General features: G+C 62.8%; 51 protein-coding genes (2 of these 51 running past the window's edge). 30 read left to right on the top strand and 21 right to left on the bottom strand.

The window, feature by feature from the left end:
- Both ACYVM5_RS19075 and ACYVM5_RS19070 read right to left on the bottom strand, forming a co-directional pair.
- Positions 1-534, bottom strand: the 5' portion of a protein-coding gene (locus tag ACYVM5_RS19075) for a cellulose synthase family protein (protein ID WP_460619684.1). Its footprint begins 924 nt before the window's first position; 534 of the gene's 1458 nt are visible here — the first part of the coding sequence; its start codon is at positions 532-534; the stop codon falls past the left edge of the window.
- Between the two features lie 101 nt (positions 535-635).
- Complete coding sequence (locus tag ACYVM5_RS19070) at positions 636-1334, bottom strand: glycosyltransferase family 2 protein (protein WP_460619683.1); 699 nt, start codon at positions 1332-1334, stop codon at positions 636-638.
- 94 nt (positions 1335-1428) lie between these two features.
- Here ACYVM5_RS19070 and ACYVM5_RS19065 point away from each other — a divergent pair, with 94 nt between their 5' ends.
- From ACYVM5_RS19065 to ACYVM5_RS19055, 3 genes are all read left to right on the top strand, one after another.
- Complete coding sequence (locus ACYVM5_RS19065; protein ID WP_460619682.1) at positions 1429-1884, top strand: peroxiredoxin; 456 nt, start codon at positions 1429-1431, stop codon at positions 1882-1884.
- A 137-nt stretch (positions 1885-2021) separates the two neighbouring features.
- A complete protein-coding gene (locus ACYVM5_RS19060) occupies positions 2022-3014 on the top strand; it encodes an alpha/beta fold hydrolase (RefSeq protein ID WP_460619681.1) in 993 nt (330 codons plus the stop codon).
- Positions 3015-3142: 128 nt separating this feature from the next.
- Entirely contained in the window at positions 3143-3709 is a 567-nt protein-coding gene (locus tag ACYVM5_RS19055) for a hypothetical protein (RefSeq protein WP_460619680.1), read from the top strand.
- A gap of 14 nt (positions 3710-3723) precedes the next feature.
- Here ACYVM5_RS19055 and ACYVM5_RS19050 read toward each other — a convergent pair whose 3' ends face one another.
- The 3 genes from ACYVM5_RS19050 to ACYVM5_RS19040 all read right to left on the bottom strand — a co-directional run bounded on the left by ACYVM5_RS19050 (position 3724) and on the right by ACYVM5_RS19040 (position 6834).
- On the bottom strand, positions 3724-5082 hold the full coding sequence (locus ACYVM5_RS19050) for a 4Fe-4S binding protein (protein WP_460619679.1): 1359 nt from the start codon (positions 5080-5082) through the stop codon (positions 3724-3726).
- A gap of 165 nt (positions 5083-5247) precedes the next feature.
- Entirely contained in the window at positions 5248-5478 is a 231-nt protein-coding gene (locus tag ACYVM5_RS19045; protein WP_460619678.1) for a hypothetical protein, read from the bottom strand.
- A gap of 24 nt (positions 5479-5502) precedes the next feature.
- Entirely contained in the window at positions 5503-6834 is a 1332-nt protein-coding gene (locus tag ACYVM5_RS19040) for an NAD(P)/FAD-dependent oxidoreductase (RefSeq protein WP_460619677.1), read from the bottom strand.
- A 367-nt stretch (positions 6835-7201) separates the two neighbouring features.
- Between ACYVM5_RS19040 and ACYVM5_RS19035 the strand changes: the two genes are divergently transcribed.
- The 3 genes from ACYVM5_RS19035 (at position 7202) to ACYVM5_RS19025 (ending at position 9506) form a co-directional block, all read left to right on the top strand.
- Positions 7202-7993, top strand: coding sequence for a DUF547 domain-containing protein (locus tag ACYVM5_RS19035; protein WP_460619676.1), 792 nt, complete (start codon positions 7202-7204; stop codon positions 7991-7993).
- A 73-nt stretch (positions 7994-8066) separates the two neighbouring features.
- Positions 8067-8498 carry a hypothetical protein gene (locus ACYVM5_RS19030; protein ID WP_460619675.1) on the top strand — a complete coding sequence of 144 codons (432 nt, stop codon included), beginning with the start codon at positions 8067-8069 and terminating at the stop codon, positions 8496-8498.
- A 297-nt stretch (positions 8499-8795) separates the two neighbouring features.
- The gene (locus tag ACYVM5_RS19025) at positions 8796-9506 is read left to right on the top strand and encodes a peptidase associated/transthyretin-like domain-containing protein (protein ID WP_460619674.1); all 711 of its coding nucleotides are present in this window, start codon (positions 8796-8798) and stop codon (positions 9504-9506) included.
- Between the two features lie 89 nt (positions 9507-9595).
- Here ACYVM5_RS19025 and ACYVM5_RS19020 read toward each other — a convergent pair whose 3' ends face one another.
- Entirely contained in the window at positions 9596-11074 is a 1479-nt protein-coding gene (locus ACYVM5_RS19020; RefSeq protein WP_460619673.1) for an APC family permease, read from the bottom strand.
- Positions 11075-11151: 77 nt separating this feature from the next.
- On the opposite strand from ACYVM5_RS19020, the gene ACYVM5_RS19015 reads away from it, so the two are divergent.
- Positions 11152-11715, top strand: coding sequence for a hypothetical protein (locus ACYVM5_RS19015; RefSeq protein ID WP_460619672.1), 564 nt, complete (start codon positions 11152-11154; stop codon positions 11713-11715).
- A gap of 6 nt (positions 11716-11721) precedes the next feature.
- Here ACYVM5_RS19015 and ACYVM5_RS19010 read toward each other — a convergent pair whose 3' ends face one another.
- Positions 11722-12252, bottom strand: coding sequence for a hypothetical protein (locus tag ACYVM5_RS19010; RefSeq protein ID WP_460619671.1), 531 nt, complete (start codon positions 12250-12252; stop codon positions 11722-11724).
- Between the two features lie 53 nt (positions 12253-12305).
- Positions 12306-12899, bottom strand: coding sequence for a hypothetical protein (locus ACYVM5_RS19005; protein WP_460619670.1), 594 nt, complete (start codon positions 12897-12899; stop codon positions 12306-12308).
- 134 nt (positions 12900-13033) lie between these two features.
- Between ACYVM5_RS19005 and ACYVM5_RS19000 the strand changes: the two genes are divergently transcribed.
- The 3 genes from ACYVM5_RS19000 (at position 13034) to ACYVM5_RS18990 (ending at position 17308) form a co-directional block, all read left to right on the top strand.
- The gene (locus ACYVM5_RS19000) at positions 13034-15811 is read left to right on the top strand and encodes a hypothetical protein (protein WP_460619669.1); all 2778 of its coding nucleotides are present in this window, start codon (positions 13034-13036) and stop codon (positions 15809-15811) included.
- A gap of 115 nt (positions 15812-15926) precedes the next feature.
- Positions 15927-16970 (top strand): AAA family ATPase, encoded by a 1044-nt coding sequence (locus ACYVM5_RS18995; RefSeq protein WP_460619668.1) that lies wholly within the window; start codon positions 15927-15929, stop codon positions 16968-16970.
- Positions 16971-17119: 149 nt separating this feature from the next.
- Positions 17120-17308, top strand: coding sequence for a hypothetical protein (locus ACYVM5_RS18990; RefSeq protein WP_460619667.1), 189 nt, complete (start codon positions 17120-17122; stop codon positions 17306-17308).
- A gap of 56 nt (positions 17309-17364) precedes the next feature.
- On the opposite strand, the gene corA is transcribed toward ACYVM5_RS18990, so the two are convergent.
- The gene (corA, locus tag ACYVM5_RS18985; protein ID WP_460619666.1) at positions 17365-18570 is read right to left on the bottom strand and encodes a magnesium and cobalt transport protein CorA; all 1206 of its coding nucleotides are present in this window, start codon (positions 18568-18570) and stop codon (positions 17365-17367) included.
- A 191-nt stretch (positions 18571-18761) separates the two neighbouring features.
- On the opposite strand from corA, the gene ACYVM5_RS18980 reads away from it, so the two are divergent.
- From ACYVM5_RS18980 to ACYVM5_RS18955, 6 genes are all read left to right on the top strand, one after another.
- Entirely contained in the window at positions 18762-19739 is a 978-nt protein-coding gene (locus tag ACYVM5_RS18980) for a hypothetical protein (protein ID WP_460619665.1), read from the top strand.
- A gap of 204 nt (positions 19740-19943) precedes the next feature.
- Positions 19944-21209, top strand: a complete 1266-nt coding sequence (locus tag ACYVM5_RS18975; RefSeq protein ID WP_460619664.1) for an MATE family efflux transporter — start codon at positions 19944-19946, stop codon at positions 21207-21209.
- Between the two features lie 39 nt (positions 21210-21248).
- The gene (locus tag ACYVM5_RS18970; RefSeq protein ID WP_460619663.1) at positions 21249-22202 is read left to right on the top strand and encodes a glycosyltransferase family 2 protein; all 954 of its coding nucleotides are present in this window, start codon (positions 21249-21251) and stop codon (positions 22200-22202) included.
- A gap of 29 nt (positions 22203-22231) precedes the next feature.
- A complete protein-coding gene (locus ACYVM5_RS18965; protein WP_460619662.1) occupies positions 22232-24001 on the top strand; it encodes a hypothetical protein in 1770 nt (589 codons plus the stop codon).
- A gap of 145 nt (positions 24002-24146) precedes the next feature.
- Entirely contained in the window at positions 24147-25127 is a 981-nt protein-coding gene (locus tag ACYVM5_RS18960) for an acyl-ACP desaturase (protein WP_460619661.1), read from the top strand.
- Positions 25128-25248: 121 nt separating this feature from the next.
- A complete protein-coding gene (locus ACYVM5_RS18955; RefSeq protein ID WP_460619660.1) occupies positions 25249-28404 on the top strand; it encodes an FG-GAP-like repeat-containing protein in 3156 nt (1051 codons plus the stop codon).
- Positions 28405-28407: 3 nt separating this feature from the next.
- Here the strand turns inward: ACYVM5_RS18955 and ACYVM5_RS18950 are convergent, their stop codons facing one another.
- The gene (locus ACYVM5_RS18950; RefSeq protein ID WP_460619659.1) at positions 28408-29259 is read right to left on the bottom strand and encodes a bifunctional transcriptional activator/DNA repair enzyme AdaA; all 852 of its coding nucleotides are present in this window, start codon (positions 29257-29259) and stop codon (positions 28408-28410) included.
- Positions 29260-29491: 232 nt separating this feature from the next.
- Positions 29492-29773, bottom strand: a complete 282-nt coding sequence (locus tag ACYVM5_RS18945; protein ID WP_460619658.1) for a DUF427 domain-containing protein — start codon at positions 29771-29773, stop codon at positions 29492-29494.
- Positions 29774-29938: 165 nt separating this feature from the next.
- Here ACYVM5_RS18945 and ACYVM5_RS18940 point away from each other — a divergent pair, with 165 nt between their 5' ends.
- From ACYVM5_RS18940 to ACYVM5_RS18925, 4 genes are all read left to right on the top strand, one after another.
- Positions 29939-31045 carry a vWA domain-containing protein gene (locus tag ACYVM5_RS18940; RefSeq protein ID WP_460619657.1) on the top strand — a complete coding sequence of 369 codons (1107 nt, stop codon included), beginning with the start codon at positions 29939-29941 and terminating at the stop codon, positions 31043-31045.
- A gap of 120 nt (positions 31046-31165) precedes the next feature.
- Positions 31166-32716, top strand: coding sequence for a P-loop NTPase family protein (locus ACYVM5_RS18935; RefSeq protein WP_460619656.1), 1551 nt, complete (start codon positions 31166-31168; stop codon positions 32714-32716).
- Positions 32717-32920: 204 nt separating this feature from the next.
- The gene (locus ACYVM5_RS18930; RefSeq protein ID WP_460619655.1) at positions 32921-33340 is read left to right on the top strand and encodes a hypothetical protein; all 420 of its coding nucleotides are present in this window, start codon (positions 32921-32923) and stop codon (positions 33338-33340) included.
- Positions 33341-33440: 100 nt separating this feature from the next.
- Positions 33441-33932, top strand: coding sequence for a DUF4112 domain-containing protein (locus tag ACYVM5_RS18925; protein WP_460619654.1), 492 nt, complete (start codon positions 33441-33443; stop codon positions 33930-33932).
- A 113-nt stretch (positions 33933-34045) separates the two neighbouring features.
- On the opposite strand, the gene ACYVM5_RS18920 is transcribed toward ACYVM5_RS18925, so the two are convergent.
- The gene (locus ACYVM5_RS18920) at positions 34046-35857 is read right to left on the bottom strand and encodes an alpha-amylase domain-containing protein (protein ID WP_460619653.1); all 1812 of its coding nucleotides are present in this window, start codon (positions 35855-35857) and stop codon (positions 34046-34048) included.
- Between the two features lie 264 nt (positions 35858-36121).
- On the bottom strand, positions 36122-37903 hold the full coding sequence (locus tag ACYVM5_RS18915; protein ID WP_460619652.1) for a M14 family metallopeptidase: 1782 nt from the start codon (positions 37901-37903) through the stop codon (positions 36122-36124).
- Between the two features lie 256 nt (positions 37904-38159).
- On the opposite strand from ACYVM5_RS18915, the gene surE reads away from it, so the two are divergent.
- A complete protein-coding gene (gene surE, locus ACYVM5_RS18910) occupies positions 38160-39026 on the top strand; it encodes a 5'/3'-nucleotidase SurE (RefSeq protein ID WP_460619651.1) in 867 nt (288 codons plus the stop codon).
- Between the two features lie 30 nt (positions 39027-39056).
- Here the strand turns inward: surE and ACYVM5_RS18905 are convergent, their stop codons facing one another.
- The 3 genes from ACYVM5_RS18905 to ACYVM5_RS18895 form a co-directional block, all read right to left on the bottom strand.
- Positions 39057-39311 carry a hypothetical protein gene (locus tag ACYVM5_RS18905; protein WP_460619650.1) on the bottom strand — a complete coding sequence of 85 codons (255 nt, stop codon included), beginning with the start codon at positions 39309-39311 and terminating at the stop codon, positions 39057-39059.
- Positions 39312-39347: 36 nt separating this feature from the next.
- Positions 39348-40727, bottom strand: a complete 1380-nt coding sequence (locus tag ACYVM5_RS18900; protein ID WP_460619649.1) for a sensor histidine kinase — start codon at positions 40725-40727, stop codon at positions 39348-39350.
- A gap of 205 nt (positions 40728-40932) precedes the next feature.
- On the bottom strand, positions 40933-41613 hold the full coding sequence (locus ACYVM5_RS18895; protein ID WP_198068200.1) for a response regulator transcription factor: 681 nt from the start codon (positions 41611-41613) through the stop codon (positions 40933-40935).
- A 185-nt stretch (positions 41614-41798) separates the two neighbouring features.
- Between ACYVM5_RS18895 and ACYVM5_RS18890 the strand changes: the two genes are divergently transcribed.
- A complete protein-coding gene (locus ACYVM5_RS18890) occupies positions 41799-42416 on the top strand; it encodes a phosphoglycerate mutase family protein (protein ID WP_460619648.1) in 618 nt (205 codons plus the stop codon).
- Positions 42417-42660: 244 nt separating this feature from the next.
- The gene (locus tag ACYVM5_RS18885) at positions 42661-44082 is read left to right on the top strand and encodes a zinc-binding metallopeptidase family protein (RefSeq protein WP_460619647.1); all 1422 of its coding nucleotides are present in this window, start codon (positions 42661-42663) and stop codon (positions 44080-44082) included.
- 90 nt (positions 44083-44172) lie between these two features.
- On the opposite strand, the gene ACYVM5_RS18880 is transcribed toward ACYVM5_RS18885, so the two are convergent.
- Positions 44173-45015, bottom strand: coding sequence for an OmpA/MotB family protein (locus ACYVM5_RS18880; RefSeq protein WP_460619646.1), 843 nt, complete (start codon positions 45013-45015; stop codon positions 44173-44175).
- A 95-nt stretch (positions 45016-45110) separates the two neighbouring features.
- On the opposite strand from ACYVM5_RS18880, the gene ACYVM5_RS18875 reads away from it, so the two are divergent.
- From ACYVM5_RS18875 to ACYVM5_RS18850, 6 genes are all read left to right on the top strand, one after another.
- The gene (locus ACYVM5_RS18875; protein WP_460619645.1) at positions 45111-46964 is read left to right on the top strand and encodes a S8/S53 family peptidase; all 1854 of its coding nucleotides are present in this window, start codon (positions 45111-45113) and stop codon (positions 46962-46964) included.
- Entirely contained in the window at positions 46964-47716 is a 753-nt protein-coding gene (locus tag ACYVM5_RS18870) for a hypothetical protein (RefSeq protein WP_460619644.1), read from the top strand. The genes ACYVM5_RS18875 and ACYVM5_RS18870 overlap by 1 nt, the downstream gene beginning before the upstream one ends.
- A gap of 244 nt (positions 47717-47960) precedes the next feature.
- Positions 47961-48581 carry a hypothetical protein gene (locus ACYVM5_RS18865; RefSeq protein WP_460619643.1) on the top strand — a complete coding sequence of 207 codons (621 nt, stop codon included), beginning with the start codon at positions 47961-47963 and terminating at the stop codon, positions 48579-48581.
- A 92-nt stretch (positions 48582-48673) separates the two neighbouring features.
- On the top strand, positions 48674-49285 hold the full coding sequence (locus ACYVM5_RS18860) for a DUF4920 domain-containing protein (RefSeq protein WP_460619642.1): 612 nt from the start codon (positions 48674-48676) through the stop codon (positions 49283-49285).
- A 143-nt stretch (positions 49286-49428) separates the two neighbouring features.
- Positions 49429-51552 (top strand): NAD-dependent DNA ligase LigA, encoded by a 2124-nt coding sequence (ligA, locus tag ACYVM5_RS18855; RefSeq protein ID WP_460619641.1) that lies wholly within the window; start codon positions 49429-49431, stop codon positions 51550-51552.
- A 138-nt stretch (positions 51553-51690) separates the two neighbouring features.
- Positions 51691-52212, top strand: coding sequence for a hypothetical protein (locus tag ACYVM5_RS18850; RefSeq protein ID WP_460619640.1), 522 nt, complete (start codon positions 51691-51693; stop codon positions 52210-52212).
- A 109-nt stretch (positions 52213-52321) separates the two neighbouring features.
- On the opposite strand, the gene ACYVM5_RS18845 is transcribed toward ACYVM5_RS18850, so the two are convergent.
- Entirely contained in the window at positions 52322-53257 is a 936-nt protein-coding gene (locus tag ACYVM5_RS18845) for a polysaccharide deacetylase family protein (protein ID WP_460619639.1), read from the bottom strand.
- A gap of 147 nt (positions 53258-53404) precedes the next feature.
- Between ACYVM5_RS18845 and dapA the strand changes: the two genes are divergently transcribed.
- Positions 53405-54289, top strand: coding sequence for a 4-hydroxy-tetrahydrodipicolinate synthase family protein (gene dapA / locus ACYVM5_RS18840; protein WP_460619638.1), 885 nt, complete (start codon positions 53405-53407; stop codon positions 54287-54289).
- A gap of 46 nt (positions 54290-54335) precedes the next feature.
- Here dapA and ACYVM5_RS18835 read toward each other — a convergent pair whose 3' ends face one another.
- The 3 genes from ACYVM5_RS18835 to ACYVM5_RS18825 form a co-directional block, all read right to left on the bottom strand.
- Positions 54336-55595 (bottom strand): O-antigen ligase family protein, encoded by a 1260-nt coding sequence (locus ACYVM5_RS18835; protein WP_460619637.1) that lies wholly within the window; start codon positions 55593-55595, stop codon positions 54336-54338.
- Positions 55596-55640: 45 nt separating this feature from the next.
- Positions 55641-56390, bottom strand: a complete 750-nt coding sequence (locus ACYVM5_RS18830; protein WP_460619636.1) for a (Fe-S)-binding protein — start codon at positions 56388-56390, stop codon at positions 55641-55643.
- A 334-nt stretch (positions 56391-56724) separates the two neighbouring features.
- Positions 56725-56802, bottom strand: partial view of a hydroxymethylglutaryl-CoA lyase gene (locus ACYVM5_RS18825; protein ID WP_460619635.1) — the 3' end only. The gene runs 774 nt beyond the window's last position; the window shows 78 of its 852 coding nt (coding positions 775-852); its start codon lies off the right edge, out of view; its stop codon occupies positions 56725-56727.

Genomic DNA, 56802 nt, shown 5'->3' with positions numbered 1-56802 from the left:
GTGGCCCCAGCGGGTTTGCACTACGCCCACTTTTTTGTCCTGCAAAAAATAAGGAATTGTGCGTCGCAGAAAATCCGGGTCGGGCACAAAATCCGCATCAAAAATGGCGACGAATTCATCGGCATTTTCCTCCAAACCGTAGCGCAGCGCGCCAGCTTTGTAGCCCTCGCGGTTGGGCCGGCACACGTGGCTGATGCGCAGGCCCTGGGCGGCGTGGTGCGCCACGCGGGCTTCCGCCAGCGCCACGGTGGCATCGGTCGAGTCGTCGAGCACCTGGATGTGCAGGCGGTCGGCTGGGTAGTCGAGGGCGGCGGCGGCATCGATGATGCGCTCCACCACATTTTGCTCATTGTAAAGCGGCAGCTGGACCAGCACGCGGGGCCACTTGGTAGGCGCGGGCGGGGCCGGGGGCAGCCCTTTGGCATAGGCTCGCAACGCCAGCCGCGTGAGCTGCCACTGCCCCGCACTAAACCCTAGTATGAACAGCAGGCATAAGCCGTACAGCACCACCAGCAAAATGGGCAGTACCGCCATCAGAAACAAAGAATAGAGACTCGCAAAACAGCAAAAAAACAACTCCGCCGACCGGGCAGACGCGGGCCGGACCGCCGAGCGAGCTCACCGGCCGGGAAATATTACCAGTACTTAAAAATCGTCCACAGAATCTTGTAGCCCGCCCCGAGGGTGCCGCGCACCGTGCCCGATACCTTGCTCGTGCCGATGCGCTTGCGGTAGCGCACGGGCACTTCCACGGTGCGTAGGCCCAGGCGGGCGGCTTTCACCTGCATTTCCACGGTCCAGCCGTAGGTTTTGTCTTCCATGCCGATGCGCAGCAGGGCCGGGCCCGTGACAGCACGGAACGGCCCCAAATCGGTGACAGTGCCGCCGTAGCGGATGTTGAGCAGACGGGCGGCCAGCCAGTTGCCAAACCGCTGCTGGGGCAGGAGGGAGCCTTTTTCGCGCACGCCCAGGGCGCGGGAGCCGATGACCAGGTCGGCCTCCCCGCGCAGGAGCGGGGCCAGTAGTTCGGGCATTTGTTCGGGGAAATCGGAATGGTCGCCGTCGAGAAATACGACGAGGTCGGGCCATTCGGATTGCGGCCGGCCGAAAGCGTGGGCCATGCCCGCCAGGCAGGCGTAGCCGTAGCCGGGGCGCGGCTCGCGCAGCACGGTGGCCCCGCCCGCCCGGGCAATTTCGCTGGTGTTGTCGGTCGAGTTATTATCGACCACGATGACTTCCTGGGCCAGTCCGGCCGGGATTTCGGCCAGCACCAGGGCAATGGCCCCGGCCTCGTTGTGGGCGGGAATGATGACGCTGACGCGGGGCTGGGGCATGAAGCAAAATGAGTATCGGGCCACAAAGATGCCGCCGCCACCGTAAAGCCGCACCGTGCCGCTACCTTGCGGCTCTTTTTCAATCCCTCGTTCTATGCTCCAGGTAGGCCAGCCCGCTCCCGATTTCACCCTCACCACCACTTCCGGCGAAACCTTCCGCCTGGCCGACCAGCGCGGCCGGCACCTGGTGCTGTATTTCTACCCGAAAGATGACACCCCCGGCTGCACCGCCGAAGCCTGCTCGTTCCGCGACCAGTACGAGGATTTCAAAGACCTTGGGGCCGAAGTCATTGGCATCAGCTCCGACAGCGAAGCCTCGCACCAGAAATTTACCCAGAAGCACCGCCTGCCCTTCGAGCTGCTGGCCGACACCAACGGCAAAGTGCGCAAGCTCTACGAAGTGCCCCGTGCTCTGCTGGGCCTGCTGCCCGGCCGCGTTACGTTCGTGATTGATAAAAACGGGGTTATTCAGTACATCTTCAATTCCTTGAGCGGGGCCACGGACCATGTGAGCAACGCTAAGAAAGTACTGGAGGGGCTGCCCGCGTAGAGCTGAAAAATGATGTTGGTCATCCTGAGCGGAGCGAAGGACCTTCTCACGCCGGAATGCTCTGGCGTGAGAAGGTCCTTCGCTCCGCTCAGGATGACAAGTTTTGCGTAGAAGCAAACTCACCAATTGCTTCGCTGATGCCCCGTTCCCTGCTGCTTCTACTGCTGCCTTTGCTGCTGGCCGCCACTGCTGCTCCGGCCCAAACCGCGCCACTCAATGCCACGCTCGATGGCTACGAATACCCTTTTCCAGTGCATCACCTGCCGCTGAAGCTGGAGGGCCAGGCCCTGCGCATGGCCTACATGGATGTGCCGCCAACTTCCAAATCCAACGGCCGCACCGTGATGCTGCTGCACGGCAAAAACTTCTTCGGGGCCTATTGGCGCGAGACGATAAAGACGCTGGCCGGCGCGGGTTTCCGGGTGGTGGTGCCCGACCAAATTGGTTTTGGCAAGTCGGATAAAGCCAACATTCACTACTCTTTTCATCAGCTGGCCCGCAATACGAAGCATCTGCTCGATACGCTGGGTGTGAAGCGGGCCGTCATCGTGGGGCACAGCATGGGCGGGATGCTGGCTACCCGCTTCGCCCTGCTTTACCCCGAAACCACCGAAAAGCTGGTGCTCGAAAACCCTATCGGCCTGGAAGATTACCGCGTGGGCGTGCCCTTCCAAACCGTGGACCAGGCCGAAGCCAACGAGTTGAAAAGCACCGAAGCCAGCATCCGTAAGTACCACGCTACCTATTACCCCAACGGCTACCCGGCAGCCCACGACCAATGGCTACTGCCCCTGGCCGCGCAAACCAAAAGCCCCGATTTCGCCAAAGTAGCTCGCGCCAACGCCCTCACCTTCGACATGATTTACCAGCAGCCGGTGAGCTATGAATTCAATCGAATTACGGTGCCCACGCTACTCATCATCGGCCAGGCCGACCACACGGTGGTGGGCAAAGGCCTTATAAAAGACCCCAAAACGCTGGCCCAAATGGGCCAGTACCCCGCGCTGGGCCGCCGCACCGCCTCCCAAATAAAGGGGGCGAAACTGGTAGAAATTCCGAATGTGGGCCACATTCCGCACCTGGAAGCACCGGCGCAGTTTTACAAGGTGCTGCTGGGGTTTTTTGGGTAGTATGTCAAAACCGGTTGGTTTTCGTCACTCACAAGTTCCACTACAACTATAGGCAGGCAGTTTCACCTTCGTTATTTATGGGTATGTTCATTAAATAATCTCCAACTGTTATCTTCCTAATCTTGATAATGACTGATTTGTTGTTTGAAATAATTAAGCGGGCGCAAAGCGAAAAGCGGTTACTTGGTGTGCGCACTAATACGAATGATGACCGTTTCTCGGTGGGCTATGTAATTAGCTACAGCGATGAGATGCTTATCATGCGAATCATAAATCGCGACGGAATGCAAACCGGCATTCAGTCTTACAACATTGAGGATATTTTTCAGCTTGATTTTGATGACCGTTACATTCGAAATATTGAGCTTAAGGAAGATAATCTTGATAAGGTGTACGCTGGTATTAAGTCGCCTGATTTCATGGAGCAGGAATACCTGAACATTCCTCTGTTGCTGTCGCGGGCTATGGAGAATAAGCAGTTGATATTTCTGACTACCCGCATTGGGCCGGACCTGTATGGCTACGTTCGCCGATTCACCGAGCAAGAGATTTTATTAGAATGCTTTACCGAGTATGGCGAAGACGACGGCATCGTTGTGATTCGAGTGGAAAATATTCGCCATTTCGTGTGGAGCGATGAAGATACCCGCATGATAGAGATGCACTTAAAGCGTAGAGAACAACGCGGCCAGTAACAGGCGCGATACACCTAACTCAATATCCGCAGCGAATCCGCATGAATGAGCGGCGACACCTGATACCGCCCTTCACGCGGGCCGTTCTCCAGGTTGAGCACGCCGCGGGGGCAGGCGGTGCTGCACATGCCGCAGCCCACACACGAGGCCCGGACGATGGGCGCGCCGCGCTGGGCATACTGCTGCACGTCGATGCCCATTTCGCACACGTTGGAGCAGTTGCCGCACGAGATGCACTGCGCCCCGTTGGTGCTGATGCGGAAGCGGGAGAAATGCTTTTGCAGCAGGCCCAGATAAGCCGCCATGGGGCAGCCGAAGCGGCACCACACCCGCGAGCCCATGATGGGGTAGAAGCCCACCCCAATCACCCCCGAAAACACCGAGCCGATGGCGAAGCCGTACCACTTGGCGGCCACGTTGCCGGCCTCGCCCAGCAGCGTGCTGCCGGTGGCAAAATGCACCCACAGCAAAGCCGTGATGGCAATTATCAGCCCCAACACGGGGTAGATGATGCGCACTTCCCAACGCCAGGCGGCGCGGCTTTTGTCGGATAGGTGGCGGTAGGGGTCGCCGGCGGTTTCGGCCAGGCCGCCGCAGCCGCACACCCACGAGCAGTACCAGCGCTTGCCGTAGAAATACGTGAGCACCGGCGTGGCCACCAACGACATCACCGCGCCCCAGAATACCATGAACACGCCCAAACTGCCTTTTTGCAGCAGCGAGGTAACCGTGCCGGGGAACAGGTAGTCGTATTTCAGCGGCCAGAAGTAGCTGAAATAAAACTCCGGCTGCTGGAAAAACTGGAGCAGTCCGGGAATCAAAAACGCGAAGCCCAGCTGGAAAAACATCACCGAAACGGTGCGGATAATCTGGTAGCGTGAGTGCCGGTATTTCCACAGCGCGCGGCTGCCCATCAGCAGCACGGCCAGCGTGTAGAAGGTACCGTAGAGAAACCACTGGTCGGCCGGCCGAGCACGTAATGCTTGGCTAAGGCCGTCGAGCGGATGCACCAGGTTATTGAGCAGGCCGAAATTACCCTGGCCATCGTCGTTGCTGAACCAGTACAGCACCACGTAAAAACCCGTGAGTACCAGGCCCGTGACCCAGGCCACGGCCCCACGGCCGGTATTGGCCCGCAGCCAGAGATTATCCTGCCGCACGCCGGCCGGTTGCCGGCCATATTTCAGCCCGCTCCAGGCCAGCGTACCAGCGCTTATCAGGCCCACAGCTAGCCAGAACCAGGCGTGACGGCGGTTGGGGTCGGCATCGGCCAGGGCCAGGAGCAGGGCCAACAAGCCGCCGGCTACCACGGCCAGCGTGAGCTTTTCGGCGGGCGAAGACGCTGGCAGGGGCGGGGCGAGGGTGGGCGTCATGATAGAAGGTAGAATTTGAACGATATAAGAACGTCATGCTGAGCGCAGCCGAAGCATCTCTAATGCAGTAGTAAACCCAATCGAAAGGGTTAGTGAAGCGGTAGAAATGCTTCGACTCCGCTCAGCATGACGGGCGATTTAGGCAAAAAAGTCGCTTATCCTGCCCTAGTGGTGGTGATGATGGTGCGGTTCGTCGGGCTTGCCGAAGAGGTTGATGAGCGTACCCACGATGTAAAAGCCTGACCAGCATACGTACAGCCAGTTGAAGCCCGCCGGGTGGTGGCCCACAAAGAAGTGCAGAATCAGGTGTGCGCCGGCACTCATCAGCAGGCCCGTGAGGGCGATGAACTGGAAGCTGTTGAGGGCCGAGGGACGATATAGCTTGGAGAAATTCACAGAAAAAAAGTTAAGTGACGAAGGCTACAGACGCGCAAAAAGTCCCTTGCGCTGCTTCAGCACCACGGGCTGCCCGGGAAACTGCCGGTTAAAGTCGGTCACAATGGCCTTTTCGTGCTGCGGGAAAAACTCGGGGTCGAAATTGGCCGCCCCGAAATGGCTCAGCACCGTGGCTACGGGCGTGCGCTGCGCAATCCACTGCTCGCATACGGCGTGGCGCAGGCGCAGGCCCAGCGTGTTGAAGCCCACCACGGCGTGCGGCGCCTCGCTCCGGAAATAGACCCGCACCGCCGCCCGGCAATTGGGGTGCTCCCAGTAGAAGCTGGTGAGGCCGGGCGTGGGGCCGGCCGGGGCCTGGCCGTAGGTCTGGTATTCGAGGTTGAAGAACTTGGCCGAGTTGAACCAGATGCCACGCCGGTAGGGCGTAGGCTGCCCGCAGATGGTGTGGGCCACGGTTTCGCCCTGCATCCGGCCGGTGTACCAGAGCTGCTCGATGGGCACCTCGCCCGCGCCGGGCCGGCGGTGCTGGGCGCAGTCGCCGGCCGCAAACACGTTGGGCACGTTGGTGCGCAGAAATTCATCGACCAGAATGCCTTGGTCGGTTTCCACGTTTGACGTTTTGGCCAGCGTGAGATTGGGCCGCACGCCGGTGGCTAAGCCCACCCACTGGCAGGCAATTTCCTCGCCGGCTGTGGTCACTACGGCGCGCACACGGCCCTGCGCATCGCCCAATATTTCGCGCAATTCGGTGCCGTAATGCACAGCAACGCGGTTTCCCTGGAGTTGCCGGTCCACCAGGTTGGCCTCCTCGGGCGGCAGTACCGAGGCCCAGTAGCGGGCCTCGCGTACCAGCACCACGGGCTCAATACCCCGGCTGTGCAGCATCTCGGTCAGCTCCACGCCGATGAGGCCGCCGCCCACCACCACGCCCCGATTGATGCCGTGAGTGTCGCGGGTCATGGCTTCCAAATCGGGCAGGCTGTAGAGGCCCTGCACGCCGGCCAGGTGCTGGCCGGGCCAGCCAAACAGCTTGCTTTCGGAGCCGGTAGCCAGCAGCAGCTGGTCGTAAGCGAGCATGGTGCCGTTATCAAGAATCAAGCGGTTCTCGGCGGTGTGGAGGACGGTGGCGGTGGCGTGCACCAGGGCCAGCCGGTTTTCGTCCCAAAACCAGTCTTCGTAGGGCCTGATGTCCTGCGCCCGCAGGTGGCCCATGTACACGTACATCAGCGCGGTGCGGGAGTAGTGGTGGGCGCTTTCGCTCGATACCAGCGTAATGCGGGCCTCGGGCCGCAGCCGGCGCACGGTCAGGGCGCACGTCACGCCGGTAATGCCGTTGCCGAGGATGACGAGGTGCATGGTGAAGAGGAGAAATGTCCGGCCTCAAATGTAGCGACAAGGCTGGCCGGCCGCACCGTGATTGCAGAAACGCCAAGCCACTACGCGCCGCCTCCGGCTGGCTCCGCCGAACGCAGGTGCAGCCCGGTATTTTGTAATCAGAAAGTGCGGATTTCTACCATCAAACTGATTGAAATGCCTGGCTGCGTCTGGAAATGTCAGACTATTTTTTGGAATGAAATGCCACTCAACCCGCGATTCAACGCGGAATGCCAGAAATAGAAAAAACGGACTGTTTCAAAATGGGAATGTTGAAAAAGTGTAAAACTGATGCCCCTGCGCGGCAGTAAGTTTCGGGTCTGTAAACACTTGTTCAGCTTACTGTATCATGAAATCTACCTGCCCCATCTTCGGGACATTTTGGGCTGTGCTGCTGGTTCTGGTTTTAGGCGGAAAGGCGGTGGCCAGCGAAAATGAGCCGCTCACAGCCGCGTCCATCACGGTACAGACCACCGCTTTCCTGCAAAAATTTGTGAACAAGGAAGGCAAGGTTAGCTACGAAACCCTGCAACGCAACCCCGAAATGCTGGACGCGCTGCTGAGCAGCATTGCTGATTTTGATGTGACCAAAGCCGAGGCAGCCGACCAGTACGCCTTCTACCTGAATGCCTATAACATTCTGGTAATTGGCGAAATAGTGAAAAACTACCCGCTCACCTCGGTCCAGGACATGCCCGGCTTTTTCAACCGGGGCCGGATGCGCGTTGGGCGCGAAATGCTGACCCTTGACCAAATTGAGACCGACAAGCTCCGTAAAATCTACGACGACCCGCGCCTGCACTTCGCCCTGGTGTGCGGCACCAACAGCTGCCCCCGCTTGAACCGCGCTGCCTACGCAGGCAAAGACCTGTTTGTGCAGCTGAACAACCAGGCCCGGTTTGCCCTGCTCGACTCCAACTACGTGCAAGTAGACGACGCGAAGAAAATCGTGCGGCTGCCGGAAATTTTCCAGTGGTACGAAAGCGACTTCAGCACCAGCGGCAAAACCGGGGTGATGTACGTCAACCAGTTCCGCAAAAACGGCCGCATTCCCACTTGGTATGTGGTTGAATATTACCCTTACAATTGGAACCTGAACGACCAGAAGCACCCCGACTCCGCAACCATGGCCAGCAAATAAGCCTGCGCCGGGCGTAACGCATTGCCGGGGCCTGCGTAAGCCGGAGACACTTCATCCTCAGACTTCCCCGCTTATGATACCCGATAACATCTCCGGCGACGGCACCGACCCCAACGAAGGCGAGCACGCCAATATCATTGAAAACAAAGGCGTTGCAAAAAACGAGAAGCTGGAAAAAGAAAAAGAATACCAGCAGGACCAAAGCAACAACAAGGCCAGCGGCGACCCCACGGCCTTGCGCAACGTAGGCGCCAACGGCTACACCCAGCGCAGCAACCAGAAAGACCAGCTCGAGAACCTGCACATTGGCGGCTCCGAAACCAGCCCCCAGGGCGGCAACGACCACACCAATGCCGGCGAGCAGGCCCAGGGGCCGGGTTTTGAAGCCGAAGGCAGCATTGAGCTTGACCACAACCTGCGCACCCGGGAGCAGAAGTTTGGCGAGAAAGCCCCCAGTGGCCCCGCAAAGCCGGCCAACGACGGCGAAACGCCTGACAGCGAGTAAGCACTTAACTGCATTTCAGGGCCAGAACCGGCCCCGGCCGGGCCGGAGCCTGCTGCGACTACGGTCCGGCGGCTCCGGCCCGGCTTTCTTATTGCCCTAGCCCCCAGCGCGCTAGAGGCAAAGTGGGCACCAAGCAATGGTATTGCCCTGGAGGCTCGAATTTGTCGAATCAAAAAAAAGGTTTGCCGAGGGAGATAACGCCGCAAAAGCTTAACTTGCGCAGCCTATTTGGATAGGTGGCTTTGGCCAACAAATAAATTCTGCGCAAGTATTAACCCACCCATTACTTTTTTAACGATGAATTCAGAAAATCTACCCAAGGTTGAAAACGAGCCTTACAATCCGAACCTGGATGCTCAGGATGAGGATGTTGTGTCGGGTGGCAACAACAAGTTGACCTACATTCTGGTGGGCGTGATTCTGGCGCTGGTGCTGGCCTACGTGGCCCTGCCCAAAGGCGGCGGTACCGGCCTGGCTTCCGTCACGCCCAGCTTCATGCTCGATGATGCGGCCGTGACGGCCACGGCCCCCACTTCGGCGGATAGCATTGCCGCCGGCCTCAAAGCCGCTCCGGCCGCTGCCGAAGAAGCCGCTGCCAAAACCACCACCAAAACGGTGGTGAAACCCACGGCTAATGCTGCTACAGCTGCCGCTCCGGCGGCTGCCCCGGCCGTAGCGGCCGCCGCGCCTGCTCCCGTGGAAGCCGCGCCGGCTCCCGCGCCAGTGGCTGCCCCCGAACCCGCTGCGCCCACCACCGTCACCATGTCGGGCAAGATTGAGGACGAGAACGGCCGGCCGCTGGTAGGCGCCACTGTGCTGCTGAAAGGCAGCAGCAAAGGCACCAGCACCGACGCCAACGGCAACTACACGCTGGAAGTACCCAGCGGCGACAATACCCTCATCTACGGCTACGGCGGCTACGACGACGAGGAAGTACGCAACAGCGGCAGCAAGCCCGTGAACGTGACGCTCACGCCTCGTGCCAAAGCCAGCCGCAAGCGCCGCTAAGTTTTCGAGCATCGGCGACAGGGAATTAATGGTAAATAAAAAAGGCCTCCCACACCGGGAGGCCTTTTTTTGCGTTGAATATTTGGCAGTTATGCCTCGGCTTTGCCCCCGAAGCGGCGGCCGAACAGGAAGTACACCGGCAGGCCCAGCGCCACCAGGCCCAAGCCCCGGCGCGAGAATTCGGCGGTATCGGGGGCGATGAGCAGGATGATGCAGAAGGCGCTGGCCAGCACCACGTAAAGGCCGGGCACCAGCGGGTAGCCCCAGGCGCGGTAGGGGCGCGGAGCCTCTGGCCGGGTGCGGCGCAGCACGAAAATGCCGATGATGGTGACGACGTAGAACAGAATCACGGCGAACATCACGTAGTTGAGAAGTTGGCCATAGGAACCGCTGAGGCAGAGCAGGCAAGCCCACAGGCACTGGGCCCACAGAGCGCGGCCGGGCACACCGGCCCCGTTCAACTGGGCCAAGCCGGGGAAGAAAAGTCCGTCCTTCGCCATAGCAAAATAGGCGCGGGACCCGCTGAGAATGATGCCGTTATTCGCCCCAAACGTGCTGAGCATGATGAGCACAGCCATGACATAAGCGCCGGCTTTGCCGAGGACTGATTCGGCCACGGCCGTGGCCACCCGGTCGTCGGTGGCGTACTGGATGCCGCGGCCGGCCAGCGTGGCGGCTTCGGGGGCGCCGTGCAGGGGCAACACCAGCAGGTACACGATGTTGATGAGGATGTAGAGGGCCGTGACGATGGCCGTGCCGATGGCCATACTGCGCACCAGCGTCCGCTCAGGATTCTGGATTTCCTCGCCCGCGAAGCCGATGTTGTTCCACGAATCGGAGGAGAAGAGCGAGCCCGTCATGGCCATGCCGATGGCGATGACCAGCGAATAGCCGCTGATGGGCAGCGGCGCGGCGCTCACGCCAGGGGCGGGGTAGCGGGTGGCCGTCCAGAGGTCGGCAAAGTTGGCGGCGATGGCCTCGTGGTTCAGCCCCAGCGCCACGCCGAAGATGATGAGCAAGGCCAGGGCGATAAGCTTGGTGCTGCCCAGCACGTTCTGGATGAGCTTGCCGGTGCGTACGCCCTGCGCATTGAGGGCGGTGATGCCGATGATAAGCGCAATGGCCAGCAATTGCACGCTGCTGAACTCGAAGCTACCGGCATGGAACAGCACGTTTTTTACGCTGAAGTAGGGCAGGAGCACGCCCGTAAACTTGGCGAAGGCCACGGCCACGGCCGCGATTACGCCGGTTTGAATCACCAGAAAGAGCGTCCAGCCATAGAGGAAGGCGGTGAGGCGGCCGAAGGCTTCGCGCAGGTACACGTACTGGCCGCCTACTTTGGGGAACATGCTGGCCAGCTCGCCGTAGCTAATGGCCCCGGCCATGGTGATGAAACCGGTGAGCAGCCACACCACCAGCAGCCAGCCCGCGCTGCCCACCTGCCGCGCAATGTCGGCCGAAACGATGAAGATGCCCGAGCCTATCATGCTGCCGGTGACCAGCATAATGGCGTCGAAAAGATTGATGGCCCGCTTGAAATGCGGTTGGTCGGGTTGAGATTCGGTCATATAAACGGTTAATGAAGCCGGGAAGATAGACGGATGGCCGGAAACTGCAGGCGGGCGCTTAGCTTTGGGTGGGGACAATGGGCTGGTTTTCTGCTGGCCAGGTACCCGGTTTCAACGCGATGCCTTACCAATCAGCCTGCCGTTTTTCGGTTGCGATGCTGTCCTGCTGCGCTATTGTAATGGCCGTAGGCAGCTGCACGAAGGAAAAATTGAACTGTGGCAATGCGCAACCGAGCGCCAGCCTGCGCTTTCACATTCTTGATGACCGCACGGGGCTCGAATGGCTGGCGGCCCCAAGAGCCTTTTCGCTGGATACGCTGAACAAGCTAAACCCCAGCTATACCGCGCTTTTACAAGCCGACAAGAGCATCGTTTGGAGTGGGTTCTCGCTGGGCAATGACTACGGCATGCCAGCGGCTGGCGGCAATTTTACCACCACGTATTTTCTGCGGCTCAACCCGGCTGACACCGACACCATTCGGGTGCGCGTGGTCTATGGCCCATCATCCGAGGGCGAGTGCTTTCGATATGCCAAAACGGTCGATATCGATTACAACGGCCGGCCGGCGGGTAGTTTCGGGGCTGCGGGCTTCTATTGCAGCGGGTGCGGGCCGGTAGTTGCCTTTCGCAAGCGGCAATAGGCTGAGCTAAAACTCGCTGCGGTCGTACCAGCTGCGCATGCGCCACGGGTCGTTGCGATTCTTGCGCACTAGTACCAGCCGGGCCGTGCCCGTGCCAGAAAACCGCTCGTCGTCGCGCTGCTCGATAGTGAGCAGGAAGGAGCGTTCCACGCTGGCCAGCGTGTCAGAAGCCAGCGTGTCGGAGCTGGGCAGGTACTGCGTCCACTGCAAATTGATGGAGCGGGCGGCACGGAAGAGGCGGTAGGTGGTGTTGGCGTCTACGTCGCGGGTCCAGGAGCGGTCGAGGTTGGCAGCGAAGTCGCGGTAGGTGAACTTGAACTTGGGCGAGAGCAGCTGGCCGTAGAGCGTGGAATCGCGCAACTGGTAGGCCGAGCGAAAACGGTCGAAGAAGCCGCGCACGTACACGGGGTTGCCCAGCAGCTCGTTCTGGTCGGTGGGCACCTCATCCAGGGCCGGGGCGAAGGGATTGCACGCGGGCACCGTCAGCACAAGCACAATGCCCGAGAGCATGATAGTGGAACGGGACGGCAATTTCATGAGGCGAAATATACGAATATGGCGGAAAGGTTGAGCTTTGCGCCGCGAAAAGCTTAGTGCGAGCTGAAGTATTTCTTCAAATCTGTCCAGCACAGGCCGGGGGTGGTGCGCTGGTCGCGCCAGGCCACAATGCGCCACTCGTTGTTGCGGCGGCGCAGGAGCAGGCGCATGTTGCCTTGCAAGATGCCGGCGTGGAAGGCGGTATCCTGCTGCGTGATTTTGAGCTGGTAGAGGGCCGAGACTTCGGCCGAATCTGTGGTGTAGAGTTGGTCGCGGCGACCGCTCAGGGTGAGGGTGTTGGTGGTGCCGGTGGCCGTGCGGCGGCGCAGGCTGCTGAAGTAAGTCGTTTCCTCGGGCACGCTCCAGTTGGCAAACAGGGCGGGCGAGGAGCCGGCGCTGGTGGGGTCGGGCGCGAAGCGGTAATCGGGGCCGGTGAAGGTGCGCTCGTAGTTGCCCACATTCACGTTTTGCACGGCAGTGGTGAAGTTGGCCAGCAGAATATCAATCTGGGTAGGCTGAATCCACTCGCTGGCCGTGGCCGAGGGTTCGGGCTCGCGCAGCTGGAAGCAGGCCGGCAGGGCCAGCAGCGTGAGCCCGCCCAGAACCCGGGCGGCAGCGCCAGTGAATGCAGCGGGCCAGTTATTCATTGCGAAACAGGGGAGTGGTATTCATGCAGAAAGATACGCGGCGCGAGGTGTTCCAAACCAAGCCGATGCGCGGCCGCTTATCCGCCAACCCGCATCCCGCCGTACTTTCGTCGCCCGTCATCCGCGTCCCCTGCATGTCCCGAAAGCTTCTGGCGTTATTTACCGCGCTGCTGTTGCTGCTCACGCTGGCCACGTACGTCTACTACCGGCGCACGCTGGCGGCCGTGCCCGTCGACCCCTACGCCCTGGTGCCCGACGATGCGGTGCTGGTCCTGAGCACCCACGACCACCCCGCGCTGGTGCGCCACCTGCAGGAAACCGAGCTGTGGGACAACCTCACGGCCGTGCGCTACTTCCAGCAGGCGGCGGGCCACCTGGCCCTGGCCGACAGCCTGGCCGGCGGCAACGCCCGCCGCCGCAACGCCGTGCTCAACCTGCTGGGCCGGAAGCTGGTGATTACCTCCGTGCACGTCACGGGGCCGGGCGAGTTCGACGTGCTGTACCAGGTGCCGCTGGGCCGCGTGAGCGAGTACCGGCAGGTGCGCAGCCTCCTCGAAACCCTGGGGCGCGACCCGCGCTACCGCCTCACCACCCGCGACTACGAAGACCAGGAGCTGACCGTCCTCACCGAGCAGCGCACCGAGCTGGGCATCACCGTTTTTAACTACCGCAACCACCTCCTCATCAGCACCAATGCCAACCTGGTGGAAGCCGCCGTGCGCCGCCTGGCCCACCCCGATGCGCCCACCGTGCTGGCCAGCTTCGGCACCACCGATTTGCTGAAGCTGCGCGGTGTGGATGGTTCGCTGCTGATTAACTACCGCCGGCTGCCGCAGTTTCTCGACGTGCTGTTTCGGCGCGATGTCCACGGGCAGTTCGACCAACTCACCGGGCTGGTTTCGCAGGGCCTGCTGGGGGTGAAGCTGGATGGCAGCCGGATGCAGCTCCAGGGATTTTCGAACCCCGAAACGGCCCGGGGCACGCTCCAGCAGCGCTTGAGGGGGCAGCCCGCGCAGCCGCTGGCTATCAGTGAATTTATAAGCACACGCACGGCCATGCTGCTGCACCTGGCGGCCCAGCCGGCCCGCACCTGGCCCTACCGGGTACGACCCCGGCCCGGTACGCCGTTGGTTGATTCGCTGGAGCGCAACGCCGCGTTGGATAGCCTGCGGGCCACGTTTGGAGGCGAGATGGCCATTGGCTACCTGGCGGCGGTGGCGGCGGGCAGCCGGCCGGGGCGGCTGGCGTTTGTGCGCTGCCCGGTGCCGGCGCGCACCGCCCAGTGGCTGGCGCGCCTGCGCCGCATCGAAGGCAACTCGCCCGCGTTTACCAAAGTGGGGCCGTATGAGATTCACCCCGTTGGCTTCTCGGAAGCGGCGGTGCTGGGGCCGCTGCTGTCCCCCGCCCGCCCCGGCGCGGTGGAGGTGACGGCCAACGCGGGCGTGCTGGTGGGCAATTACCTGGTGCTTTCCGATGAGCTGACCCTGAACGGCTACCTGGCCGATGTGGTGGCCGGCCGCACCTGGGCCCAGACTCCGAGCCAGGTGTCCTTCCTGCAGGAAACGCTGCCCCGCGCCCGCCTCAGCATTTTCGTGGACACGCGCAACAGCTGGAACGCCCTGCTGGGCGTGCTCACCGAAGACCGCCGGGCCGGCCTGCTGCGCAACGAAGCCCTGTTCAAGCGCTTTCCGCAGTTCGCCTTCCAGCTGGTGCCGCCCGAGAATGAAACCGCGCCCGATGCCCAATACTACACCCAGCTGCTGCTGCGCCACCCCGACCTGGGCCCCGCCACGGCGCAGGCCGGCGGCGCGGCGGCCAACGGCCGGGTGCTGGATTTCAAGCACGAGCTGGTGGGAATGCCTACCGTATTGCCCGCGCTGGGCACCCGTATTCCGGCCGTGGTGGTGCAGGATTCGGCTAATGTCTTGCATTTCGTGAGTGCCGATAATGCGGTGCTGTGGTCTGATACGCTGGCCGGCCCGGCCGTGGGTCAGGCGCTGTTGCCCAGTGGCGGCGGGGTGCCGGGCGGCCTGCTGCTGGGGGCCGGCCACCGCCTGCACCTGCTGGCCAACGATGGCAGCGCCGTGCTGCCCTTTCCCTTCAACCTGCCCGATACCGTGCGCGTGGCCGCGCTGCTTGCTGCCCCCGCCGGCCCCGACGCACCCGCCCGCCTGCTGGCCCGCACCGCCGGCAACGACCTGATTTTGCTTGATGCCAAGGGCCACCTCTTTCCTGGCTGGCAGCCCAAGCGGCTCGATTTCCCGCTGGCCGGCGAGCCCGCGCTGCTCAGCGTGAGCGGGCGCGACGTGGTGGTGGCCCCGCTCCAGAACGGCTACGTGTACGCCTTCGATGGGCAGGGCAACCTGTTTCCCGGCTTTCCGCTGAGCCTGGGGGCGCGTCTGGCCGGCAACCTTCTTGTGCAGCCCGGCAGCACCCTGGGCCGCACCCACCTCATGGCCGTGAACCAGCACGGTGAGCTACTGACTTTCACCCTAAGCGGCGACATCCTGACCCGCCGCCGGGTGGCTACCTGGAGCCGTACCGCCCGCTTTCACCTGGTGCCCGATGCGCGGGGGCGCAGCTTCGTCGTCACCCGGGAAGATGGCAACCAGCTTGATGTGTACCTGCCCAATCAGGCGGCTCCGCTGCTCACCCAGCGCTTTTTAACCTCGGGCGACAAGCCGGTGCAACTCTTCGACTTCGGCAACGGCCGGCGCATCGTGGCCATCACGGAGCCCGGCCCGGGGCAGGTGTCGCTCTACAACGGCAAGGGCAAGCTGCTGGGCGATGCGCCGCTGCCCAGCACTGGTACCGGCGTGGGCCTGAGCTACGACGCCACCACAGATGCGTATCAACTAGTGCGTATTGTGGGCCGCGAGCTGCGCCGCACGGAACTGAAGGTGCTGCAGTAGAGACGCATATTTGCGTCTCAGCGTCCGCGCTGTTTCAACGATTGTCGTTCAACGCTGAGACGCAGATATGCATCTCTACATCTCTACATCGTGCCAACTGGCTTCCTGACTATCCATGACCTCACTCCGCACCGGCCTCGTGGTCGGCAAGTTCTGGCCGCCGCACCGGGGCCACCAGCTGCTACTGGAAACTGCCGCCGCCCAGGCGACTGAAGTGTTGGTGCTGGTATACGCCAACCCGGACTCCGAAACCATGCCCGCAGCCGTGCGGGCTCAGTGGCTGCGCGAACTGTACCGGGGCGATAATCTGGCCGACGGGCCGCGTTTCGGGAATACGCTGCTGCGCATATTCGCCCTCACAGCCGAGGCCGACGGTGTGCCACCCGATGCGGCCGACGACTACACGCACCGCGAGTTTGTGCGGCAGTGGCTGGCCCGGCAGGGCCTGGTGGTGGATGTGGTATTCACCAGCGAGGACTACGGGCCGGGCTTCGCTGAGCACCTGGGCGTGGCCCATGTGAGCGTGGATGCGGCCCGGGCGCAGGTGCCCGTATCGGGCACGCTGGTACGTAATAATCCGGTGGCTTATGCCCGCTACCTGCATCCGCTGGTGGCGGCCCAGCTGGTCGTGGTGCCGCCCGCAGAGGTACCCCGGGTCGTTTTTCTGGGAGCCGAAAGCAGCGGCAAGTCGACGCTGTGCGCGGCGCTGGCCGAGGCCTGCGGCACGGTGTGGGTGCCCGAATACGGCCGCACCCTGCACGAGCAGAAAAACGGCAACCTCGACTACGAGGACCTGCTTTACATTGCCCGTCGCCACGCCGAGTTGGAGGACGAAGCCGCCGCCCAGGCCCACGGCGTACTGTTTTGCGACACCAACGCAGCCACCACGGCGCTGTATTCCTACTACTATTTCCACCGCTGCGACCCGGCCCTGCAAGCCATGGCGGCCGTGTGCGGGCAGCGCTACGCCCACACCTTCGTGTGCGCGCCCACCGTGCCCTTCGAGCAGGATGGCTGGCGCGGCCCCGAGGCGTTGCGCAGCTTCCAGCACGGCATGATACTGATGCAGCTGGACTACTTCAACATTCCTTACACGCTGGTGGAGGGCACGGTGGAAGAGCGGGTGGCGCAGGTGCGAAGTGTGATAGGGGCAGGGTAAATTACTAGGTGGGGGAGCTGCCAAAGCCTAAGCTCCTGCATTCTCATTACCTTACAGCATCGAAAAGGTAGCGCGGCACCGTCTTGGGCAAGCCACCGGCAAAACCCTTTCGTCAGGCTACTTCCAGCCGACTCTAATCAACCATCCTCATGTCGGAACCCCCCGAAAAAGACGCCGCACAAATCCCGCCGTCCGCCCCGAAGCCATTGCTAACCGACCCGCCCTATGCCGGCGGCAGCGACATTCACATCGGGCCGGACCAGGAGCATCATTTGCCCCACGAAGGCACGCATCAGCCCCGCAAATCCAACCCATCCGGGAACCCGGTGCAGGAATAGTTGCCGGCCGCTCGTTTCTGGTTGCTGCTACTCAGCCAGAAACGAGCCAAGCTGCCCTACCGGTTGGTCAGCCAGCCCTTGCGGTAGAAGTAAAAGAGCTGTGTAGCCACCACCATTCCCATAACGAAAAGCACCATGGGGTAGCCCCAGGGGCTGTAAAGCTCGGGCATGTTGCGGGGCAGCAGGTGGCCGTGCTCATCCACGTGCTGGAAGTTCATGCCGTAGAGGCCCACCACGAAACTCAGGGGGATGAAAATGGTGCTGATGATGGTGAGCACCTTCATTACTTCGTTCATGCGGTTGCCCTGCTCGGAGAGGTAGAGGTCGGTGAGGGAGGAGATGTTGTCGCGGTAGCTCTCGGCCAGGTCCAGGGCCTGGATGGCGTGGTCGTAGGCGTCGCGGTAGAAGATTTTGAGGGTTTCGGGCATGATTTCCTCGGGCAGGCGCAGGATTTCTGCGATTTTATCGCGCTCAGGGTACACCAATCTCCGGAAGCGCACCACGTCTTTTTTGATGCGAAGGATGCGATTGAGCAGGCGGCGCGGGCGCTTGTCGGCGAAAATGGCCTCCTCCAGGTCCTCGATGTAGTCGCCGATGGCGGCCATGGTGGGGTAGTAGTGGTCGAGCACTACATCGGTGAGGGCGTAGGCCAGGTACAGCACCGGGTGGCGGCGCAGGGTGCTGAAATTAGCCCGGATGCGGGTGCGCAGGGAGTCGAGGCAGTCGTCGTAGTCGTCCTGAAACGTGAGCACGTAGTTCGGGCCGGTGAAGATGGAAAGCTGGTCATCGTCGATTTCCAGGTCGCGGGTGAAATCGGTCATGCGCGACACCATGAAGAGGCGATTGTCGTCGAAAACGTCGATTTTGGCCCGCTGGTAGTCGTTCAGCACGTCCTCCATTTGCAGCGGGTGCAGGCCGAATTCCTGCATCATGCGCTCAATCAGGGCCAGGTCGCCATAGCCGCGCACGTCAATCCAGTGCTTGAGCTCGGGGTGCTGGCGCAGCTCGTTGAGCAGGTCGTCGTAGCGGTCGGTGTACTCGGCTTCGGTAAAAACCTCGTCGTTGTACGACATCAGAAACAGGCGTGGCTTGAGCGCCCCGGGGCGAATGTTGAGCGTGCCGGGGCGCTGCCCCACCTGCTGCTCGCGGGCCTGCCGGGTGGCCTCCCGGTCGGTGATGGTGTACGGGGCCGCCCCGGCGGGCTCGGTGAGAGCCGGCGAGCGGTAGGGGGTGGCCTGCGGATTGGAGCTGAGGGGATTCATGCAGCGGGACGGGGACGAAAGCGAGGCGCAATTCGGCCCTTACGTGTGGCGATAGGATGAAGATGCCTTCTTTGGGCCGATGAGGCGAGGTACGCAGCGGGCGGCCCCGGCGGCGGGCACTCAATCTGTACCGTACTTTGCCGGGAAAGCCACACGATTAAGCGTTGAAAAGTACGGATTCCCTGGTTGCAATGAAGGCGGGCGCGGCGGTGCTGACGGTAGTCGAAGCCGAAAACGGCACTCTTGGCCCGGCCGAGCCCCGCCTGCCGCTGGCCTTCGAGTCCTTTCTGTATTTGCGGCCCGCCCACCAGGCCTTGCAGGAGTCGGCCGGCCCGGTGCTCAGCTTTTACCTCGAAGACCCCGCCGCCGGCCACACCGTGGCGCAGCTGCATATCGCCCTGGGCCCGGCGGCCGGGGAGGCGCGCAGCCCCGCCCAAGCTCCTTTCGGCGGCATTCAATTAGCTGCGGGCCTGCCGCTATCCGCCCTGCACCAGCTGCTGGACGCGGCCGAAACCGCGCTGAGCCAGCGTGGCGTGCGCCGGCTGGCCCTGCGCGGCTACCCCTTCGCCTACGACCCCGCCGGAGCCGCTACCCTAGCCGAAGCCCTGCGCCAGCGCGGCTACCCCGTGGCCCTGGCCGAGCAGAACTATCACCTCGACCCCGCCCGCGACTACGAAGCCCACCTGCACCCTTCGGAGCGCCGCCGGCTGCACAAGTGCCGCCGCGCTGGCCTGCACTTCGAGCAGGAGCCGCCGTTTCTGCTGCCGGCGGCTTATGAATTTATTCAAGCTTGCCGGCAGGAGCGGGGGCAGGCGCTGTCGCTGCCCCTGGCGCGGGTGCAGGAACTGTTTCGGCGCTTCCCAAAGGAGCATTTCCTGTTCTCGGTGCGCCAGGCCGATGGCGAGTGGGCGGCCCTCACGGTAGCCATTCAGGTTGATAAGCAGGTCCTGTATAATTTCTACCCGGCCAGCCCGCTGCGCTGTAATCCCTTTAGCCCGGTGGTGCTGCTGAATGAGGGCCTGCACGCCTTTGCCCGGGCCAGCGGCATGGCCGTACTCGATTTAGGTACTTCTACACTTGATTCCGGCCCAAATGCCTCGCTGTTGCGGTTCAAGCGGCATCTGGGAGGCGTGGCGGGGCTGCGGCTGAGCTGGGAGCGGGAGCTGTAAGGGGAGAAAAGCAGAACGAAAACTCCCCTCCTTACCAAGGAGGGGATGTTCGAGGCGCGGCCGCGGACGGGGGGTATGGGCGTTGAACAACAATGACCACCACTCCTGTGCAATGCTGCCCAACGCCTACAACCACCCCAGCCAGCGCTTCACGCTGGCATCCCCTCCTTGCCAAGGAGGGGAGTTTCCGTTCTTTGTCCTTTCATGCCCACTACCACCTCCCCCTTCAAATCTTCTATTCGGCACTTTGTGCGGGGCTCGCTGGGCACGGGCGTGGCGGTAGCGGCGCGGGCGGCGGGCTCGCTCATCGTTAACAAGCTGTTTGCCACGTATGCGCCGGCCGGCGGCCTCACCCTGCTGGCCCAGTTCCAGAACCTGATGGCCATGCTGACTACGCTGCCTTACGACGGTGTGCAGGTGGGCCTGGTGAAATACCTCGCGCCCCTGCGGCCGGGCAGCCCGCGCTACCACGCCTGGCTGGGCGCGGCCACTGCGCTGAACGCGGCGGCGCTGCTGGCCGGGGCTGCCGTGCTGGCCGCGCGGGGCCTGCTGGGCTGGGGGTGGGGTAGCCTGGCGGTATTCATGCTGGGCATCGGGCTGATTACCGGGCAGGCCATGCTGGGCAGTGCGCTGCTGGCTGCGGGCAGGCTGCGGGCCTACATTGGCCTCACGGTGCTGCTGGCGGTGCTGGGTACTGCCGCCACAGCGGCCACGCTGCTGGGCGGCTGGCCGTTGCGGGTGGTGCTACTGGCGTATCTGGTGGCGCAGGGCCTCACGCTGCTACCGGCGCTGGGGCTGGCGGCGCGGGCTGGGCTGCTGCAACACCTGCGGCCGGCCGCGCCCGTGAGCCGGCAGGCGCTGCGGCGGCTCAGCCAGTTCCTGCTGATGGCGGTGAGCACCCTGCTTTTCGGCAAGGCCGTAGACTACGTGCTGCGCAACTACCTGCTGGCCACCTTCGGCCCGTCCCGCACCGATTTGTGGCAGGCCGTGGCCAAGCTCTCGGATAACTACACCATGGTATTCGGGGCGGTGATGAGCAGCGTGTTCTACCCCCGGCTGGCGGCGCTGGCGGGCCAGCCGCTGGCGGCGCGGCGCTACCTGCGCGGCGTACTGATGCTGCTGGCCCCGGTGCTGGCCGTGGGCCTGGGCTTGCTATTCGTGTGCCGCGACTGGCTGCTGCCGCTGCTGTTTGCGCCCCGGCTGCTGGGGGCGCGGGAGTTTCTGGCTCCGCAGCTGCTCGGCGACTGGGCCAAGCTGCTGAGCTGGCTGTTCATTTTCCAGCTCACGGCCCGGGCGCGCACCGGACCTTACGTGGCCGTGCAGGCGGGCTCGGCGGCGGTGTTTGCGGTGCTGCTGGCGGTGCTGCTGCCGCGCCTGGGGCTGGCCGGGGCGGTGTGGGCGCACGCGGCGCGGTATGGGCTGCTGCTGGTTGTGTGCGGGGCCTGGCATTTAATGAGGAATGAAGAATGAGGAATTAATCTTGTGCTTCCGCTTGCTACTGGCTTTTTCATGCCCAATTCCTCATTCCTCATTCCTCCTTCTTCATCGAACGAAGCGCCCATTGTCACCATCGTGGCGCTGTGCCATAACCACGCGCCGTTCCTGCGCGAGGCGCTGGATTCCATTCTGGCCCAAACCTACCCGCACCTGGAAGTATGGCTCGTGGACGATGCCAGCACCGATGGCAGCCCCAAAATCCTGCGTGAATACGCGGCCCGGCACCCTGCCTGGCACCTGCTGCTGCTGCCCGAAAACATGGGCAACTGCCGCGCCTTCAATACGGCTTTTTTTCAGAGCCAAGGCGAATTTGTGATTGATTTCGCCACCGATGACGTGCTGCTGCCGACGCGGGTGGCGCAGCAGGTGGCTCAGTTTCGGGCCGCCGCGCCGGAAGTGGGCGTGGTGTATTCCAACTGCGAGCTGATTGACGAAGCCAGCCACTCCCTGGGCCTGCACCACCGGCCCGATGGCCCCGGGCAGGTGCAGCCCGCGCCCGCCAGCGGCTGGGTTTTTGCCGAGGTGCTGCGACGCTATTTCATCAGCACGCCCACCATGATGATGCGCCGCGCCTGCCTCGAAAGCCTGGGTGGCTACGACGAAACCCTGGCTTACGAAGACTTTGATTTCTGGGTGCGCGCCAGCCGCGACTGGCAGTTTCAGTACCTCGACGCAGTGACGACCCGCAAGCGCAAGCACCCGCGCAGCATGAGCGCCAAAGCCTACCAGCGCCACGACCCTTACCTGGCCTCCACCATTCGCGTCTGCGACAAAGCCCTCGACCTGGCCCGCACCTACGCCGAGCGCGCCGCCTTGGCCACCCGCCTGCGCTGGGAGCTGCGCAAAGCCCTGCGCCACCGCCACGCCGCCCAGGGCCGCGCCCTCTACGCATTGCTACGCCAGACCGGCCATGCCACCACGCTCGACCACCTGCTGGGCCAGCTGGCCCACCTGCCGCTGGGCTGAAACCCGCCCGCAGTCCCGTTCTTGCGCCCATGAACTGGTTTTCGGCTTCCCGTGTGCGTACCGTGCTGCTGCCCCTGGCCCTGAGCGCGGCCACGGTGCTGGGCCTGGGCAGCTACTACGAAACCAACGACGATACCACGCTGGCCTGGCTTTTCAGCGGCGTATTGGCGCTGAAGCCGGTGGTATCGGTGCCGCTGTTTCTGCACGGCTACGGACATCTGCTAGCTGCTGCCTACTCCGTTGCGCCCGGCGTGCCGTGGCTGGGGCTGCTACTTGGCGCCCTGCTGGCAGCGGCCACGGTGCTCACCTTCGCGGTGCTGGACAAATTGCTGCGGCCCTACCTGCGGCCGGGGCCATTGGCGCTGGTGCTGACGCTGTTTTTTGGGCTGGTCTGGCTGGAGCACTGGCTGTGGTTCAGCCACGGGCGGGTGGCGCTGCTGCTGGCGGGCGCGGGCGTGCTGTTTGCGGCCCAGCGGCCCGGCCGGCGTGGGACACTGCTAATCGGGCTGCTGGCGCTGGGCGCGGCGTGGCTGATTAGGCCCAGCCTCGCCACGCTGGGAGCGGCCGCAGCCGTGCCTGCGGCCATCTGGCTGGCGGGAAGCTGGCGGCGCGCATTTCCGGTGCTGGGCATCGCGGCGCTCGGCCTGCTGCTCGCCACCGGCATTCTCCACTGGCAGCAAACGCCGGACGAAGCCCGCGCCCAGCGCCGCGATGCCGCCTTCAGCCGCATACTGGATTTCGACCAGCTTCGCCCACAGCCGCGTACCCCGGCCGACAGCCTCGGCACCGCCGCCATTGGCCTGTGGCTGCTGGGCGACTCCACGGTGGTAAATGAAAGCCTGATTCAACGCGCCTACCACTTTGATTCGGCAGATTTTCTGGCCCACGAAGTGCCTGCCAAGCTGCGCCAGCGACTCTTGCTGCTTGGGCGCGACTACTTTCCGCTGTTGCTGGCGCTGGCGGCCACCGCCATAATTATAGCGCGCCGTCGGGACCGTTACTACTGGTTCTGGCTGGTGCAGCTTGGGTTTGCTGGCGGGCTGATACTACTGGCTGGCTTGTTCAAGCTGCCGCCCCGGCTGGCGCTGCCGCTGCTCGATTTTTGGATGCTAACCAATCTGGTTTTCTGGCTGAAAAATGCTGACGCAGCTTCCGGAAACCGCGTATCAGGCGACGCTCAAGCAGCCGAAGAAACTGAAGCTGCACCAGCAGCGGCAAGTCTCTATCGGCCTGCGCCTCACGCTTCTGGCGAGGGGCTGCCGTGGGCGGGCTCCGGTGCCTTACCTCGCGTGGGTGCCATCGCCGGCCTCTTGATAATCACCACCCTCTACGCCGCCAAAACCTGGCATCGCCACCAAATTCTTAGTCGGGAGCAGCGCCAGCACGAAAGCGCTTTGGATATTATTGCCGTGCAGGAAGCCCGCCGCGTCCGCATCCTGGCCGGCACCAACGACCTCCTGAAAAGCCTCTCGCCTTATCGGGCCTACGGGCTTGGCCGTCAGCCCGTGCTACTGCTCACCGGTTGGTCCTCGCACGATGCGTCCCAGGCCGAACTGCGCCGTGCCCTCACCGGCACCTCCGACCAAACCGAGTGCCTGCGCCAACTGGCTGAGCTGGGCACGTACGGCTCGGAGGCCGAGGCCCTGTGGGTGCTCACGCCCGAAACGGCGCAGTGGCTCAACCGCCGCTTCCGCCTCGGTGGGCCACGGGTGCAGCTGTGGCAGGGGCCGCTCCCAACCAGTTACGGAACCGATTCCGCAGTGTGGCGCTACCATATTCAGAAGCCGGCTGACCGGTAATTCTGCCGCTTAAAATGCGCTTTTATGCCCCGCACCGGGGCCCAATGCCATAATCTTATACCCGGCCCCCTACGGTTCGGGCAGACCTTTGTTGCGCGAAAAGCGTTTCTTCATTCACCCCTCACGCTTTTTTCGCCTTATTTCTATGCAAACCTCCATATCGATTACCCGCGGCGAAGTCCTGCAGCAGATGGAAAGCTTCGTGAAGTCGAACATGAGCACCTTCCTCAAAAGCGTGGAAGACAGCTGGCAACCCGCCGATTTCCTGCCCGACTCGCGCCGCGACACCTTTTTTGACGAAGTAAAAGAGCTGCGCGAAAAAGCCGGCAGCCTCAGCTACGACCTGCTGGCCGTCCTCATCGGCGACACCATCACCGAAGAGGCCCTGCCCAACTACGAAGCCTGGTTTCACGAGCTCGACAACATCAACCGCGACCGCAACAACGGCTGGGCCGAGTGGATTCGGGGCTGGACGGCCGAGGAAAACCGCCACGGCGACCTTCTCAACCGCTATTTGTACCTCTCAGGCCGCGTGAACATGCGCGAGTTTGAGGTGAGCACCCAGTACCTCATCAACGACGCCTTCGACCTCGGCACGGCCAACGACCCCTACCGCGCCTTCGTCTACACGAGCTACCAGGAGCAGGCCACCAACATCTCGCACCGCCGCGTGGGCCAGCTGGCCCGCACCGCCGGCGACGACCAGCTCTCCAAAATCTGCGGCATGATTGCCGGCGACGAAAACCGCCACGCCCGCGTGTACAAGGCCTTCGTGAGCGAGATTTTTAAGTACGACCCCTCGGAAATGATGCTGGCTTTCGCCGACATGATGAAGAAAAAGATTGTGATGCCGGCCCACTACATGCGCGAAATGGGCGTGGAAATGGGCAAAACGTTCGGCCACTTCACCGATGCTGCTCAGCGCCTGGGCGTGTACACCAGCAACGACTACACCGACATCTTAGACTCGCTCATCGCCGACTGGGACATCGAGCACCTCAAGGACCTCACCGGCGAGGCCGAGAAGGCCCGCGACTACGTGATGGCCCTGCCCAACCGCCTGCGCCGCGTGTCCGACCGCATGCCCGTGCCCAAGCTGGAGTACAAGTTCAAGTGGATTTCGTAGTGCGGTAGCCACCGTATTTAATCAGGAAACACCCCTGCCGGCCGTGTGCCAGTAGGGGTGTTTTTTTATGGTCGCTGGTGGTGCGCACCTACTACATTTGTAGGGTCCACAAATTCCTGATATGACGCACCTTTCCTCATTAGCTACCTCTTTCATCGTCGGCACCTGCGTTTTGCTAACGGGCTTCGGGGCCCGGGCGCAGGGGCCCGTAGTTGTAAGCTCAAACCTTAGCCCCGCCCGCCATGCCCCTGCCGCTGCCCGCAGCAGTGCGGTGGTAGTGCCTTTCTCCCAAAGAATTAATCCGGCCACGGCGGCGGCCATCCGGCTGTTTTCGCCGCAGGGCGGGGGACGGCGCACGGCCACTGTCAGCACCAGTGCCGGCACCGTTACGCTGGCCCCCACGGCCCCAAACGGGCAATTGCCGGACTTTAAACCTGGCGAGACGGTGCAGGTAAGCGTACCCGGAAGCGTGCAAAATGCCGCCGGCAACGGGGCCAGCCCTTTTGTGTACCAGTTTACGGCGGCCACCAAGGGCGGCACGGGCGCCTTTGCGGGCGGAGCAGAAGTGGCGAGCGGCCGCCAGCCCTGGGGCGTGGCAGTGGCCGATATGGACGGCGACGCCGACCTCGACCTGCTAACGGCCAACTACGGTACTGCTACCGTGAGCCTGCGCTTCAACAATGGCCTGGGTGCATACTCCGGGAGCACCGAACTAAACACCGGCGGTCCGCCCATCACGGTCGTAACCGGCGATATTGATGCCGATGGCGACCTGGATATTCTCACGGCCAATTACTACGGCTCGGTGGGGGTACTGCGCAACAATGGCAACGGGAGTTTTGCCAGTGTGGTGCAGGTGCCGGTGGGGCTGCAGGCCAAGAGCCTCGCCCTGGGCGACTTCGACGGCGATGGCGACCTCGACCTGGCCACGGGCAACACCTCCGTGGGTTCGGTGAGCGTGCGCTTTAATAACGGGCAGGGCGTTTTTGCGGGTACTACCGAATTGGTAGTTGGGCAAGTGCTAGCCTGGATGACCCTGGGTGATGTCGATAATGACGGTGACCTCGACGTGCTGGCCGCCGTGAATGAGACTTCGCGCTCGGTCCTGCGCATCCTGCGCAACAACGGGCTCGGCCAGTTCAGCACCAGTGCCGATGTGGTGCTTAACCTATCCGCCGACTGCCTGGCGGCCGGCGACCTCGATGCGGACGGTGACCTGGACCTGGTGACGGCCAATTTGCTGGACGCATCTGCCTCCGCTTACCTCAACGATGGCAACGGCCGCTTTACTTTTTTTGAAAACCAGCCGGTAGGTCTGCGCCCAGGCAATGTGGCCCTTGGAGATGTGGACGGCGACGGCGACCTCGACGTGCTGGCTAGCAGCACTACTGCTAATACTGTAACGCTTTTGCTCAACAGTGGCGGGGCCAACTTCATTGTGGGAGGCACGGTGGCGGTCGGCAGCACCCCCCAAGGCATGGCCCTGGGCGACCTCGACGGCGATGGCGACCTCGACCTGCTCGCGGCCAACTCGGGCGGAGCCGACATTAGTGTCCGCTTTAATCCGGCCCGGCTGGTGCCGCTCGTGCCGCTGGTGCTGGTGCGCACCGAGCCGGCCGCTAATACCCGGGCCGTAGCCCGCACCTCCACGGTTGGGATGGTTTTCTCGCAGCCCGTGAATCTGTCCTCTATGGGTGGTGCACGCGTCTTTTCGGCGCAGTACGGCGGCCGGCGGGTGGTTAGCTACAACACTTCTTCCAACAACCCCAACAACTATGGCGTGACGGCGGAACCCCGGGCAAGTTCCGGGTTTTCGTATCAGGCGCGAGGCTTTCAGCCCGGCGAAGTGGTGTCGGTAACGGTGCCCCGCACGGTGCAGAGCGCCAGTACCGGGGGCAGCATGGCCCAGCCCTACGTGTACCAGTTCACGGTGGCCGCCGATAGCGCGGCGGGCAGCTTCGTGCCGGCTCCCGAGGTGCCGGTGGGCCGCCAGCCTTTTGGTGTGGCTCCCGCCGATGTGGACGGCGACGGCGACGTGGACCTGCTCGTGGCCAACGCCGGCGACAACACCGTGAGCGTGCGCCTGAACGATGGCCGGGGCGTATTCATCACCAAAGCCGATGTTGCCGTGAGCCAGAGCCCTTACCAGGTGATACCGGCCGATGTAGACGGCGATGGCGACCTGGATTTTATCAGCGTGGGCCGGGGCATCAGCAGCATGGTGAGCATCCGGCTGAATGACGGCGCCGGCAATTTCACGTTAGGGTCAGACCCTGCTGCATCGACTTCGGCCCTGTGCGCAGCGGTAGGCGATGTGGACGGCGACGGCGACCTTGATTTTGTGGTATCGACCAACGTGGGTGGTTCGGTGAGCCTGTACGTCAACAACGGCGCAGGCGTCTTCCAGTGGGTCCCGCAATCCTCCGTGCTAAACGGCATGCAGAGCGTGGTGTTGGCCGACATCGATACTGACGGCGACCTGGATTTGCTCGGGACCGACGTGGCCAACAACCGCGTTATTATTGGCCCCAATAACGGCAAGGGCACTTTCGGAGGGGCTGGATTTTCGAATACCCTTGCGGTGGGACGTAGCCCCTGGCACCTGGCCGTGGCCGACGTGGATGGCGACAACGACCTCGACCTCCTCACGGCCAACTACGACGGACAAAGCGTGAGTGTGCGCCTCAACGACGGGCGCGGCTATTTTAGCGGTACTTCCGATGTGCTGGTGGGCAATGGCCCTAAGTGGGTGACGACCGGGGACGTGAACGGCGACGGTACCCTCGACCTGCTGGTGACCAACGGTACCGACGGCACGCTCACGGTGGGGCTGAACGATGGCCACGCCCAATTCTTCGCCACCGCCCCCGTCCCCGCCGGCCTCAACCCGTTGTGTACAGCCGTGGCGGATGTGGACGGTGATGGCGACCTGGATTTGCTCACGTCCGGACTTGGCTTGCCAAGTAATCCGGCTACCGTGTCGGTAAGCCTGAATGCGCCAATTCGCCGCACCCACCTTCCCCGGCTTGAGGTGTACCCCAACCCGACCAATGGCCGGGCAGCAATATGGGTCGACCTGCCCACTGCCGCATGGAAGGATGAGGTGCGGGTAGAAGTCCTTTCGGCTATGGGCCGACTTATGTTTGCCGCGGTCCTGCCGGCGGTGCCAGGGCAGGGCGGGCGGGCATTGCCAGCGCTGGCTTTGCTGCCCGGCGTGTACGTGCTCCGGGCCACCACCAGCATCGGCAATTACAGCCAGCGCCTGACCGTGCAGTAACCGTCAGCGCAAAGGCACAGGCTCGCCACAGGCAAGTGCTTGTTGGGCCGCCTCGCAGCCCAGCAGCGCAGCCTTGCGGGTGCTGCCCCAGCGGTATTGGCCCAGCTCGCCGGTGCCGCGAATGACGCGGTGGCAGGGGATGAGGTAGGCCACCGGATTGGCTCCGATGGCCGTACCCGCCGCCCGCACGGCCGCGCCGCGCTCAGCCGCTTCGGCCAGTTGGGCGTAGGTACGCAGCTCACCCTCGGGCACCCGCAGCAGCGATTCCCAGATTTTGAGCTGGAATGCCGTGCCTTTCAGGTGCAGGTGCAGCCGGCCGGTGGGAGGGAAGTCGCGGGCGAAAAACCGCGCCACCTGCGCATGGGCCGGCATTCCTTCTGCGATAAGCGTGGCGTTGGGCCACTCCGCCCGCAGCTCGGCCAGCGCGGCAGTTTTGTCCTCGATGAAATCCAGCTTGCAGATTCCCTTATCGGTGGAGGCCACCAGATAAGTCCCGAACGCACTGTCCCCGAAGCTATAGCTGATGGCCAGCGCAGCTCCGCCGTGACGGTATTCGCCGGGCGTCATGGCTTCCATGCTCACGAATAAGTCGTGCAGGCGGCCGGTGCCGGACAGGCCAGTTTCGTGCGCTGCCTCGGCCACCGAGGCTTGCTGGCGCAACAGGCTTTTGGCGTGGTCGAGGCTGAGGTATTGCAGGAATTTCTTGGGCGACACGCCGGCCCATTCCTGAAACTTGCGCTGGAAATGAAACGGGCTCCAGTGCGCCTGCCGGGCCAGTTCGTCGAGGTCGGGCTGGGCCTGGAAATGGGCCTGGGCGTAGGTAAGGGCGGCGGCGATGCGCTGGTAGTCAGTCATGGGAATGATTCGCTGATTGACTACAAATTTCGCGCTGGATAGGAGGGATGGAAACCCGATTCTTGCGCAGTTTCTTCTGGCCGGTAATATTGAAAAAGAACGTCATGCCGAGCGTAGTCGAGGCATCTCGCGTGGGGCACTGACTCTTCTGTTTGACGATTGAGTCAATAGTGGCACGCGGGATGCCTCGGCTGCGCTCGGCATGACGTTCAATAAACTCAGAATAGCCCTTTTACTTTTCCACTCGCACGCCTTTCCAGAACGCTACGCGGCCTTTTATTTCCAGGGCGGCATCCTTGGGCTCGGGGTAGTACCAGGCGGCATCTTTGTTTTTTTCGCCGTTCACGTTCAGCGAAAAGTAGCTGGCGCGACCTTTCCAGGGGCAGCTGGTTTGGGCAATGCTGTCTTCAAAAAACTCTTTTTTGATGGCATCAGCGGGGAAATAGTGGTTGTTCTCGATGACGACGGTGTCGTCGCTCTCGGCCACAACGGTGTTGTTCCAGATGGCTTTCATGGGGTGGGATGCAGCGCGAAGCTCCAGCTTCGCGGGTCGTTGAACGGAGGGTATGCCCGCCCAAACCGGGCAGCCGAAACGCGCAGCTGGAGCTTCGCGCTACTCCCAATTGAACATTGCCCGCGCCGTGCTTGTTTTCAAGGCCTATCCTGAAAGAAGAATTATATGGCCGTTGGCTTCCGCTTCCGCGATTTTGTGCCTGAAGACCAGCCCGAGAAGGGCTTTGAGTCGCTGTTTAAGCTGTTCATGCAGCTCGTTACCATCACCTCCGGCGACGTGGGCGAGGCCCTGCAATGGCTCAATGAGCTCGACAAGCAATATGGCCTCACCGACGACAACTACGGCATGGGCAATTTCATCGATGACCTGAAAAAGAAGGGCTACATCGATGAGAACGAGCAGGAAAAGGGCGCATTTAAGATTACGCCCAAAACCGAGCAGGGCATCCGCAAATCGGCGCTGGAAGAGATTTTTGGCAAGCTCAAAAAGAGCAGCACCGGCAACCACCGCACCCCCCACACCGGCCAGGGCGATGAGCAGAGCACTGACCTGCGCGAGTTCCGCTTCGGCGATTCACTGGAGCAGATTCAGATGACCGAATCCATCCGCAATGCCCAGCTGAACCACGGCATGGACAGCGGCGAGTTTATGCTAACCGAGGGCGACCTGGAAGTGCGCGAAAACGAGCATAAGTCCCAGACCAGCACCGTGCTGATGATTGATATCTCGCACTCGATGATTCTCTATGGCGAGGACCGCATCACGCCGGCCAAGAAAGTGGCCATGGCGCTGGCCGAGCTCGTGAAGCAGAAATACCCCAAGGATTTCCTTGATGTCATCGTGTTCGGCAACGATGCCTGGCAGATTGAAATCAAGGACCTGCCGTACCTGCAAGTGGGGCCGTACCACACCAACACCGTGGCCGGCCTGGAGTTGGCCATGGACCTGCTCCGCAAGCGCAAAACGCCTAACAAGCAGATTTTCATGATTACGGACGGCAAGCCCACCTGCCTGAAAGAGCCCGGCGGCTACTACAAAAACTCCTTCGGCCTCGACCGCAAGGTGGTAAACAAGACGCTGAACCTGGCCGCCGCCGCCCGTCGCGTCAAAATTCCCATCACCACGTTCATGATTACCTCCGACCCGTATCTGCAGAAGTTCGTGGAGGAATTCACCGAGGTGAACCAGGGCAAAGCCTACTACTCGGGCCTGAAAGGGCTGGGGCATCTGGTGTTCGAAGACTACAAGAAAAACCGGCGTAAGACCTTGTAGGGGCGGGGCTTGCCCCCGCCCGAATCGTTGCAAAACGCCTGCGCGAAACCTTTCCGGTACTTACCTATTACATCGTTCTAACGGCGGGCGGGGACAAGCCCCGCCCCTACATCCCCTTTCATGGCCAACGACCAGCTTCCAACCAATCATTCCGCACACATTACCACCCTGGGCCAGCTGAAAAAATCTGGCTACAAATCCCGCTCGGTGAAAGCCGAATTGCGGGAAAACCTCATTCGCAAGCTGCGTCTCAAGGAGGACGTTTTCCCCGGCATCTTCGGCTACGAGGAAACGGTGATTCCCGAGTTGCAGCGCGCTATTCTGGCCGGGCACCACATCAATTTGCTGGGCCTGCGCGGGCAGGCCAAAACCCGCATTGCGCGGCTGCTCATCAACCTGCTCGATGAGTACATGCCCGTGGTGGCCGGCTCCGAGCTGAACGACGACCCGCTGCAGCCGCTGTCGGTGTTCGCCAAAAACCTCATTGCCGAGCACGGCGACGACACGCCCGTGACCTGGATGCACCGCGACGAGCGTTACACCGAGAAGCTGGCCACGCCCGATGTATCGGTGGCCGACCTCATCGGCGATGCCGACCCCATCAAAGCCGCCACGCTGAAACTGCCGTATTCCGATGAGCGGGTGATTCACTTCGGGCTGATTCCGCGGGCGCACCGGGGCATTTTCGTGATTAACGAATTGCCCGATTTGCAGGCCCGCATTCAGGTGTCGCTGTTCAATATTCTGCAGGAGGGCGACATTCAGATTCGTGGTTTTAAGGTGCGGCTGCCGCTGGATATTCAGTTCGTGTTCACGGCCAACCCGGAGGATTACACCAACCGCGGCAGCATCGTGACACCGCTCAAGGACCGGATTGACGCGCAGATTATCACGCACTACCCGAAGTCGATTGAAATCGGCAAGCGCATCACCAAGCAGGAAGCCCGCATCAAAGACGAGCAGAAGGGCATGGTGACGAGCAACGAAGTCATCCACGATTTGGTGGAGCAGGTGGCGGTTGAAGCCCGTGGTTCCGAGTTCGTGGATGCCAAGTCGGGCGTGTCGGCCCGCCTCACCATCTCGGCCTACGAGCAGGTGATTGCCGGGGCCGAGCGCCGGGCGCTGGTGAACGGCGAAAGCAATACCTACGTGCGCCTGGGCGACTTCATTTCGGCCGTGCCCGCCGTGACGGGCAAGGTGGAACTGGTGTACGAGGGCGAGCAGGAAGGCGCGGGCATCGTAGCTGAGAAGCTGATGGGCAAAGCCATCCGCACGCTGTTCCTGAACTACTTTCCCGACCCGGACAAGAGCAAGAAGCTCAAAAACCGCGTTTCGCCCTACAAAGCCATTCAGGAGTGGTTTGGCAACGGCCACACACTGGACCTACTGCACGATGCCAGCACGGAGGACTACCGCAAGGCCCTGGACCTGGTGCCCGGCCTGCGCGACATCGTGACCGAGCTGCACCCCAACGAAACCCCCGAGCACACTTATTTCCTCATGGAATTTCTGCTCCACGGCCTGAGCGAGCACAGCCTGATTTCGCGCAACCGCCTCACGGCCGGCGCGCAGTTCAAGGATTTGCTCTCGTCGATGTTCACCATGCCGAGCTTCGGCGATGGCGACGAGGACGATGAGGACGAGGACGAGAAGCCGCGCCGCCGCCGGTAAAGCAGTAGCGTGGACTTTTAGTCCGCGAATAGAAAAGCAAAAGCCCCGCGTACCCACCAGTATGCGGGGCTTTTGCGTGTTCCGGGATTCTGTTTTTTCGCGAATCGAATTGCTCAAGCCCCCATTTTTAGCTGCTTCGCCCGCCGCCAATGCGACTGCTGCCCGGCGGCATCGTAGTTTTGGCCGCTCGCCGTTTTCTGCGCCATGAATTCTTCGCTTCCCATTCAGTTTGCCTACCGTCCCGACCTGGACCTGTTCACGGCGCGTTGGCTCACTTTTCACACCCCCAGCACCGAACGGTCCGAGTACGAGGCCGTGCTGCGGGCACCCGAGGCCCTGGGCACGCCGCACTGGCTGTTTGACGTGCGCCGCCGCCCCACCACCAACGCCGAGGCCGCCCGCTGGGTCACCACCGACTGGCTGCCCCGCGCCGCCGCCCTGGTGCACCCGGCCCACCTGCGCCTGGCCTTCCTGGTAGCCCCCGTGCGGGCCGAAAACCTGCGTGCCGACGACGAGCTGCGCGCCATCATGGAAGCCGCCTACGCCGCCACCGATGCCTTTGCCCTGCGCACCTTCACCGATGAGGGCGCGGCCGTAGCCTGGCTGCTGGGCCAACTGGACTAGCCGCTTCCCGGCCCGTCCGGCACCGCCGCCGCGCCGGTTTCGCGCCGCGTGGGCCATCGCTCGGCCCTTTGTGTACGTACACGCCCCCAAAGCCCGCGCCATGCTCCCACGCTCCCGACCACTAGCCACTTCCTTCGATGCCGATGAGCGCCTGCGCTGGGTCGAGCGCGTGGCCCGGCTCATGGACAGCCAGTTTCGGCTGCCCGGCACCCGCTTCCGCTTCGGCCTCGACCCGCTGCTGGGGCTGCTGCCCGTGATGGGCGACCTGTCCACCACGGTGGTTTCGGTGGCCTTGCTGATGACCATGTTCCGGCACGGGGCCAGCGGGGCGGTGGTAGTGCGCATGGCCCTCAATATCCTCATCGATACCGTGGTGGGCGGCATTCCCATCCTCGGCAACGTGTTCGATTTTGCCTACAAAAGCAACGAGCGCAACGTGGCCCTGCTGCGCCGCCATTACGCCGAGGGCCGCCACACCGGCAGCGGCCGGGGCCTGATACTGCTGTTGCTGGTGGTGCTGGTGGCCGTGGTAGGGCTGGTGGGCTGGGGCAGCGTGGTGCTGCTGCGCTGGGGCTGGCACCAGTTTAGCTAAGACCCTCCCCAGCTGATTCGGCCGCCTTTATTGTTGGCGTAGAGCGAGGGGATTGCACCAAAAAAGGCGGACCTGATGGGCCCGCCTTTTCTATGCGTAGTGAGTGCCGGGCCCTATTGCCAAGTGTCGTTGCGCGTCTGGCTGGTGCCGGTGGGCGTGAAAATGCGGTTCGCCCCACCTTCGTACAATACGTTGCCAGCAGCATCCTTGCGGATGTATTTGAATTCGACGGAAGTGCCGCTAGTCAGGTTGATGGTGCCTTTCCACACCGGATAGGCCGCGCCGCTGAGCTTGATGGCGTTGGCCGTGTTCCAGGCCCCGAGCTGGGCGGTGCTGCCCAGTACGTACACGTCCTGGCCGGTCACGGTGCCGCTATAGGTAACGTTGAAAGCGACAGCTGTGGTGCCGGTGCCCCCGCCAGTGGTGCCGCCTGACACCCATACGGCATAGGAGCGGGCCCCCACCGGGAACACCGCGTAGCCGTTGGCGTCGGTGGTGATGGTGCCAGTGTTGTTGCCGGTGGCATCGGTAAGCGAGGCGCTCTTGAAGGGAGTGGTAATGCCCTTGCTGGCGGCGCTGCCGCCGTCGTTCAGCAGCATCAGAAGGCCCTTGTGCGAGGTGTCGCCGGCGCGGGAGTAGGCGTACACGTTGGCATCGTTCACGCTGGTGTACTCGGCGGCTGCGCCGTAGGCGTTGGCTTTGCGGATGGCAATGAGCTTTTTAATCTGGGTGCCCAGGCCGTACTCGTAAAAGTCGCGGTAGAACACGCAGGGGTAGCCCTTATCGCGGGTCAGGATGTAGGCGTAGGCCAGCATCTTCAGGTTAGCCACCGGCGAAAACAGCGCCCCGCCGCTCTGGTCGGTGTCGTGGTTATCGACGAACGAAACCGACAGCGCGCCATTGGCCTCGGTGAAGCCGGCGAATTGCAGCCCGCGCATATCCCAGGCGCCGTTGCCGTTGCTCATGTCGTTGAAGAGGTAGTGCAGCGGCACGTCGAACAGGCTGGTGCGGCCGCCCGTGCTGGCCGCGTAGTTGTTCATGTCGGTCAGGTTGCGGAACCAGGCTTCGCTCACGGCAAAGCGGCCGCTGGTGCCTTTCACCGCATCCAGCCACTGGTTCACGAAGGGCGTGTACATATGTTTGGTGGCATCGAGGCGGTAGCCGTCGAGTCCGAGCTTAGCCGTAATCCAGTTTCCCCAGTTGATGGTTTCGTTGACGTTCGAGGCGTTGTTGTTGTACTGGATTTCCGAGCCCAGCAGGTTGTCGTAGGCATCGCCGTTGGCGTAGGGCTGGAAATCATAGGCTTTCCACTGGTACCAGCCGTTGTTGGGCGCCTGCTGGGTAGCCGTGAAGTTGCCCCAGTGCCACTGGTAGGTGCTGTAGGTATTGTTCCGGCCAGGGTAGGTGAAGCTGGTATACACGTTGTACTGGCCGTTGGCCAACTCCTGGGCATCGGCCGAGGTGAAGTGGTTCATCACCATGTCTTCGTACACCTGCACGCCCTGGCCGTGCAGCGCTCCAATGGCGCTTTGCAGCTGCCCGATGGTGCCATAGCGCGTGGCCACGGTGCCTTTCTGGTTGAACTCGCCGAGGTCATATCGGTCGTACACACCGTAGCCCACATCCAGTGCGCCAGAGCCTTTGTAAGCCGGTGGCAGCCACACGGCCGTGATGCCGGCCTGGCTCAACTCAGTAGCCTTGCTGCCCAGGTTTTGCCACCAGGTGCCGGCCGGCGTGCTGGTGGGCACGTTCCAGTAAAAGCCCTGCATCATCACCCCGTTTACCACGGTGGCATTGGGCGCGGCTGAGGCGGTGGGAGCCGGCGCTCCGGCATTCGGATTGAGGTTTTCTTTGGCACAGCCGCCCAGCGCGAGCAGGGCAACAGCCAAAGCGGCGCGGCTGGTACCGCGAAGCATTACTTCCATAATTGGTGGGAATTTTGGTGAGAAACGGTGCAAGGTAGAAGGCCGAGCTTACCTACGTAAAGTTCAAAATTCGGGCAACTATGGTGATTGTAATTACTGACGCCGGATTTTAAATTTTTTCAATAAAAACAATTTTTGCAAAGGTTTGCAATTGTATTATTAATACAAAAGGTCAATAAAAATAAATTATTCAAAAAAGTAAGTGCTTACTCACTTTATAATTAATGCACGCGAACATGGAATAAGGACAAACGTTTGTTCAACTCATTCGCCCACGCGGCCCGTGCCCAGCCAGCGTGCCACCGGGTAGCGGTTGTGGCCGGCCTCGTGGTAGGCCGAGTTCAGGTACACCCATTCGAGCTGGGCGGGGCCGTTGGCGGCGAAGGCGGCATTATCTTTCTTGAGCTTCTCCAGCCGCTCGCGCAGGGCAGGGTCGCGGCGCAGCAGGTCGGCGGCCAGGTCTTCGAATACGTAGTCAGAAAAATGCTCTTTTTGCTGCAGTACGCTGTCGAAAAAGCCCCAGGCGAAGAACGAATCGGTGGCCTGCGGCTCCAGCGTCTCCAGGAGGTAGCGGCTGGGAGCGGCTTCGTTCAGGTACACCACCAGGTCTCCGGGCTGGAAGGCGACGGTTTCCGTCCGGGTTTGCAGGCGCACCTGGCTGTGCACATAGTGCCCCTCGAAGGGCTTGGAGGTAGTTTTGAAATCCTCGAAATAATAGACTTCCACCGGCGCGGATACCTCGCGGGTCAGCGGCTCCAGGGTGGCCCCGTTGCGGCGCAGGCGGTCGGCCACCTCGGTCCAGGCTTTGGGGATGAGGTAGGCGGTGGGTCGGCTGGCCGTGGCGGTGGGCTTGAAGGTGTTGAAGTACTGCACCGGCCGGGTAAAGGGCGCGGCGCGGTCGTAGTACAGGCGCGGCTGGCCGCTCACCTCGCTGGGTTTCATTTTGCCCTCGTAGCCCCGGAACTGTACGGTTTCAGCGTGGGCTTCGTCCAGCGCCCAGGTGAGGGGGAAGGTGGTCTGGGCGGCCATGTCGGCGGCGGCTTTGGCGCGGGCGGCGGCCAGGGCGGGGGCCTGCTGGCCCACGGTTTCCAGCATGGTCAGCAGGAAATCATAGGTGGAATGCACGCGGGGCGCGTAGGCCTTCAGCATGTGCGTTTCGGGCATGAATCCGATGGTGTTGAACAGCGCCGCGTAGCCGGTGGAGTAGCGCGGCGTTTCCAGAAAGGCGCGCAGTCCGCTCTCCGGCGTCTGGCCCTCGAAGTCAACGTAAGGCGTCATCGGCCACTTTTTCTGCTCCATGCTCTTATACAAAGCCGGCAGTAATTGTCCCTGCAAATACGTGCTCAGCGCCGGAGCCAGCTTGCTGTGCTGAGTGGCAATTAGCGTCATGGTGTATTGATAGTCCGCGCCGTTGGAAGTGTGGGTTTCCACGAACACATCGGGCTGCCATTTCTGAAACAGCGCCGCGAACGACTGCGCATTGCGCGATTCCTGCTTGATATAGTCGCGGTTCAAATCCAGGTGCCGCGCATTGCCCCGGAAGCCGTAGGCTGCCGGCCCGTTCTGGTTCACGCGGGTGGTGGAGTTCCGGTTCAGCATCCCATCAATGTTGTACACCGGCACAATCACCACTGTCACGCCCGCCAGCAGCTTCGCCAGCGACTTCTGCTGCATCAGGTCGCGCGCCAGCATCATGCTCGCGTCGATGCCCTCCGGCTCGCCGGGGTGGATGCCGTTTTGGATGAACAGGATGCGGCGGTTTTTGCGTCGGATGCTGGCTGGGTCGGCGTCGCCGTCGGCGCTCAGCACCACTTCGTGCAGCGGCTGGCCGGCATCCGTCGGCCCGGCTTCGGCCAGGTGCAGGTGGGCGGGGTAGGCGGCGGCCAGCTTCTGGTAATAGGCTACGCATTCGGCGTAGGTGGCGGTGGTATTGCCGGCGGGGTCGTTTTCGAAGGGCGTGCGCCAGGCCGGGGTCATACCCGGTAGGGCGGGCGTGGGCAGGGTGGGAGCGAGGGACATGAGCGAGGCGAGGAGCAGGGTGAACATAGGTGCAAAGGAACGGTTGGAAAGGGAACGACAGAACAAAACTCCCCTCCTTGGCAAGGAGGGGATGCTTGCGCGAAGCGCAAGCTGGGGTGGTTGTAGACGTTTGGTGACGTTGGTAATTCCGAACGAAGCCGTTCCTTGCCACAACCCCCCAGTTGAGCAGCAGGCTCAACATCCCCTCCTTAGTAAGCAGGGGAGTTTGCTTGCCCAGGTTCCCCGCCACCTACCTTTGCCCTTCCCCAAACACCCGTTGCCTATGTCCGCCGCCCTCCCGCGCCCCCTCATCCTCGTCTCCAACGACGACGGCATCACCGCCCCCGGCATCCGCCATCTCGTGCAGGCCATGGTAGCCCTCGGAGCTGAAGTTGTCGTGGTTGCCCCCGATTCGCCCCAGTCCGGCATGGGCCACGCCATCACCATCGGCCACGCCCTGCGCCTCACCAAAAACCCGGTTTTCGGCCCCGATGTGGATGCCTACGAATGCTCCGGCACCCCGGCCGACTGCGTAAAAATCGCCAAGCACTACGTCCTCAAAGACCGTACCCCCGACCTCGTGGTATCCGGCATCAACCACGGCTCCAACGCCTCGGTAAACGTGCTGTACTCAGGCACGATGTCGGCCGCCATTGAAGCTGCGATTGAAGGCCTGCCCGCCGTGGGTTTCTCCCTCTGCGAGTACGGCCCGAACGCCGATTTCTCGCACGTAGGCGAGTGGGTAACCCAGATATGCCGCCACACCCTCGACCACGGCATCCCCGCCGGCACGGCCCTCAACGTGAACATCCCCAAAAACTCCGACACGCCCATTGCCGGCCTGCGCCTGGCCCGCCAGGCCCGCGCCAAGTGGCAGGAGGAATTCGACCGCCGCCTCGACCCCTACCAACGCCCGTACTACTGGCTGGTGGGCCAGTTCGTGAACCTGGACCCCGGCACCGATACCGACGAGTGGGCCCTGGCCAACAACTACGTGTCCATCGTGCCCTGCAAGTTCGACCTCACTGCCGCCCATGGCCTGGCTCATCTCAGCGAGCAGTGGCAGCTGCCGCTGCCCGAAGCGCAGGTAGCACCCGCGCCTCCGCAGCCCGTGCCTTCGGAAGACTACGGAGTGGCCAACCAGGACTAGCCAGCGCCGCGTAAAATTTAAAAGCCCCGGCTAATTAGCCGGGGCTTTGTTATGGGCGGGAGTTACGGCCTTACGCAGCTTAAGAGGCGAGGGGCGGTGCACCACCACCGGCCGCACCGTCTTGGGCGGTGCGGGAGCGGTGGTCGATTTGCGGACCACCACCGGCGGGGCGGTTTGAGCGAGTAAGGCAGGGGCGCTGCGGTGCAGGGCCACTACCTCGGTGCCCAGGGCCACCAGCAGCACCAGCAGCAGGCTGCCAAGCAGGAGTTTCAGCAGAGTACGCACAGGAAGTTGAATGACTGCCCGAAGCTACCATTACCCCTATGAAGCCGGCATGAATCCCGCCAATAAGTTGGCAGTAGGCTGAAAATCCAGAATAAAAGCCGTGCCCCGGCCCACCTCCGATTCGGCCCGCAGCGTGGCCCCGTGGAAGCCCGCGATGGTCTGGGCAATGGGCAGCCCCAGCCCGTAACCCTCCGGCGAGCCGGGTGCGTTGGCGTTGAAGCGCCGGAACCGGTCGAACAGGTAGGGGAGGTTTTCGGGCGCAATGCCCGGGCCGGAATCTTCCACCCGCAGAGTATAGCCACCGGTGGGCAGGGGCCGGCCAAGCACCCGGATGCTGCCCCCCTCACGGTTGTACTTGATGGCGTTGGAGAGCAGGTTACGCACCAGGGTGTGCAGCAGGCTGGCATTGGCCTGGGGGCGGGTGTCGTTGCCGGCGAGGTCTACTTCCAGGGTGATGTCGCGCTGCTGGCGGCGGTCGTCCAACTCCTCGGCCACCTCGGCCACCACGGTGCTCAGGCGCACCGATTCGTTGCGCAGGTACTGCTCGTTTTCGATGTTAGCGATGAGCAGCAGGGTGCGCACGGTGTTGCGCAGTCGGTAAAGCGTGCGCTGCGATTCCACGATTTGCTGGGCGTGCGCCTCGGGCAGGGTGGGGTCCTGCAGCATGTTCTCGAAGCGCGATTGCAGGATGCTGGCCGGCGTGAGCAGCTCGTGGCTGACGTTGCTCATAAACTCCCGCTCCTTGGCAAATGCCGACTGCACCTGTCGCATCAGCGAGTTCAACCGGTCATCGAGCCGACGGAAGTCAGTGGTATCGGTATCAATGGGTTCAAACTGGAAATCGGACGGCTGCCGGATGCCCCGCAGCTTGCGCACAATCAGCTCGCGCAGGGGCGCCAGCAGGTAGTGGGCAAAGGCCGCATCGGACAGCACGGTGAGCAGCGAGGCCGCTACCAGCACCCACAGGGCCAGGTTGCGGAGCGTCCCCGTGAGCAGCTCCACCGTCTCCAGCGACGACCCAATCTCGACCCGAAACGCCGGCTGACCCGGAGCCTGAACCGGCCGGGCAAAGCTCAGAATCCGGAAATCCTCCACCTGCTGGTCTACCTGCCGGGGCTCTTCAAAAATATGCTCGGGTGGCAGGGCCCCGCCGGCCGGCAGCGGCGTGAGGGTGATGTATTCCTGCTTGAAGATGTTGTAGTCGGCGTAGGTTTCGGCCCGCTCGCCGCGCTCGAAAGCCTGCAGGCCGTCGCGGGCGATGAGGGCCAGCACCTGCTGCTTCTTGGCGCGCAGGTGCAGGTCGGTGTGGGCCACGGCCACGCGCTGCACAATGGGCGGAATCACCAGCGCCCCCAGCAGCACCAGCAGCAGCTTGGACAGGGCATTGAAGAGGGCAAGCTTGGCTTCGAGACGCATGGGAATAGTAAACGTGTGTCATTGCGAGGCCGCAGGCCGTGGCAATCCGTCCTGTAAAAGTCAGACAGTTTCTGAAAACGACAAGCCCCGGTACTGTGCGGTGCCGGGGCTTGTCACATTATTTGGTTGGTCACTGAGAACAGGACGGAGTAGCTACGCTGTCCTTCGGGTGCTTCGCTGCGCTCGCAATGACAGGCGTTGAATGCTACTCTGCTGCCCGGTAGCCGATGCCGCGCACCGTTTCCAGAAAATCGGCCGAGGCAAACTGGGCCAGCTTCTTGCGCACGTTTTTGATGTGCACGTCGATGTAGTTCGAGTCCGAGTCGTCTTCCAGCACGTTGCCCCACAGGTGCTCGCCCAGCTGCAGGCGCGTGAGCACGCGGCCCCGGTGCAGCAGCAGGTAGTGCAGCAGGTCGAACTCCTTTTTGGTGAGGGGCACTTCCTGGCCGCCGTGCCGCACAATGCGGGCGTTGGGGTCCATGCTAAAGCCCTGGCCGAAGGTGATTTCGGGCCGCTTGAGGTTGAACTTGCGGCGCGTGATGGCCTGCATCCGGCTGGTGAGCTCCAGCAGCGAGAACGGCTTGGGCAGGTAGTCGTCGGCCCCGAGGTCGAGGCCGCGAATGCGGTCGTCGAGCGCGCCGCGCGCAGTGAGAATGATGAAGGAGGCCTCCTGGTTTTCATTCAGGCGCGCTTCGCGGAGCAGGTCGAGGCCGTCGCCGCCGGGCAGGCCCAGGTCGAGCAGGACGAAGTCGTAGCTGCTCACGTACAGTTTTTCCGACGCCTCGGCGTAGGTGTAGGCCGAGTCGACCAGGTACTGGGCTTGCAGCAGAAATTGCCGCATTTCCTGGTGCAGGCTTTTTTCGTCTTCGATGAGCAGAACGTGCATGAAGGGGATTGGGGGTTGAGGTGCGGGGGAGGGGCTTTTCGGCGGCGAGCGTCCGAAAGGGCCGGATTCCATCAGCAACATACGGCATAGCCGTCTGAACAGTACATGAAGCCGTTCCAAAATCAACCTGCATTCCCGATTGCGGCGTAATTTGCTGAGCACATTCACCGTCTTTTCCCTTTCCGATGACCCAGCGTTTCTCCTTATTACTGTGGCTGATGGCCGGGCTGGCTGCTTTCGCCGGCCCTGCCGCCGCTCAGGCCCCGGCCCCTGCCAAAGCCAAATCCAAAATCAAGCCCCTCGTGACTACGATATACATTGTGCGGCACGCCGAAAAAGATTCGACTTCCGACCGCGCCGACCCCACACTCTCGCCCTTGGGCCAGACCCGCGCCCTGGCCCTGCGCCAGACGCTGCTGCGGCACCACCCCGCCGCCCTGTTCACCACCGACACCAAGCGCACCCGAGCCACCCTGGCCCCCCTGGCCGAAGCCCTAAAGCTGGAGCCGCAGACCTACGACCCCAAACGCGGCCGCGACCTGGCCGACCGCATCCTGAAAGAATACGCCGGCAAATCGGTGGTCATCGTGGGCCATTCCAACACCGTGCTGTCACTCATCGATGATTTTGGGGCCACCCCGCCGGTGGAAGAAATTGGCGAGCACGACTATGAATACCTCTTCACGGTGCGCGTGACGGAGGGCCTCATGCCCACCGTGGACGTGCGCGGCTACGGCCCCGAGCGCCGGCCGGGCATTAAAATTGGCAAGGGTACGCCCATGGGGCAGTCGGCACCGAAGTAGCCGGTGCTGCTCACCGACCCGATAAAAAGAACAGGGCCGTAGTTTCTCATCGCATTGCGGGAGGGGCTGCGGCCTTGGCCGTTAGGTGGCTGCGCCGGCCGCTGGTTGGTTCGCCATCGCATTTCCCTTGCCCAATAGTAGCCGCCGCCGCACCCCACAATGGCCCGTTGCCGTACTTTCGCCCACGCCCGGCCACCATGGCCCGGAATTCAGGCCGTTGCTTATGCATTGTCACGTTAAAAAAATGCTGGTTTTTGCCGGCGCATTACTGGTATTCGCCGCACCGAGCGAAGCGCAGTCGCGCAAGAAAAACAAGGCGACACCCGCCCTCATCGCCGCCGCCAAAGCCGACCAGGCGGACTCGCTGGCCCTGCGCAAAATCTTCGACGAAGCCCTGTTGCGCGGCGAGAGCTACGACAACCTGCGCTACCTCACCGGCAATATCGGGGCGCGCCTGTCAGGTTCGCCGCAGGCCCAGATGGCCGTGGACTGGGGCAAAGCCACCATGGAAAAAGCCGGTTTCGACCGCGTGTATTTGCAGGAGGTGATGGTGCCGCACTGGGTGCGCGGCAGCCGGGAGCGCGGCGAAATCATTGGCAATAAGGACAAAGGCGTGAAGGTAGCCGTGTGCGCGCTGGGCGGCTCCGTTAGCACCGGCGGCAAGCTGAAGGCCGGCGTGGTGGAAGTGCACAGCCTCGAAGAAGTGAAAAACCTGCCCGAAGCGGCCGTGAAAGGCAAATTTGTGTTCTACAACCGGCCCTTCAACGATGCCCTCATCGAGCCGGGCGCGGCCTACGGCGGAGCCGTGGACCAGCGCGCCAACGGGGCCATCGAAGCCGCCAAAAAAGGGGCCGTGGGTGCCCTGGTGCGCTCCATGACCAGCGCCCGTGACGACAACCCGCACACCGGCACCATGCGCTACGCCGAGGGCGTGACTAAAGTACCCGGCGCGGCCCTCAGCACCAACGCCGCCGACAAGCTCAGCCAGCTCCTTAAGGCCAACCCCGACCTGCAATTCGAGCTGGAAATGGAGTGCATCACCCTGCCCGAAGAGAAAAGCTACAACGTGGTGGGCGAAATCAAGGGCAGCAAATTCCCGCAGGAAATCATCACCGTGGGCGGCCACCTCGATTCCTGGGACCTAGCCCAGGGCGCCCACGACGATGGCACCGGCTGCGTGCAAAGTATTGAGGCCCTGCGCCTGCTGCGCGCCGCCGGCTTCAAGCCCGAGCGCACGCTACGCGCCGTCCTCTTCATGAACGAAGAAAACGGCACCCGCGGCGGCAACGAATACGCGCGTCTGGCCGCCCAGAACAAGGAAACCCATCTCGCCGCCATCGAGTCGGACGGGGGTGGGTTCACGCCGCGCGGCTTCACAGTGGAGGGCGACCCCGCCACCGTGGCCAAGCTGGCCCGGCTGGCCCCGCTGCTGGTGCCCTACCACGCCGCCGACGTAACGGCCGGCCACTCCGGCACCGACATCGAACCCCTGCAAGCCGCCGTGCACCCCAAAGCCCTCATCGGCTACAAGTGCGACTCGCAGCGCTATTTCGACATCCACCACACCGCTGCCGATACCTTCGACAAAGTGAACCGCCGCGAGCTGGAACTCGGCGGAGCCAGCATGGCTTCGCTGATTTATCTGCTGAGCAAGTACGGTTTGTAATGGTTTTTCAGTAATTGTCAGGATGACGGACGAAAAACGGCCCCACCCGCGCAAGCAGGTGGGGCCGTTTTGTTGGGCTGGGAATCAAGCCTAATTCTGTCCCAGAATTGAGAATAGCTCATCGAGCTTGGGCGTGAGAATGATGTCGGTACGGCGGTTCAGGGCTTTGTTGGCGGGGGTGTCGTTGGCCACCACGGGCATATACATCGAGCGGCCCGAGGGGGTGACCTGGGCGGGGTCCATGCCGGCTGTGGTGAGCAGGCGGGTGATTTCCGTGGCCCGCATCACGCTTAGGTCCCAGTTGTCTTTGGCCCCGCTGGCGGTAGCGCCTTTGATGGGCACGTTATCGGTGTGGCCTTCTACCAGCACGTTCACATCCTTGTTGTCTTTGAGGGCGGTGGCCAGCTTGCGCAGGGCATCCTGCCCCTTGGGGTCTACTTTGGTCGAGCCCGATTTGAAGAGCAACTGCTCGGAGAGCGATACGTACACCTTGCCGTTTTTCACACTCACCTGCAAATCCTGCGCATTGAAGCCGAGCAGTGCATCCGAAACGCGCTGGCGGAGGGCTTTGGTGGCGGCATCCTTCGCAGCCAAGGCATTTTGCAGGTCGGCAATGCGGGCGTTTTTGCTTTGCAGGTCGGCCTCTTTGCTTTGCAGGTCGGCGTTTTTATTCTTGAGGTCGGTTTCGGCATCGCCCAGGTTCTGGTTCAACTGACTGACCTGTTGATTCTTGTTAAGTAATGAGTTGCGCAGCTCTTCTTCGTTGCGGGCTTTGGCCGCTGCCAGCGCACTTTTTTCCAGCGCGAGCTGGTCGCGCGATTTGGTGAGGTCGGCGTTCTGCTGTTGCAGGGCCGCGATTTCTTTCTGATTGCAGCCGGGCAGCGCCAGCAGCGTGGCACTCACCAGCAGGGTGGGGAAGAAGCGAAAATTCATAAAGGAGAAAGAGAAGTAAAGAAGTCAATTAGACCTCGAAATGGTCCAGTCTTAAAACGGAGCCCGTCGGCAGGGGTTACCTTTGGCAAAATTCTATGCACTTTCCACCTGTAGTTACCACCTATTGGAAGCCGCTGGGCCGGGCCGTCGGGCTGGCGCTGGCCCTGCTGGGCTTGCCTGGCCCGGTAGCCGCTCAGTCGCGGTCTGGCAGCCTGTCGGCTGGGAATCAGCAGCCTGCTGAGCGTTATTGGGTGACGCTGGCCGACAAGGCGGGCGTTTGCTTCAACCCGAAGCAATACTTTTCGCCCGCCGCGCAGGCCCGCCGCGCCCGCCAGCACCTGCCCGCCTTCGAGGCCACCGACCTGCCCGTGCGGCCCGATTACGTAGCTGCCATTGCGGCGCGGGTCGATACCGTGACGCTGGTCAGCCGCTGGTTTAATGCCGTAGCCTGCCGCGCTACGCCTGCCCAGGCCGCCGCGCTACGGGCGCTGCCCGGCGTGGCCAAAGTCGAAGAGTGGCCGCTGCGCAACGTCGAAATTGCTGCTCACCAATCCCCCAGCCCAACAATCCACCAACCCGCCAGCTCGTCCAAACCCATCACGGCCAACGACTACCTGCTGGCTCGCCGCCAAACCGGCCACCTCGACGGGGCCGCGCTGCGGGCCGCCGGCCTGGTCGGGCAGGGGATGCGGATTGCGGTATTCGATGTGGGCTTTCGGGGGCTGCCGGAGCATCCGGCGTTTCAGGAGCTGGTGGCGGGTAAGCGCATCGTGGCCACCCACGATTTTCTGAGAAACCGCGACGACGTATTCATCGGCGGCAGCCACGGCACCGAGGTGATGGGCTGCCTGGCCGGCCGCCTGCCCGGCGGGGCCAGCGGCGCACCCGGCGTGGCGCTGGGCCTCGCGCCCGCCGCCGAATACCTGCTCGCGCGCACCGAGCAGCTGCACCGCGAGCGATACGCCGAGGAAGAAGCCTGGCTGGCCGCCGTGGAATGGGCCGACCGCCTCGGGGCCGACATCATCAATTCCTCGTTGGCCTACACCGAGCAGCGCTATTTTCCCGAGCAGATGGATGGCCACCGCAGCCTAATTGCCCGCGCCGCCAACCTGGCCGCCCGCAAGGGCGTGCTGGTGGTGAGCGCCGCCGGCAACGATGGCGACGATGACTGGGTGCGCATCGGTACGCCCGCCGATGCCGATTCGGTGCTGGCCATCGGCGGGCTGGACCCCGAAACCGGCCTGCACGTCGATTTCAGCTCCTACGGCCCCACCGCCGACCGCCGGCCCAAGCCCAACCTGGCGGCGTTCGGCATCGTGCTCACCACCACGCCCGGCGGCTACGAGCGGCTGGAAGGCACTTCGTTCGCCTCGCCGCTGGTGGCGGGCTTCGCAGCCTGCCTGTGGCAGCAGCACCGGCAGCTCACGGCCATGCAGGTGTTTCGGGGGCTGGAAAAATCGGCGGAGCTGTACCCGTATTTTGACTATGCCCACGGCTTGGGGCGGCCCCGCTTCGCGCATTTCGCACCGCCGGTAGCCGAAGCTGCGGCTGCACCTACGTTCGATTTCGTGCCCCACGACAGCCTGGTGGCCGTTATCATTCGCCCCGAGGCCGCGCTGCGGTCGGCCGAAATGCTGCCCCTCATGGCCGACCAGAGCGAACCTGTGCTGCCCGCCACCGCGCCCATTCCGGAAGCCAAAAATCCCACCGACAACGTGCCCCGGGTGGGCCGTGAGCAGCCCGTAGCGCCCAGCCCCGCGCCGCTGCCCGAGCCCAACTACCCGGCCTACCTCTACTGGAACCTGGCCGACCGGCGCGGCGTGCTGCGGCGCTATGAGACCCGGGCCGTCACGCAGCGGCTGGTGGTGCAGGTGCCGCGCCGGTTTCTCAGCGGCGGCGATGTGCTGCGCGTTCATTTCAAAGGCTATACGGCCACCTATTCAGAATAATGCAGCCCTCAAAACCGAACAGGCGATGGGTGCCGGCCGGGGCGATGCGCCGGGGGCTGGCGCTGCTGGGCTTGCTGGCCGGGGCGCTGCCCGCCGCCCGCGCCCAGCAGGTGCTGGTGCACGCCAACGTGGCCGATGATACCGTGAAAACGACTTTTGGCCCGAACCGACGCTATTTCGGGCATGCCTACGTTGGCTACGGACTAGTGGCGGGCCCGGCTGGCACCGGCGCGGCCGTGCGCTACGGGCTGAGCTCGGCCGAACTGCGCGTCGGCGGGCGGCTCAAGTTTCGGGTGAGCCAGGGGCTGGCCTTCAATGCCGACCTGGGCTATGCCTATCAGCGCTTTAGCCTGGCGCAAGATGAGCAGAAGCGTGTGCCAGGCCCGAGCCTGCACCGCAGCGAAAGCCTGGCCCTGCACCAGCTGTTTTCCGAAGTCAGCGTGCGCCTGAACTGCGGCCGTAGGGGCAACGCCGTGGGCAGCTACCTCGACTTGCTGGCCGGCGGCAGTTGGGCCGCCGCCACCGCCCACACCACCACCGACGACCCTGCCCCGGGCATTGGCTCCGTCGAAACCACCGAGCGCGGGCTGGGTTATCTGCGGCGCTGGTCGAGCACCGCCGGGGCGCGCGTGGGCATCGACCGCTACGCCCTCACGGCGCACTACCGGCTTTCGTCGGTTTTTGCCTCCGGCTACGCCGCCTGGCCCGAGCTGCCCCGCTGGACGCTGGGGGTCGAAATAGGCTTGTTTTGACAAGCCAAACGCCTGCCATTGCGCCGCAGCTGAAATCCGGGTAAAAGCATCTTCGTATTGCTGCTGCGGCGCAATGCCAATTCTCTGTTCAAACAAGCTGTAAAAGGCCGATACCAAACCCATTGCTGCGTTTTTGCCGTAAAATCCCCCGCGGTGGCCGCCTACGTAGGTTTTCTATATAGCATCGGCTTCATTTTCCACCTTACCTTCGTGCACTGGCCTATTCTCGGCCGCGCTTCATTTTATGAAAATCAAACGTCTTCGACTTTCTGCCCTGGGATTGCTGGCCGCTGGCCTCACGCTCCAACTGGCTTCCTGCGTGAGCACCGAGCGCGAGGTAAGCAGCTCTGCTACTGACCCCCGCACTACTTATACTCCACCGCCCGCCGGCAGCCGCGTGCGCGTGAGCGGCAAAACGGTGCTCAATACCGTGAGCGCCACCCACTCGTTTTCGGACCCGGCCACCAAGGATAATTTCATTCTGCAGCTGCGCGGCCCCCGTGTGCTCACGGCCCAGGCCCACCTCATCGTGACCAGCAGCACCGGCGATACCCTGCGCCACGAGGTGCTGCCGGCGCGCGCCCTGCTCACCCACACCGATATTGCCGACCCGCAGTCGGCCAGCGTGCGCGACCAGGAAATTGCCATTTTGCAGGGCATGAACAGCTTCTTCGCCGATGCCCATTTCATGCAGCCCGCCATTCCGGCCGGTACCGAGCAGCCCGCCGAAGTAGACGCCAAAACCTGGGCGGCCCTGCGCGAAGACCCCACCACCGTGGGCTTCGACTACACGGGCGCGGGCGGGGCCGAGCGCCGCATGGCCTACGCTCGAAAGATGCACAAGGCAGTAGTTATTAGTCAGTAAATGCTACTGGCCTCATTTTTTGATTTAAGGTGGTAGCCAAGCCAATTGGTGCGGCCGCCACGCATTTGCTACTACTTCTCATTTCCTGAACCATGAAATTCATTCTCTCTTTCGCTGGCGTATTGGTCGCCATTCTGCTGCTGTTGAAATTCTTTCCTTCGGCTCCCATCAACCCCGTGCTGCCGGTGCCCCAGGGGCAGCAGGAAGTAAACGGCCACGACTCCGAAGTACCCAAGGGTGCCGGTGCCAACGCCGAGGGCGAAGAGGAAGAAGGCGAAGCCCCGGGCAATACCAGCATTGCCCCGGCCACGCCCGGCCAGACCTACGGTGCGGCCATCACCCCGGCCGGCGCAGTGCCCATGAGCGCCCTGAATGCCGCCCTGGGCAGCCGCGACTCGGCCCAGGTGAAGCTGGTGGGCAAAGCCACCGCCGTGTGCCAGGCCAAAGGCTGCTGGATGACCCTGCCCACCGCCGACGGCCAGCAGATGCGCGTCCGCTTCCGTGATTACGCCTTCTTCGTACCCAAAGACCTCAGCGGCCACACCGTGGTAGTAAGTGGCTGGGCGCACCGCGAAACCGTGAGCGTGGCCGACCAGCAGCACTACCTGCGCGATGCCGGCAAGCCCGAGCCCGAAATTGCCGCCATCACCCAGCCCAAGCAGGAGCTGAACTTTATGGCTGATGGGGTTCTGGTGCAGAACTAACGTTTAAGCCCTGACTCTGAACTTATAGAAAAAGCTGCCCAATCGGGCGGCTTTTTCTATTTTACGGCGTGTTTTGGCCCGCTGCCGTAGCTTGCGTCTCTTGTTCTAATTGACTTCGATTTGCCGCGTCCGGCACTCCCGCCATGCCCGATACTCCCGCCATCCAGCACCGCATTCAGGCCCTCACCGAGCAGCTGCACCACCTCAACCACCAGTATTATCAGCTCGATATTTCCGAAATTCCCGACCAGGAATTCGACCAACTCCTGGCCGAGCTGCAACAACTCGAAGCCGCGCACCCCGACCTGGCCCTGCCCAACTCGCCCACCCGCCGCGTGGGTGGTACCATCACCAAGCAGTTTCCCACGGCGGTGCACCGCTTCCCCATGCTCAGCCTGGGCAATACTTACTCCGAAGACGACCTGCGCGAGTTCGACGAGCGGGTCCAAAAGGGCTTGGAGGGCGCGCCCTACGCCTACGTTTGCGAGCTGAAAATTGATGGCGTGGCCATGAGCCTGCGCTACGAGTACGGCCAGCTCACGCAAGGCGTGACGCGCGGCGACGGCACCCGTGGCGATGTGGTAACCGCCAACGTGCGCACCATCAAAACCCTGCCGTTGGCCCTGCGCCCCGGCCCAGACCAACCCACTGATTTCGAGGTGCGCGGCGAGGTGTTTATGCCGCTGCCCGTGTTTGAGGAGCTGAACGCCGAGCGTGAGCAAAACGGGGAGGCCCTGCTGGCCAACCCTCGCAACGCCGCCAGCGGCACCCTCAAGCTCCAGAACTCGGCCCAGGTGGCGGCCCGCAAGCTGCGGTTCTACGCCTACTCGCTGCTCACACCGGGCCGCCACTTTGCCAGCCACAGCGACGCGCTGGAGGCGCTAACGGCCTACGGTCTGCCCGTGTCGGACACCTGGCGGCGGGCTTCCAACATCGAGGAAGTGCTGGACTTCGTGCATTACTGGGCCAAAAAACGATTCGACCTGCCCGTGGCAACCGATGGCATCGTCATCAAAGTTGACAATTTGCGCCAGCAGGACCAGTTGGGCTACACCGCCAAAAGCCCCCGCTGGGCCATTGCCTACAAGTACCCCGCCGAGGCCGCCCGCACCCGCCTCAACGACGTGCTCTACAACGTGGGCCGCACCGGGGCCGTGACGCCGGTAGCCGTGCTCACGCCCGTGCCGCTGGCCGGCACCGTGGTGAAGCGCGCCACCCTACACAACGCCAACCAGATTGAGCTGCTCGACCTGCGCCTCGGCGACCTGGTGTACGTGGAAAAAGGCGGCGAAATCATCCCAAAAATAACTGGCGTCGACCTGGCCGCCCGCCCGGCCGATGCCGTGCCCATCCAGTACCCCACGGCGTGCCCGGCCTGCGGCACCCCGCTGGTGCGGCCCGAGGGCGAAGCCCACTTCCGTTGCCCCAACGAGCGCGGCTGCCCGCCCCAGCTCAAGGCCCGGCTGGAGCACTATGTGTCGCGCAAAGCCCTGAATATCGACGGCCTTGGGGCCGAAACCGTGGGCCGCTTCTTCGAGCTGGGCATGGTGAAAACGCCCGCCGACATCTACGACCTGCCCGCCCGCCGGCCCGAGCTGGTGACGCTGGAGCGCCTCGGCGAAAAGAGCATTGATAATCTCATTGCCGGCATCGAAGCCAGCAAGCAGGTGCCGTTTCCGCGCGTGCTGTTTGGACTGGGCATTCGCTACGTGGGCGAAACCGTGGCTCAGAAGCTGGCCGCCCATTACCGCAGCATCGACGCGCTGATGACCGCCACCGCCGAGGACATGGCCGCTGTGCCCGAAGTGGGCGGCGTGATTGCGGTGGCGGCCGCGCACTGGTTTCAGCAGCCCGAAAACCGCGAGTTGGTGGAGCGCCTGCGCCAGGCCGGCGTGCAGCTGGAAGTAACCGGCGAGGCTCCCGTACCCGCTTCCGACCGCTTGGCTGGGCTCACGTTCGTCATCTCGGGCGTGTTCGAGCAGCATAGCCGCGAGGAATTGCAGCACCTCATCACCTCCAACGGCGGCAAAATCACGGGTTCCATCAGCAAGAAGCTGAGCTACCTTGTGGCCGGCGACAACATGGGCCCCGCCAAGCGCGAAAAAGCCCTGGGTTTCAAAGTGCCCATCATCTCGGAAAACGACCTGATGGGTATGCTGCCGACTGCCGATGCGGGTGCGCCGGAAGAAGCGGCTGCTGATACCGAAGCGGTGGTGCCACCCGCGCCCGCTGCGTCGGGGCCGGGCCAGCAAGGCTCTCTGTTCTAGGGCGAGCCGCCGGGGAAATCCGGAAAAGGGAGCGGGAAGGCGAAAATTGATAGATTTAGCTTGGTTCGGTGCAAATAATTCGGCTAAGTTTTTGTCTATGGCCTGAAATACCGACCTTTGACCTCCATTTTCCCATCCATGCGCGTACTTCTTCTTTTTGCATTCCTCGTTGGCTCGGCCATTTGCGCCCCGGTGGTGCGGGCGCAGTGCGTCGGGCTGGCCGATTTGTTGGCCATCGGGGCCGAGCCTACGGCCCTTACCGCCCCCAAAGTGGTGACGGACCATCTCACCTTCGAATGGACGTACATCGGGCCCACCGCCACCGTGCGCGAGGCCGCCTGGACGTTTGTGCCTTCGGGTGCCACCGCGCCTTCGGCCCGCCTGCAAATGCGCGCTCAGCGCCCCGGCCAGGACGTGGTGCTGAAAACCACCCAGGCCAGTTGCGTGCGCGAGCTGAACCGCGAGCTCAAAAGCCGCAAGCTCACCGCCCAGCCCGTGACCTGCCCCAGCTGCGAAGCCGTGCGTTACCAAGGCCCCGACTACGAAGCCACAATCTATAGCCAGATGAAGGGCGAATTTCCCTTCGTGATAGTGGTGCATCAGGTGCCGCCGGGCATGCCGCCCGCCGCCAGCGGTACCGGCGGTGTGAAAGCTCCGTAAGCTTTTCCGCAGTGATTTAAATGCAAAAAGTCCCCGTCAGCAACTGGCGGGGACTTTTTTGTGTAATGAAGCGCGGACTACAAAGTCCGCGCTACCTAGTTGATAGTGCTTAGAACGACTGCACGATGTTGTTGCGCAGCGTCTTGGGCGACCAGTAGCCGCTGGCAATGATGCGGCGGATGGTGAAGAGCGGGTCCTGCTGGTCGCGCTTTTCGGCCAGCGAGAAGGCGGCCACGAAGCCGCGCTTTTTCAGCTCGGGGAAGGCCTGGGTGTTCCAGAGGCCGAAGGGGTAGGCGAAGTAGTTGATTTTCTTGCCCGTGATTTCCTCCAGCGTTTTAGTTGGCTTGTCGATTTGGGTTTCCCAGTCCTTGCCCTGGTATTTCTTCACGTTGTGGTGGTCCCAGGTGTGCGAGCCGATGACGTTGCCCTCGTCGGAGAGCTGCTTCACCATGGCCTTGGTCATGTAGTGGGGGCGGCCCAGGCTCACGGTCATCACGAAGTACATGGCCTTGTAGCCGTACTGCTCCAGCGTGGGCCGGGCGATGGTGAACTGGTCGAGGTCGGTGTCGTCGAAGGTGAGCATGATGGGCTTGCTCGGCAGCTTGGCCCCGGTGGTCATGTAGGCGTAGAGCTGGTCGGGCGAAATGGTGTGGTAGCCCGAGTCGGCCAGCATCTTAATCTGGGCCTTGAAGGCCGCGATGGGCACAATGTAGTCCTTGGCACCTTTGGAGTCGCGGGCCGTCCAGTCCCGAATCTGGTGGTAGCAGAGGATAGGCACCTGCGGCCGGGCCAAAATAGCCGCCGCATCGCCGGCCTTGCTGGCCGGAATAGAGCTGGGGGCCGGGGCGGGCGTGGCGTTGGCCTCGTCGGTGGCCGTGGCGCGAGTGCCGGAGGTTTCGGCCGCGGCGGGGTCGGTGGCCGAGTCGGCGGGGGCGGCTTCTACCGTGGCATTGCTTTTGGAAGCTTCGCCGGTGGTGGCGGTTTTAGAGTCGCAGGCGGCCACGGCGAGGGCTGCCAGCAGGAGGGAAGCAGAAGAAAATTTCATTGAAACACGCACGAAGCTGAGCTTCGCAACCAGAGAAAATAAGGGGATGACAGAGAGGAGGCAAGACGTTCTGGCAAGCAGGACCGCCGAATAGCAAGCCTACCTGCTACTTTTGCAGCCCACAAAACTAACTCCCAAACTCCCGGCATGAACAAATCTGGCTCCCGTCTTCCCGCGTTTCATGGCACGGGCGTGGCCCTGGTCACCCCCTTCACCCCGGAACAGGCCGTGGACTACGCCGGCTGGCGCCGCCTGCTCGATTTCTGCATCGACGGCGGAGTCGAATACCTGGTGGTGAATGGCACCACCGGCGAGTCGCCCACCACCACGGCGGCTGAGAAATCCGAGCTGCTGCGCGTGGCCGTGGAGCACGTGGCCAGCCGCGTACCGCTGGTCTATGGCATTGGCTCCAACGACACGGCCGCCGCCGAGGAGGCCCTGCGCACCACCGACCTCAGCGGCGTGGCCGCCATTCTGTCGGCCAGTCCGGCCTATAACAAGCCCAGCCAAGCCGGCATCATTGCGCATTACACCCGCCTGGCCGATGCCAGCCCGCTGCCCATTATCCTCTACAACGTGCCCGGCCGCACGGCTTCCAACCTCACCGCCGAAACTACGCTGCGCCTGGCCCAGCACCCCAACATCATTGGCATCAAGGAAGCCAGTGGCTTCATGGAGCAGTGCCTGGCCATCGCGGCCCGCAAGCCCAAGGACTTCCTGCTGCTTTCCGGCGATGATATGCTCACGCCTGCCCTCATTGCCTGCGGCGGCGAAGGTGTTATTTCGGTGCTGGCCAATGCCTTCCCCAAGCGCTTTGCCGACCTCACCCGGGCCGCGCTGGCCGGCGATTTCGCCGCCGCCCGCGAGGGCCTGTTTCATCTGCTGCCCCTCAACCCGCTCATGTACGAGGAAAGCAACCCCGTGGGCGTGAAAGCCGTGCTCGAAGCCCTGGGGGTGTGCGGCGCGGCCGTGCGCCTGCCGCTGCTGGAAGCCACCGAGGGCCTGAAGGACCGGATTCGGAAAGCGCTGTAAATAAGTGGGCGCAACTACCGCGCCACGGAAGCACTACCGAGTCTGGTCAGTTGGCTTGTGGCTCGGCCAGCGCTTCGGTGGCGCGGCGCTCGCCAGCCACCACCAGGAAGCCGTAGCCGAACACGAACAGGTTCAGGCCCAGCTGTAGGTCTAGGGGCGCATCCACCAGCATGCTGGTGGCCTGCATCAGCATAAATAGCCCGATGGCCAGCTGCCGCCGCGCCCAGGGCCGGGTGAGCGGCCAGAACATTACGGCCAGCAGCAGGGCCAGGCCCACGATGCCGCCGCCCACCATGGCTTGCAGGAATTGGTTGTGCACTTCGATGCGGTTTTCGGGCTCGAGGCCGAAACCCTGCCAGTCGTACTGAGTCATCATAGCGGCGCGGGCATCGGCCGGGGCCACGCCCACCAGCCAGTGCTGGGCTATGACGTGGACCGCCGTTTCGATGGCCGCCAGTCGGCGCGACAACGAATAGTGGTTGATGTCGTGGCCTGTGGTAAACTGTTCGAGGTCCCAGTGCGTGGCCTCTACCCGCTGTTGCACCGACTCCAGCCCGTGGTAGGCCGCCCACGGCCCCAGCACCAACAACGCCAGCAAGCCCAGGCCCAGCGCCAGATTGCGGCGCAGCAACAGGCGCACGACGACCGCAAACAAGGCTGTGTAGAACACGAGTAAACCCGTGCGGTAGGCTAATATGTGCAGCGTGATAGCCGCCGCCGCTGCCGCCGCCAGTAGTGCCCCGCGCAGCAGCCGGCCGGCCAGCGCCTCGCGGCGCAATAGCAGCCCCCAGCAGCAGCCCAAGGCCAGCATGACCCCGAACGAGATGTGGAAAATATGGGTGAAGGCCGGCATGTTCTTCCCAAATATGATTTCCTCGTTGGCAAAGGTGGCGTTTTGCCAGTACTGTACCAGCGTGGCGAGGCCCGCTGCCGCCACGCCCAGCACAAACACGCTACCCACCGCCAGGCGCTGCCCCCGCGTGAGGGGCACGGCCAACGTGAAGGCCAGCGGTACCGCCAGCCAGGTCAGGTCGCGGAACAGCTCGTGCCGCCACACCAGCAACTCTGTCGTGTAGCAACCGCTAATCAGCAGGAAAACCACCACGGCCGCCGCCCGCATGGCCGCCCCGTTCCGGAAATAGCCCGGAATGGCGCGCCGCAACTGCGGGTTGGCCAGGGCTGCCACCACGCCCACAATGGGCGCAATGGCAATCAGCGCCCGGGAAGCCAGCAGGCCCGCAATGCCTGCCAAACAAGCCAGCAGCAGCAGATACTGCGAGAGCCGGCCGGATAAATAATGCTGCACGAAAGTGATAAGGAGGGGAGAAACAGGGATAATGCGAAGAGCCAGTTACCAGCCGCTGGCCAGCACATCGGCCACGTGCAGGCACTTCAACGGCAGCTTCTCCTTTTTAATATAGGATTCGAGGTGCATGAGGCAGCTCACGTCGGTGCTCACAATGAAGTCGGCCCCGGTGTCGAGGGCGTGCTCCACCTTCTGCTGGGCCATGGCCACCGAAATGGCTTCAAACTTGACCGCAAACGTGCCGCCGAAGCCGCAGCAGGTGGTGGTTTCGGCCATTTCGAGGCGCTCCAGGCCGGCTACGGCATCCAGCAGCTGGCGCGGCTGGGCCCGAAGGCCGCATTCGCGCAGGCCCGAGCAGGAGTCGTGGTAGGTGTACTTGCCGGCCAGCCGCGCCCCCGGCACGGCCGTGATGCCCAGCACATCGATCAGAAATTCAGTTAGTTCGTACACACGGCCCTGCACGCCCTGGCAGGTTGCCTGTTCGGGCCGGCCGGCGTATAAATCGGTGTAGCTGTTGCGCACCATGCCCACGCACGAGGCCGAGGGGCTCACAATGTAGCGCTGCTGGTCGGTGGCGGGGGCGGCAAAATCAGCGAGGAATTTGTCGGCCACGGCCCGGCTCTGGTCCACGTAACCGGCGTTGTAGGCCGGCTGGCCGCAGCAGGTTTGGTTGGGGTTGTAGTTGACGGTCACGCCTACCCGTTCCAGCACGCGCACCATGTGCATGGCCGTGACCGGGTAAAGCTGGTCGACAAAGCAGGGAATAAAAATATCGACGGTGGTCTGGGTCGGCATGAGTGGTTGCGAGGGAATGATTTTGACGGTTGCTATATGTCTGAATAATCCTCAATTAATTCCCAGTCTCCCGGATTCTTGAAATCTGTTGAATAGGGCCTTTTGAATACTTTAGGGCCGAATCGATATTGCAAGTAAAGCGTCACCGACTCACCGTCGTTAAACTCGATTCTGTACTCAGTATCGTCTGACTCTATCCGGTACTCTATACCCGTTTCTAACGCTACTTCAATGCAAGCCAATTCTATCCACAGCATCAGCTTTGTTGCTTGTCTGTTAAAGAATTCTATTCCAATTATCGGCTTTGTAGCAGCGTCCACGGGCTAAATATATCTTAATGACTAGGAAAAACAGTGTTTGCCAAGACCTGTGCCCGGCCAAACGCGTCCGTATCCAATCCGGTCGCCACGCC

The sequence above is a fragment of the Hymenobacter ruber genome (genome assembly GCF_054783255.1).
This window is presented reverse-complemented; position numbering and strand designations above follow the sequence as displayed.

Coding starts and splice junctions, on each gene's coding strand:
- ACYVM5_RS19070 (WP_460619683.1), bottom strand. CDS start 1,334: ATGCCCCAGCCCCGCGTCAGCGTCATCATTCCCGCCCACAACGAGGCC.
- ACYVM5_RS19065 (WP_460619682.1), top strand. CDS start 1,429: ATGCTCCAGGTAGGCCAGCCCGCTCCCGATTTCACCCTCACCACCACT.
- ACYVM5_RS19060 (WP_460619681.1), top strand. CDS start 2,022: ATGCCCCGTTCCCTGCTGCTTCTACTGCTGCCTTTGCTGCTGGCCGCC.
- ACYVM5_RS19055 (WP_460619680.1), top strand. CDS start 3,143: ATGACTGATTTGTTGTTTGAAATAATTAAGCGGGCGCAAAGCGAAAAG.
- ACYVM5_RS19050 (WP_460619679.1), bottom strand. CDS start 5,082: ATGACGCCCACCCTCGCCCCGCCCCTGCCAGCGTCTTCGCCCGCCGAA.
- ACYVM5_RS19040 (WP_460619677.1), bottom strand. CDS start 6,834: ATGCACCTCGTCATCCTCGGCAACGGCATTACCGGCGTGACGTGCGCC.
- ACYVM5_RS19035 (WP_460619676.1), top strand. CDS start 7,202: ATGAAATCTACCTGCCCCATCTTCGGGACATTTTGGGCTGTGCTGCTG.
- ACYVM5_RS19030 (WP_460619675.1), top strand. CDS start 8,067: ATGATACCCGATAACATCTCCGGCGACGGCACCGACCCCAACGAAGGC.
- ACYVM5_RS19025 (WP_460619674.1), top strand. CDS start 8,796: ATGAATTCAGAAAATCTACCCAAGGTTGAAAACGAGCCTTACAATCCG.
- ACYVM5_RS19020 (WP_460619673.1), bottom strand. CDS start 11,074: ATGACCGAATCTCAACCCGACCAACCGCATTTCAAGCGGGCCATCAAT.
- ACYVM5_RS19015 (WP_460619672.1), top strand. CDS start 11,152: ATGGGCTGGTTTTCTGCTGGCCAGGTACCCGGTTTCAACGCGATGCCT.
- ACYVM5_RS19010 (WP_460619671.1), bottom strand. CDS start 12,252: ATGAAATTGCCGTCCCGTTCCACTATCATGCTCTCGGGCATTGTGCTT.
- ACYVM5_RS19005 (WP_460619670.1), bottom strand. CDS start 12,899: ATGAATAACTGGCCCGCTGCATTCACTGGCGCTGCCGCCCGGGTTCTG.
- ACYVM5_RS19000 (WP_460619669.1), top strand. CDS start 13,034: ATGTCCCGAAAGCTTCTGGCGTTATTTACCGCGCTGCTGTTGCTGCTC.
- ACYVM5_RS18995 (WP_460619668.1), top strand. CDS start 15,927: ATGACCTCACTCCGCACCGGCCTCGTGGTCGGCAAGTTCTGGCCGCCG.
- ACYVM5_RS18990 (WP_460619667.1), top strand. CDS start 17,120: ATGTCGGAACCCCCCGAAAAAGACGCCGCACAAATCCCGCCGTCCGCC.
- corA (WP_460619666.1), bottom strand. CDS start 18,570: ATGAATCCCCTCAGCTCCAATCCGCAGGCCACCCCCTACCGCTCGCCG.
- ACYVM5_RS18980 (WP_460619665.1), top strand. CDS start 18,762: ATGAAGGCGGGCGCGGCGGTGCTGACGGTAGTCGAAGCCGAAAACGGC.
- ACYVM5_RS18975 (WP_460619664.1), top strand. CDS start 19,944: ATGCCCACTACCACCTCCCCCTTCAAATCTTCTATTCGGCACTTTGTG.
- ACYVM5_RS18970 (WP_460619663.1), top strand. CDS start 21,249: ATGCCCAATTCCTCATTCCTCATTCCTCCTTCTTCATCGAACGAAGCG.
- ACYVM5_RS18965 (WP_460619662.1), top strand. CDS start 22,232: ATGAACTGGTTTTCGGCTTCCCGTGTGCGTACCGTGCTGCTGCCCCTG.
- ACYVM5_RS18960 (WP_460619661.1), top strand. CDS start 24,147: ATGCAAACCTCCATATCGATTACCCGCGGCGAAGTCCTGCAGCAGATG.
- ACYVM5_RS18955 (WP_460619660.1), top strand. CDS start 25,249: ATGACGCACCTTTCCTCATTAGCTACCTCTTTCATCGTCGGCACCTGC.
- ACYVM5_RS18950 (WP_460619659.1), bottom strand. CDS start 29,259: ATGACTGACTACCAGCGCATCGCCGCCGCCCTTACCTACGCCCAGGCC.
- ACYVM5_RS18945 (WP_460619658.1), bottom strand. CDS start 29,773: ATGAAAGCCATCTGGAACAACACCGTTGTGGCCGAGAGCGACGACACC.
- ACYVM5_RS18940 (WP_460619657.1), top strand. CDS start 29,939: ATGGCCGTTGGCTTCCGCTTCCGCGATTTTGTGCCTGAAGACCAGCCC.
- ACYVM5_RS18935 (WP_460619656.1), top strand. CDS start 31,166: ATGGCCAACGACCAGCTTCCAACCAATCATTCCGCACACATTACCACC.
- ACYVM5_RS18930 (WP_460619655.1), top strand. CDS start 32,921: ATGAATTCTTCGCTTCCCATTCAGTTTGCCTACCGTCCCGACCTGGAC.
- ACYVM5_RS18925 (WP_460619654.1), top strand. CDS start 33,441: ATGCTCCCACGCTCCCGACCACTAGCCACTTCCTTCGATGCCGATGAG.
- ACYVM5_RS18920 (WP_460619653.1), bottom strand. CDS start 35,857: ATGGAAGTAATGCTTCGCGGTACCAGCCGCGCCGCTTTGGCTGTTGCC.
- ACYVM5_RS18915 (WP_460619652.1), bottom strand. CDS start 37,903: ATGTTCACCCTGCTCCTCGCCTCGCTCATGTCCCTCGCTCCCACCCTG.
- surE (WP_460619651.1), top strand. CDS start 38,160: ATGTCCGCCGCCCTCCCGCGCCCCCTCATCCTCGTCTCCAACGACGAC.
- ACYVM5_RS18900 (WP_460619649.1), bottom strand. CDS start 40,727: ATGCGTCTCGAAGCCAAGCTTGCCCTCTTCAATGCCCTGTCCAAGCTG.
- ACYVM5_RS18895 (WP_198068200.1), bottom strand. CDS start 41,613: ATGCACGTTCTGCTCATCGAAGACGAAAAAAGCCTGCACCAGGAAATG.
- ACYVM5_RS18890 (WP_460619648.1), top strand. CDS start 41,799: ATGACCCAGCGTTTCTCCTTATTACTGTGGCTGATGGCCGGGCTGGCT.
- ACYVM5_RS18885 (WP_460619647.1), top strand. CDS start 42,661: ATGCTGGTTTTTGCCGGCGCATTACTGGTATTCGCCGCACCGAGCGAA.
- ACYVM5_RS18880 (WP_460619646.1), bottom strand. CDS start 45,015: ATGAATTTTCGCTTCTTCCCCACCCTGCTGGTGAGTGCCACGCTGCTG.
- ACYVM5_RS18875 (WP_460619645.1), top strand. CDS start 45,111: ATGCACTTTCCACCTGTAGTTACCACCTATTGGAAGCCGCTGGGCCGG.
- ACYVM5_RS18870 (WP_460619644.1), top strand. CDS start 46,964: ATGCAGCCCTCAAAACCGAACAGGCGATGGGTGCCGGCCGGGGCGATG.
- ACYVM5_RS18865 (WP_460619643.1), top strand. CDS start 47,961: ATGAAAATCAAACGTCTTCGACTTTCTGCCCTGGGATTGCTGGCCGCT.
- ACYVM5_RS18860 (WP_460619642.1), top strand. CDS start 48,674: ATGAAATTCATTCTCTCTTTCGCTGGCGTATTGGTCGCCATTCTGCTG.
- ligA (WP_460619641.1), top strand. CDS start 49,429: ATGCCCGATACTCCCGCCATCCAGCACCGCATTCAGGCCCTCACCGAG.
- ACYVM5_RS18850 (WP_460619640.1), top strand. CDS start 51,691: ATGCGCGTACTTCTTCTTTTTGCATTCCTCGTTGGCTCGGCCATTTGC.
- ACYVM5_RS18845 (WP_460619639.1), bottom strand. CDS start 53,257: ATGAAATTTTCTTCTGCTTCCCTCCTGCTGGCAGCCCTCGCCGTGGCC.
- dapA (WP_460619638.1), top strand. CDS start 53,405: ATGAACAAATCTGGCTCCCGTCTTCCCGCGTTTCATGGCACGGGCGTG.
- ACYVM5_RS18830 (WP_460619636.1), bottom strand. CDS start 56,390: ATGCCGACCCAGACCACCGTCGATATTTTTATTCCCTGCTTTGTCGAC.